A 57205-nucleotide genomic window follows, 5' to 3' on the forward strand; every position below is an offset into this window, starting at 1 on the left:
AATACCCAGTACCGTCCACATCGTCACACCCACACTCCAAAGCCGCTCATGCACAAAAAACCCGCACCCAGTTTACACCCTGCCTGAACACTTCAATGTGATCGACCTGGTATTTATTCCCATGTGGCCGAAATGATCCGAGCGAAGCAGAAATGTCCGCTCTCGAACGCGCCGAGGTTGTTTCATTCTTGGTGAGTATTGACGTTCGTGCTGTTCGGAAAGGTTCGATCACACCCAGCGAACGGGTGAAGGCTTCATAGTACTGCGGTCGGTCTTCCGAGATGAGTGAACAGACCCCCGTGGAGCTGGCGGCGGTGCTTCGACGCAGGGATTGGGGGAGTATGCGGCGGTGGCCTCTGTCCCAGGGGGTTGGTGGAGTGTGGGGCGGGGCGCCGTTGCCAGCTCTACGGGTGCCTGGCTGGGTCAGGCACCCGCGACACCGCGCGAGGCCGATCAGGGCGACGGGAAGCACCTCCGAGCCGAGTGCGCTGCCGAGCTGGGTTTGACGAGCCTTTTCCTGCGAGCGCATGCTGGCCCTGCCGGGGGTGGCGGCACGGGCCGAGAGGCGGACACTCTTGTTACCCGCCAGTACTACTGACTGGTAGGTTTGCCGTGTTCTGATGGCCGTACGGCCGTACCCGGATACGGACAGCGAGGAAGAGAGCAGTGCACGAGGGCGTCCTCATCCGGCCCCGACCCGTACCCCACGCCCGCTTTCGGCTTTTCCTGCTGCACCACGCGGGTGGGTCCTCCCTTGGTTACCGCCCATGGGTACGCCACTTCCCTGCGGACTGGGAGGTGTGCCTGGTGGAGGCACCCGGACGCGGCCGTTCGGCGAAGGACGAACCCTTCCGCGACGCCCGCGCGCTGGCCCGCCACCTGCGGGAAAGCCTCATCCCCGAGCTGGACGGCCGCCCCTTCGGGTTCTTCGGCCACAGCATGGGCGCCCTCCTGGCCTACGAACTGGTCAACCGGCTGGCCGCCGAAGGCCCCGCCCAGCCCGCCTGGCTCGGGGTGTCGGCGTGGAGCCCGGCCCCGGGACCCGAGCGGGACGAGCCCCGCCACCTGCTGTCCTCGGAACCCCTGCGTGAGGGCATCGCCCGCATGGGCGGGACCTCCGCCAGTTCCCTTGCCGATCCCGAGCAGTGGCGCACCGTGGAGCCGCTGATCCGCGCCGACCTGGAACTGGTCGACACCTGGCGTCCAGCCCCGCAGGCCTCGCCGTTGCGGGTACCGCTGTCGGTCTTCGGCGGAGAGGGCGACCCCGGTTTCCCGCCGGAGCGTCTCGCAGCCTGGGACGACCACGCCGAGGGCCCCGTGGAGCGGCACCTGTTGCCGGGAGAGCACTTCTACTTCGTCGGCCGGACCGGCGACGTGGCCACCCGGATCACCAAGGACGTCCACGCCGCCCTCGCCAGCGGTTCTTAGACGGCCCGGCCCGGTACACAGCTCCGTCGTGTCCCAGGCGCGGGGCCTCGCGGGCTGCTCAGCTCCCGAGCGCGATGACGTATCCGGGCCCGTCCGCGCCCAGCTCCACCGCCTCACCCGTCCACGCGCGGGCCCGGCCGCCACGCGTCCGCACCTCCATGGCCGAGACGTCGAGGTCGGCGCATGCCACGGACAGCGGCTCGTGGGGGCCGTCGGCCAGGTGCACCAGTACCACCTGGCCGTCGAGCATCCGGATGAACGTCATGTGGTGCGGGCCCGCGTCCAGCCAGCGCAGCCCCCCGGTCTGGAGCGCGGACAGCTCCGCGCGCAGGGCCAGCAGCCGGGTGTGGGCGTCCAGCGTCCTTCGATCCCACGTCTCGGGCCTGTGCCAGGGCATGGGCCTGCGGGCGTTCTCCCCGTCCACGCCCTCCATGCCGATCTCGTCACCGGCGAACACGAACGGCACACCGGGCAGCGTCACCTGTGCCGCCGCACCGACCTCATGGCGCTCGGCGCCGCCCACCACGGTCCGGAATCTGGCCGAGTCGTGCGTGCTCAGTGCGTTCACACTGTGCGTCAGCACCCGCCACGGCAGCCCGGCGTTGGTCGCGCGTATCGCTCGTACCGCCTGCTCGGCCCCGTTCTGGGGCAGGGGCGAGTCCGTGCGCATGTACCGCACCCCCTCGGGCGCGGTGTTCAGCCAGCTCCACACCGGCCGGGTGAACCCCGCGTAGTTCATCACCCCGTGCCACCCGTCGTGGTGGGTGTCCGGCCCCGCGTCGTGGAAGTGCTCGGCCAGCAGCCACGAGCCGTCGCCACCGCGCTCGGCGTCCACCTCGCGCATCCGCGCGGCGATCTCCCCCGACACCTCCCGGTTCAGGTCCTGCGCGCCGTTGCGCCCGGTCATGTTGGCCACGTCGATGCGCCAACCGTCCAGGGGATCCGGCCCCCTCAGCCAGCCCACGAGCACCGAGTCGTCGGAGCCGTAGACCCTGCGCCGCAGCTCGGCGGAGGAGTAGTCCAGCTTGGGCAGACTGGACACGCCCATCCAGCTCACGTAGTCGTCCGGATGGTCGGTGAAGAGGTAGAACCCGGCCTCGTCGGACCCGGGGTCCTTCTGGGCGGTCACGAACCACTCGTGGGTGCGCCCGGTGTGGTTGGTGGTCAGGTCGCCCATCACCCGCACGCCGCGCTCGTGCGCCTCCCGAGTCAGTTCCCGCAGGGCGCGGTCACCGCCCAACAGCGGGTCCACCTCTGAGAACGTGGCCGCGTCGTAGCGGTGGTTGGACCGCGCGGGAAAGACCGGGGTCAGGTAGACCACCCCCACCCCCAGCTCGGCCAGGTGGTCCAGGTGGCGGCGCACCCCGTCCAGCGTGCCGCCGAAGTACTCGCGGGACACGGTCCTGCCGAAACTGGTGGGCTTGTCGTCCCAGGAGCGGGGCAGAGCCCAGTCGGGGTGCTCGTTCGGGGCGTGGACGGAGTCGTCGTCACGGGCGAAGCGGTCCGGGAAGACTTGGTAGACGTTTGTACCCGGAACCCACGAAGGCGGTTGCGGGCCGTTGACCAGGCGGAAGTCCGCGGCGTCGGTCACCTCGTGTTCGTGGGCGCCCTCCTGGTTGAGCCACGTGTACCGGGTCCCGCGCACGATCGCGAACCGGTAGTTGGTCACCACCGGGCGCAGCGGCACGGCCACCTCGAACCAGTCCGCACCGGCCGCGGTCCGCACCGGCTCGGCCCCGGACATGACGGCTTCACCGTCCTCCACCACCCGGGCGTACACCGCTTCCGCGCCCCCGGGCACGCGCACGCGCAGCCTCGCCCGTCCGTCCTCGACGCTGACATGGTCGGGTGATCCGTCATGGTGGGGATCGTGGACGAACTTCACGGAACGGCTCCTCGGGCTGATGGTCCGGACGCATACCGGGCCCCGCCGCCCACGCGGCGGGGCCCGGTCCAGGCTGGCCAGTATCGCAACGGGAGTCGAGCGCCGCGAATCCTCTTCCACCAGCCCGGCTCTTGGGCCCCGCTGCGGGGAGCAGTCCGTTTGGACGTGAACCCGCGAATCATCGCGGCGGTCCTTCACGAACAGGGTTTTGGGAGCGCTCCCAAGCACAACGCATACCTTGGTGATCCGAGCACGTGGTGTAAAGGGGTGGTGACGTATGTGTTCGTGTGTCGTACGGACGGGGCTGAAGCGCCTGTTCCGTAGGAGGTTCAGACTGTTTACCCTCCCCCCTGTCCAGGCGATTTGTCCGGGGTTACCGTGGAGGGATGAGCCTTGAGTTGCCAACCGACCGACTCGTTATCCGGGAGTGGCAGCTGGACGACGCCGAGGCGGCCCTGAAGATCTACGGGGCCGACGAGGTCGCGCACTGGCTGACGCCGGAGTGGCGTCCGGTGAACGACACCGACGCGATGCGTTCGGTGCTGCATGCCTGGATCGAGGCGGGACCCAACCTCATGCCTCCCGCGGGCCGTTGGGCCATCGTCCGCAAGGAGGACGGAGAGCTGGTGGGAGGGCTGTCGCTGAAGCTGCTCCCACCCTTTGAGGAGGACTTCGAACTGACCTGGGCGCTGCGCCCGAACGTGTGGGGCCAGGGGTACGCCACCGAGGCGAGCCAGGCCATCATCGACTGGGCGTTCAAACAGGGGATCGAGGAGGTCTTCGCGGTCGCACGCCCCGAAAACGAGCGGGCGATGGCCGTGGCGCGAAAGCTGGGCATGGAGTGGGTCGGCGAGACCGAGAAGTACTACGACATGCCTCTACAGGTCTTTCGCCTGCGTCCGAGCTGACCGGGCCGCCCGCGTACCCGTGCACGTGGTCCGTGCGCGGCCGCGCACGTCCGGACGGCCCCCGTGCGCCGGAGCCCGTGGCTCAGCCGGCCGGGAACAGCGGCGGGTCGGCCCGGGCGAACCCCTCCTGCCAGTGGTGGGGAAGGTGAGGGTAGAGCGCTTCCCCGTGGCTCACCGCGTCCAGCCTCCACCCGTTCGGTGGTCGGCTCCCGTCCGACCGCGCCCAGGTTCTCACGCGGCTGCGCTTCGTCGCGCGCGCCGACGATCACCGTGGTGGCGGTGGGCCGCCGCAGCCGGTTGATCGCGGCCTGTGCGACCGTGCGGCCGGCCTCCTCCGCGGTCTCGGCCAGCACGTCGACCACGTCGAAGAGCGGGTTCTCGTCCATCGGGACCCAGAGTGAGCACGTCCGGGTCAGGTGCCCAGGAACTGACTGATGCGCTCGGTCTCCTCCTCCGACAGGCGCACCGCGGCGGCGGCCGTGTTCTCCTCCAGGTGCGCCACCCGGGACGTGCCCGGGATCGGCAGCATCACCGGAGAGCGGTGCAACAGCCACGCCAGGGACAGCTGTACCGGAGTGACCTCGTGCTCGGCGGCCATCGCGGCCAGTGGTGACTCCGGGCCCGCCATCTCACCGCGTCCGACCGGTGCCCACGGCAGGAACGCGATCCCGTCCCGCTCGCACTGCTCCAGCACGTCCTCGGACTGGCGGAAGGAGGGCGCGTACTGGTTCTGCACCGACGCCACCGGGGTGATGGCGCGGGCGGCGGAGAGCTCGTCCACCGTCACCTCGCTCAGTCCGATGTGCCGGATCTTGCCCTCCTCGCGCAGCTCCACCAAGGCGCCGAGCTGGTCGGCCAACGGCACCAGGGGGTCGATGCGGTGCAGCTGGAGCAGGTCGATCCGCTCCAGGCCCAGGTTGCGCAGGCTCAGCTCCACCTGCTGCTTGAGGTACTCGGGGCGGCCCAGCTTGTGCCACTGGGCCGGGCCGGTGCGCGCGAGGCCCGTCTTGGTGCCGATGACCAGGTCGTCGTTGTAGGGGTAGAGCGCCTCCCGGATCAGCTGCTCGCTGATCTGGGGCCCGTAGGAGTCGGCGGTGTCGATGAAGGTGACGCCCAACTCGACCGTGCGCCGCAGTACCGCCAGCGCCTCGTCCCGGTCGCGGGGAGGCCCCCACACTCCCTCGCCGACGATGCGCATCGCCCCGAAGCCCAGGCGGTGGACCGGCAGGTCGCCGCCGAGGGAGAAGGTCCCCGACAGCTCGGCGATGCGTGGTGTGGAGTGTAGGTCGGTCACGGTGTCCTTTCCGGACGGCGCTGGGGCCGTGTGCTCAGAACTTGCAGGTGAGGAGGGGTGCCGTGCGGTCCCCGCGTGCGCGGGTCCGTGTCCTCGGCGGTGCTGCGGGCAGGATCTCAGGAGGCGCGGGTGCCCCGCAAGGAGCCACGGAGGTTACACGCCCGCGTCGCGGCGCGCCACGGAGGCCAGGTCGGCCTCGATGCGTGTGGTGGTCTCCAACAGGGCGGGCAGCAGGTCGCGGCGCACGTCCTCTATCGAGGACCGGTTGGCGTGCGCGGACACGTTCGCGGCCGCGATCACCCTGCCGGCCCCGTCCCGTATGGGCGCGGCCAGGGAGCGCAGTCCCTCCTCCAGTTCCTGGTCGACGATGGCGTACCCCTGTTCACGCACCCGCTCCAACTCGGCGCGCAGTTCGGCCGGGTCGGTGATGGTGAACCTGGTCAGCGGTTTGAGTTCCACCCGTTCCAGGTAGGCGTCGATGTCCCGGTCCTCACGCCCGGCCAGGAGTACGCGGCCCATCGAGGTGGCCGAGGCGGGGAAGCGCGTGCCCACGCTGATGGCCACCGCCATGATCCGAGAGGTCGCCACACGCGCCACGTAGAGAACGTCATCGCCCTCCAGTACCGACACCGAGGCGGATTCGTGTACCTGGGTGGAGAGGTCCTCCAGGTGGGGCTGGGCCACCTCCGGCAGTCCGGCGGAGGCGACGTAGGCGTATCCCAGTTCCAGCACGCTCGGGGTAAGGGAGAACATCCTGCCGTCGGTGCGCACGTACCCCAGGTCGACCAGGGTGAGTAGGAAGCGGCGGGCGGCGGCGCGGGTGAGGTCGGTCTCGCGTGCGACCTCGCTGAGCGTCATGGAGCGCCGTTCCGCGGAGAAGGCGCGAATGACCGTCAGGCCGCGCTCCAGGGACTGTACGAAGTGGGCGCCACGGGCCGTTTCTTCTTCGGTGGGCATGCGGCCTTCCTGGTTCGGGTGCGGGGGAGGTGCCAGAACCCCTGGGAATGTTCTCATACCGCACAGGAGCGGTCACGTGTGCGGTGTTCTTGACCATGTCTGAGATCGGCGCTACCGTCATACCCAAGATGTTCGCTGTGTGAACATGCATTCGCTATCCGAACGGGAGTACCCCATGATCGTGCCCCTGGACGAGGCGGTACGCGAACTCGTCCACGACGGCGACACCGTCGCCCTGGAGGGGTTCACCCATCTCATCCCCGTGGCGGCGGGGCACGAGATCATCCGCCAGGGCCTGCGCGACCTCACCTTGGTGCGCATGACGCCCGATGTCGTCTACGACCAGCTCATCGGCGCCGGGTGCGCCAGCAAGCTCGTCTTCTCCTGGGGCGGTAACCCGGGGGTCGGGTCGCTGCACCGCTTCCGCGACGCCGTCACCTCCTCCTGGCCCGTCCCCCTGGAGATCGAGGAGCACAGCCACGCCGGGATGGCCAACCGCTACGTCGCGGGCGCCTCCGGCCTGCCCTTCGCCATCCTGCGGGGCTACACGGGCACCGACCTGGTCGCCAACAACCCCAACATCAGGACCGTCACCTGCCCCTTCAGCGGGCAGGAGCTGGCCGCCGTGCCCGCCCTCAACCCCGACGTCACCGTCGTGCACGCCCAGCGCGCCGACCGCGACGGCAACGTGCAGCTGTGGGGCATCACCGGCATCCAGAAGGAGGCCGTCCTGGCCGCCGACCGCACTCTGGTCACCGTCGAGGAGGTCGTGGACACACTGGAGCCAGTACCCGGCCAGGTGATCCTGCCCGCGCGCGTCGTGAACCGCGTCAGCGTCGCCCCCGGCGGCGCGGCGCCCTCCTACGCCCACGGCTACTACGAGCGTGACAACGAGGCCTACCGGGCCTGGGACGCCATCGGCCGCGACCGTGAGGCCTTCACCGTCTGGCTGGAGGAGCTCATGGCCCCCTCCACCACCCCCGAGTCCGCTGGGAGGGGCCTGTGACCACCGTGACCTGGACCTCCGACGAGATCATGACCGTCACCGCGGCCCGCTCACTGCGTGACCAGATGTCATGTTTTGTCGGTATCGGGCTGCCCAGTACCGCCGCCAACGTGGCCCGCCGCACGCACGCGCCGGGGCTGTGGATGATCTACGAGTCCGGCACCTTGGGCACCGTTCCGGACCATCTGCCGCTGTCGATCGGCGACGGGATCCTCGCCGAGGCCGCCGACACCGTGGTCTCGGTCCCCGAGGTCTTCAACTACTGGCTCCAGGCCGGGCGGATCGACGTGGGCTTCCTCGGCGCCGCCCAGCTCGACCGGTACGCCAACATCAACACCACGGTCATCGGTGACTACGCCGACCCCAAGGTGCGCCTGCCCGGGGCGGGCGGCGCCCCCGAGATCGCCGCCTCCTGCCGTGAGGTCACCGTGATCATGCGGCACAGCCGTCGCGCCCTCGTGGACCGGGTCGACTTCGTCACCTCGGTCGGCCACGGCTCGGGCCCCGGCGACCGCGAGCGTATGGGCCTGCGCGGCGCCGGTCCGACGCGGGTGATCACCGACCTCGGCGTGCTCGAACCCGACCCCGTCACCCGCGAGCTCCTCCTGACCGGCGTGCACCCGGGGGTGGAGGTGGGCGCGGTCAGGGAGGCGACCGGCTGGGACCTCGCGGTGGCTGGGGACCTCACCGTCACCCCCGAACCCACCGACACCGAGCTGTCGGTGGTGCGCTCTCTGACCGGGGGCTCCTGAGGGCGCGGTGAGGCCGCGCCCTACAGTTTCCTAACAGCGTTAGGTTCCAGTCCGTTCACGGCCGGGCCCGCTCCGGCCGCACCACACCCAGGAGGCCCACGGTGACCGATGTCTACGTCCTCGACGCCGTCCGCACCCCCTTCGGCAAGTACGGCGGCGGCCTGTCCGGAGTCCGCCCCGACGACCTGGCCGCCCACGTCGTCGGTGCCCTCGTCGAACGCGCACCCGGCTTGGACCCCGCCGCCGTCGACGAGGTCGCCCTCGGCAACGCCAACGGAGCGGGCGAGGAGAACCGCAACGTCGCCCGTATGGCCGCCCTGCTGGCGGGACTGCCCACCTCGGTGCCCGGCGTTACCGTCAACAGGCTCTGCGGCTCCGGTCTGGAGGCCGCCATCCAGACCAGCCGTGCCATCCAGGTCGGCGACGCCTCCCTGGCCGTGGCCGGGGGAGTGGAGTCCATGAGCCGCGCCCCCTGGGTCATGCCCAAACCGGTCAAGGGCTTCCCCGCCACCGACGCCGCCCTGCACTCCACCACCCTGGGGTGGCGTATGGTCAACCCCCGCATGCCCGGGCGGTGGACCGTCTCCCTGGGGGAGGGCACCGAAGGACTGGCCGAGCAGCACGGGATCACCCGGGCCGACCAGGACGCCTTCGCCCTGGCCAGCCACGCCAAGGCGGCCGAGGCCTGGGCCAAGGGGGCCTTCGACGACGAGATCGTCCAGGTCCCCGACGCGCACCTGGAACGCGACGAGTCCATCCGCGAGACCTCCGTCGACAAGCTCGCCGGGCTCAAACCCGCCTTCCGGGCCGAGGGCGCCATCACCGCCGGGAACGCCTCGCCCCTCAACGACGGCGCCGCCGCCCTGCTGATGGGCGACCGCGCCGCCGCCGAGGCCGTCGGGCTGGAACCCGTGGCCCGCATCGCCGGACGCGGTGCCGCCGGGGTCGACCCCGACGTGTTCGGCATCGGTCCCGTCCGCGCGGCCGAGATCGCCCTCGAACGCGCCGGAATCAGTTGGGGCGACCTGTCCGTTGTCGAACTCAACGAGGCCTTCGCGGCCCAGTCCCTGGCCTGCGTCCGCAGCTGGGAGGGTCTGGACCCCGGCATCGTCAACCCCAACGGCGGCGCCATCGCCATCGGCCACCCGCTGGGCGCCTCCGGCGCACGCATCCTCGGTTCGCTCGCCCACGAGCTGCGCCGGCGCGGCGGGGGCTGGGGCCTGGCCGCACTGTGCATCGGGGTCGGCCAGGGCCTGGCCGTCGTCCTAGAGGCCTAAGCAGACTGTTCGGCGGTGCCCGGACCGAGGTCCGGCGGACGAGCCGCCACACAACAGAACCGAAGACGCCGGGGAGGCGGAGCCGCGGCGACACCGCCCGCCTCCCCGACCGGAGACCGGCCCGGCTGCCCGGACAGGGGCCGCACGAGCCCGGCCCCACCGTCCGAACCGCCTCGCGGCCCCGGGAGCCGGTACCGCACGAACGAAGGAACACCGCCATGTCCACCCCGTCCGACACGGCACGCACACAGTCCGGTCTGTACGTGCCCGGCTACGTCCGCGACCACGACACCCACCCGTCGCTGGACTACCCCGCCTACAAGAGCACGGCCCTACGCCACCCCAAGCGACCGCTCACCCTGCTTCCGCACATGCTCACCGAGATCACCTCGCCGGTCCTGGGCGCGGACCGGGTCGGCGAGCTCGACCACGACCTCACACGCCAGCACGCGGAGGAGCCACAGGGGCAGCGCATCATCGTGCACGGCCAGGTCCGCGACAGCGACGGCCGGCCCGTGCCCCACACCCTGGTGGAGGTCTGGCAGGCCAACGCGGGCGGGCGCTACCGCCACGCCAGCGACAACTGGCCCGCCCCGCTCGACCCCCACTTCACCGGGGTCGGCCGCGCCATGACCGACGCGGAGGGGCGCTACCGGTTCGTCACCATCCGCCCGGGCGCCTATCCCTGGCGCAACCACCAGAACGCCTGGCGGCCCGCGCACATCCACTTCTCCCTGTTCGGGAAGGCCTTCACCCAGCGGCTCGTCACCCAGATGTACTTCCCCGACGACCCGTTGTTCTTCCAGGACCCCATGTGGAACTCGGTGCCCGACTCCGAGGCCCGCGAGCGCATGCTGGCCAGGTACGACCACGACGCCACCGAACCCGAGTGGGCGCTGGCCTACCGCTGGGACATCGTGCTGCGCGGACGCGAACAGACCCCGTTCGAGTCCGAGGAAGAGATTCTGGAGGACGACGAGTGAGCACGTACCCCACCACCCCGGCCCAGACGGTCGGCCCCTACCTGCACATCGGCCTGCCCTGGCCCGACGGCCCCTACGCCGTCGCGGAGGGCACACCGGACGCGGTGTGGATCCGCGGCACCGTCTACGACGGCGCGGGCGCGGTCGTCACCGACGCCGTGATCGAGACTTGGCAGGCCGACCCCGACGGCCGCTTCGACCACCCCGACGACCCGCGCGGGGCCAGGAGCTACCCGGGCTTTCGCGCCTTCGGCCGCTGCCCCACCGACACCAGCGGCGACTACGGGATCCTCACCCTCAAGCCCGGCACCGTACCGGGCCCGCTCGGCGACCAGGCGCCGCACATCGACGTGTCGGTGTTCGCGCGCGGCATGCTGAACCGGGTCGTCACCCGCCTGTACTTTCCTGAGGAAGAGGCCGCGAACGCCGCTGACCCGGTCCTGAACAGCATCGACGACCCTCAGGCCCGCGCCACCCTTCTCGCCCGCCGAGAAGGGGGCGGGTACCGCTTCGACGTCCGCCTCCAGGGCGAGGGCGAGACCGTCTTCTTCGACGTCTAGAGTGCTGGCCGTAAACGTCGCCGGTGTGAGGGGCGGAACCCTCTCCAGGTGGTCCCGTACCCGCGGCCACTGTCGGCGCCGAACCTGATGACGGGTACGGGGCCGTCCACCCGAGGACCAGGTCGGTGAACCCTTCCGCTCACAGCACCAGCCCGACAGCCCACGACCCGGAGGGAACCAATGACCGGCCTGTTCGACGGTGTCTTCGACCACGGCCCCGTGGCCGCGCTCACCGACGACACCGCCTGGCTCCAGGCCCTGCTCGACGCGGAGGCGGCCCTGGCGCGCGCCCTCGCCGACACCGGAGCCCTGCCAGTGGAGCGGGCCGATTCCATCGCCGCCGCCTGCGCCGCCGACCGCTACGACCCGGACGACCTGGGCCGGGCCGCGGCGGGCGGCGGCAACCCGGTCATCCCCCTGGTCAAGGAGCTCACCGCACAGGTGCGCGGGACCGACCCCGAGGCGGCTCGCCACGTGCACCGGGGCGCCACCAGCCAGGATGTCATGGACACCGGAGCCATGCTGCTGGCCCAGCGCGCGGGCGGTGTCCTGCTGGCGGACCTGCGCGCTCTCGCCGACCACCTGCGTGATCTGGCCGAGGCCCATCGCATCACCCCCATGCCCGGCCGCACCCTGCTCCAGCAGGCCCTGCCCACCACCTTCGGCGCGGTCGCCGCCGGGTGGGCCAACGGGCTCTCGGAGGCCGCCGACCAGCTCGACCACGTGCTGCGCCACCGCCTGGCCGTCCAGTTCGGCGGCGCCGTCGGCACCCTGGCCTCCCTCGGACAGGACGGGCCCGCCGTCGCCACGGCCCTGGCCGCGCGCTTGCGCCTGGTCGACCCGGTCCTGCCCTGGCACACCGAACGCGGACGGATCACCGAGCTGGCCGCCGCCCTGGGCCGGATCTGCGGCGCGGTCGGCACCGCAGCCCAGGACATCGTGCTGCTGGCCCAGACCGAGGTCGGCGAACTGGTCGAGGAGGGCGGCCCCGGCGTCGGCGGCTCCTCCACCATGCCGCACAAGCGCAACCCCGTCGCCGCCGTCAGCGCCCTGGCCTGTGCGCGCCAGGCACCCGGACTCGTCGCGAACCTGTTCGCCGCCCAAATCCAGGAGCACCAGCGGGCCGCCGGGGGCTGGCACGCCGAATGGCTGCCCCTGACCGACCTGCTGCGCCGCACCGGCGCCGCCGTCGCCTGGCTGCGCACCAGCGCGGCACGGCTGCGAGTTGATCCCGAACGGATGCGGGCCAACCTGGACGCCACCGGCGGCCTGGCCCTGTCCGAGCGCGTCACCACCGACCTGGCCCCCGAGCTCGGCCGTATGGACGCCCACCGCCTGGTCACCGGCGCATGCCGGGAGGCCGTCGACTCCGGACGGGATCTGGCCGAGGTTCTCACCGAGCGCCTCAACGGCGTCCGCACCCTTGAGGGGATCCGTGCCCTGCTCGACCCGGCGGGGTATCTGGGCTCGGCCGTGGTCTTCGCCGATCGGGTCACCGGGGCGAGAACGGGTAGGACCGGCCGCGCGGAACACACCGACAGCGAAGAAGGAGCACAAGCACCCCATGAGCGTTGACCTCCACCACATCGAGAGCGGACCGGCCGACGCGCCGCCACTGCTGCTCGGCGGCTCCCTCGGCACCACCACGCGGATGTGGGAACCGCAGACCGAGGCGCTCTCGACCGTCTTCCGGGTGATCCGCTTCGACCACCGCGGACACGGTGACTCGCCCGTCCCGGAGGGCCCCTACACCATGGCCGACCTGGGCGGCGACGTCATCGCTCTGATGGACCGGTTGGGTATCGAGCGCGCCCACTACGCGGGGCTGTCCATCGGAGGCATGGTCGGCCAGTGGCTCGCCGTCCACCACCCCGAGCGCATCGACCACCTGGTCCTGATGGCCACCGCCCCGTACATGGGTCCGGCCCAGAACTGGCGGGACCGCGCCGCCCTGGTGCGCGCGAAGGGCACCGGTGCCGTGGCGGACTCGGTGGTGGAACGCTGGTTCACCCCGGCCTTCACCGAGGACCACCCCCACGAGGTCTCCCTGCTGCGTGAGCAGATCGCCTCCACCGAGTCGGAGGGGTACGCGGGCTGCTGCGGGGCCATCGAGACATACGACCTGCGTGAGGACCTGCACCGGATCACGGCGCCCACACTGGTGATCGCCGGAGCCGACGACCCGGCCACGCCGCCCGCCGGGAACGCCGAACTGATCGCCGAGAGAGTCCCCGGCGCACGCCTGGTGGTGCTGGAGGAGGCCGCGCACCTGCTGTCCTGGCAGCAGAGCGCGAAGGTGAACACGCTGCTCACCCAGCACCTGGCGTCCGCCGACCGCCACGCGTCGGGGATGCGGATGCGCCGCGCCGTGCTGGGAGATGAGCACGTGGACCGGGCCGAGGCGCGCAAGAGCGCCTTCACCGAGCCCTTCCAGGATCTCATCACCCGCTACGCCTGGGGTGAGATCTGGACCCGTCCCGGCCTGGACCGACGCACCCGCAGCTGCATGGTGCTGACCGCGCTGGTCGCGCACGGGCACTGGTCGGAACTGGCCATGCACGTGCGCGCCGCGCTGCGTAACGGGCTGAGCCAGGACGAGATCGGCGAGGTGTTCCTGCAAGCCGCGATCTACTGCGGGGTGCCCGCCGCGAACAAGGCGTTCGGCATCGCCCAGGAGGTTTTCGCCGAGCAGTCCTGAGGGTCCTGGGTGCCCGGCCGGGTCCGCCCGGTCGGGCACCGGGAGGTCAGCGCTTGAACGCGACCCCCGACAGCTCCCACAGTTTCACGTCGGGGTCCTCGGGCCGGAACCGGGGCTCGGTGCCGGGCAGCCGCCAGGTGGCGCAGTCCACCGTGCGGGGACCCTCGTCGCGCTCGTCGGTCCAGGGACTGGCCAGCTCCAGCCCCTCGAAGACCACGGAGGCCTCCTCGGGGCTGCGCACCCGTCCCCAGCGGGTGCCGAAGGACAGGATCTTGTCGGTCATCCAGACGGCGGAGTCCGGATTGTCGGAGACGATGTGGGAGAAGATGACGCAGGAGCCCGGCGCCAGTCGGTCCATGAGCGAGCGCACCATGCCGAACGGGTCGCTGTCGTCGGGCAGGCAGTGCAGGAGCGACACCAGCATCACGCACACGGGCATGTCGGTGTCGATGAGCCTGTTGGTCTCGGGGGAGCCGAGGATGTGGTCGGTCTCGCGGATGTCGGCCAGCAGGAAGGCGGTCTCGGCGCTGTCGCTGATCAGCGCCCGTCCGTGCGCGAGCACGATGGGATCGTGGTCGACGTAGAGGACCCGGGCCCGGGGGTTGGCCTGCTGGGCCGCGTGGTGGGTGTTGTTGGCGGTGGGCAGGCCGGCCCCCAGGTCCAGGAACTGCTCCACCCCCTGGGCGGCGACGTACTCGACCGCACGTGAGAGGTAGGCGCGGTTGTCGTTGGCGAAGGAGACCAGTTCGGGTATGCCCTTCGCGAGCGCCTCGCAGGCTTCGCGGTCCGCCTCGAAGTTGTCCTTGCCCCCCAACAGGTAATCGTACATACGTGCGATGCTGGGGGTTTCCATGTCGATGTCGGGAGGAAACTGATCGGCCATAGAGGGTACCCATCCGAAGAAGTGGTGAGGAGTGTTCTCTGGCCGAATGGTAACCGTGTTTCCACGTTCTTACCGGAGTTTCTGGCAACAAAGTCCAAAGTGCGTATTCGGTCATCGCATCTTCGCATTACAGCCCCGTTGTCGAGCGTCCGAAACCGGGAAGATCGTCGGCCACGGCCCCCGGAACCGCGGCTCTGACGCGATCCCCGGCTCCGTCGGGCGGGCTTGGCGGGATGGGCAGAGGCGGCGCGGACCAGAATGCGGCAGCCGAAGACGGGACAGCCGTGTCTGATGGAAGAGGAGACGCGGTACCGGTTTCCCGTGCCGCCGCATCACCGTTTTCACCGAATGTCGCCTCTTCAGCCGAAGGTCCTTTTGCGGTGGTCGTGGAAAGCGCCCTGACCTGCGCCATGAGCGCACGCCGCTCCCGTCCCAGCCACCGGGTCAGCGCGAACGGGTCCCGGTCGGCCTCCGCACCCAGCCCGGCCGCCGCCGCGACCAGGTGCGCGCATCTGGCGTCCCACCGGTCACAGGAGCAGGTTGCCACCAGGCCGTCCCACCCACGCGGGACCAGGTCCCATCCCAGCAGCGAGAACACACGGGCCGCCGCCACCGGCAGCTCGCCGGCCAGCACCCGGGCGCGGAAGACCGGCTGCGAGGCCAGTGCCGCGCACAGGCGCTCCCACTCGGCCTCGGGGACGACCGTGCGGATCAGGCTCACCTCGTACGAGCCCGGACCGCGCACCCGCCCCGCGACCTCGCCCGGGCGCACGGACAGCCGCTCGACCCGGACGCTCCCGAGGGCCCGGCCGGGCTCCCCCAAGGCCTCGGCCACCAGGGAGGACCACGTACTCATCCGGCCACCGCCTCCGGGGACAGCCGCACGACCTCGCGCAGGTCCTCCACCGACAGCCCGGTCAGCCACGTCTCACCGGTGGCCACCGCGCTGTCGGCCAGCGCGCTCTTGCGCTCGATCATCTCGTCCACCTTCTCCTCGACCGTGCCCACGCACACCAGCTTGCGCACCTGTACGTCCCTTCGCTGGCCGATCCGGAAGGCCCGGTCGGTGGCTTGGTCCTCCACCGCCGGGTTCCACCAGCGGTCCACGTGCACCACGTGGTTGGCCGCGGTCAGGTTCAGCCCGGTCCCGGCGGCCTTGAGCGAGAGCAGGAACACCGCGGGGCCGTCCAGGCTCTGGAAGCGCTGGGTCATCTCCTCCCGGTCCGCCCGCGAGGTGCCCCCGTGCAGCCACAGCACCGGCACCCCCAGCCGCGAGCGCAAGTAGGGGGCCAGCCGCTCGCCGAAGCGCGCGTACTGGGTGAAGCACAGGGCCTTGTCCCCCTCGGCGACGGCCTCACCCAGGATCGCCTCCAGCCGTTCCAGCTTGCCCGAGCGGTCCGACAGAGCCGAGCCGTCTCCCAGGAACTGGGCCGGATGGTTGCAGATCTGCTTGAGCCGCGACATCGTCGCCAGCACCAGCCCCTTGCGCTCCTTCTCGGTGGCCTCGGCCATACGCTCACCCATGTCGTCCACCACCGCCTTGTACAGCGAGGCCTGCTCAGGGGTGAGCGTGCACCAGGTGCGCATCTCCAGCTTCTCGGGCAGGTCGGCGATGATCGACCGGTCGGTCTTGAGGCGGCGCAGCACGAACGGCCCGGTCATACGGCGCACGAGGTCGGTGTCGGGGCCCTCCTCGCCGCTGACCGCCTGCTCGAAGGCCGCCGAGCTCCCCAGCAGCCCCGGGTTGGCGAACTCCATGATCGACCACAGCTCACCCAGGTTGTTCTCGACCGGTGTCCCGGTGAGCGCGATCCGGGTGGTCGCGGGCAGTGATCGCGCCGCCCGGGCCTGGCGCGTGCTGTGGTTCTTGAGCGCCTGCGCCTCGTCGCACACCACACGGTGCCAGGGCATACCAGCCAGCTCCTCGGCGTCGCGGGTGACCACCCCGTAGGTGGTGACCACCAGGTCGCAAGTGCCCACCAGGCGGGCCAGCGCGTTGCCCGAGGGCCGGTCCGGGCCGTGCTGGACGTGCACCTTCAAGGAGGGCGCGAACCTTTCGGCCTCGCGCCGCCAGTTGCCCACGAGCGAGACCGGGCACACCAGCAGGGTCGGCCCCGGCGCGGCGGCCCCGGCGCGCTCCTCGGTGAGCAGGGCCAGCAGCTGCACGGTCTTGCCCAACCCCATGTCGTCGGCCAGTACCGCGCCCAGGCCCAGCTCGCCCAGGAAGCGCAGCCACGCCGCACCCCGGTCCTGGTAGGGGCGTAGCGCGCCCCGGAACCCCGGCGGTGTCCCCACGGGGCGCGGCTCGGCCTTGGCGCCCCCGTTCAGCAGCGCGCCCAGCGGACCGGAGGCGACCACGTCGGCGACGGGCAGAGGCGCCGTGCCCTGCGCACCGATGGCCGTGCGCAGCGCCTCGTCGGTGCGCATCCGGTGGCCGCCGCGCCGCTTGAGCAGGTCCAGGGCGGAGCTGATCCGGTCGGGGTCCACTTCCATCCACCGGCCGCGCACCCGCACCAGGGAACGCTTGAGGCGGGCCAGTTCGGCGAGCTCGTCCAACTCGTCTTCGGTGAGCGGCTCCGAGGGCTCGTCATCCCTGCCGTGCACGAGGGCCTCGAAGGACACGTTGACCAGGTCCGAGGGGCCGACGCCGCCGCTCCGCCGCCTACGGGGCGCCTCCTCGACCGTCACACGCAGCCCCAGGGCCGGCTTGGCCCGCCACTCGGGCAGGACCACGGAGAACCCCGCCCCGCTCAACCGGGGCGCCGCCTCGGCCACGAACTCCTGGGCGTTTTCGGTACTGAGCAGTAGCCGGGTCGGGGCCAGGTCGCGCAGCGCATGGCGCAGCGGCGGATAGTGGCGGGCGGCCCGGCGCAGGTCGGCCAGGGCGGTGGTGCCCACGTCGGCGGGCAGCCAGGCGGCTCCCTCACCCTGCCATACCTGTTCCAGAGGCAGGCGCAGGCCGGGATCGGAGACCGATCGCACCCAGAACTCGACCGTCCACGGACCCTCGCGGTCGGGTTCGCGCAGCAGGAACAGCAGCGCGGCCCGACCCGCGCCGCGCACACGGGAACGCCACTCGCGCAGCGGACCGCGCAGCCGGGCGGCGGTGTCGGCGTCGACCCGGGGCCGGTCCCCGGTGAGTGCGACGGCCAGCCGCTGTCCGGGGGTGCTCTCCCCGACGCCGCCAGGGGCCGGGGCCCCGTCGCGGTGCGGTGCCGGGCGCCGGGCCAGGCGGCGGGCCACCGCGTCGGTGAGCAGCTCCAGGGGTGCGAGCACGCAGGCGCGGGCGACCGCGTCCGGGGACTCCCCGGGAAGGTGGGCGCGGGCGGAGGGAGGCAGGGCGGCGGTAAGCGCGGCCAGGTGCTCCTCGGCCCAGTCCAGGGGCGCGGGGCGCCAGCGCGCCCGGGTCGGGTCGCCCACCAGGTCGGGCAGTACGCACCCGGAGGCGACCACCCGTTCGGCGAAGTCGCGGACCGCTCGCAGGTGGGTCAGGGAGGGGCCGAGCGCGACATCCGGGGAGTGGGCGGCGGCCAGGAAGTCCTCGGCGGACGCGGCGTCCAACCGCAGCGCGGGCACGCGCCAGTGGTGGAGGGCGGCCGGAGCGGAGCCGGGGGCGTCGGTGGAGGCGAACGGGGCGCTGACCTCACCTGGCAGGGACAGCTCCAGATGCCCGGCCCGGGAAGCCGCGCCCCGCCCGGCGCCCGAGGCGCGCAGCAGGGCGTGCAGACCGCGGGCGTCCAGGGCGAACGGGTGCGGGCGCACCCGTTCGCCCGCGCCCTCCGCCCGGGAGCCGGGGGAGGGGGCTCTCTCAGCCCACACCGCCAGTGTGTCCCCGGCCCACACGCCGTGCAGAACCCGCACCGCACCTCCCGCGTCCTCGCTGATCATCGGCCCCAGTATGGCCGGAACCGACGAGTGCGCCCACCCGCGTGGGAACCCCGCGCACATCCCGGACGCGGAGCACTAGAGGTTGCGCGGGACCTCGTTGCCCACGGCGACGATGCCCTCGCGCATGCGTGTGCGCCACAGCAGTATCCCGCCGAGGAGGAAGAAGGCGAGCAGCGACAGGATCGCCACCCGGTACCCGCCGGTCAGGGAGACAGCGACGGTCACGGTCAGCGATCCCAGGAAGGTCGATCCCTTGTCCGAGATCTGGAACAGGCTGAAGTACTCCGCCTCCCGGCCCTTGGGGATGAGCTGTGAGTACAGCGACCGGGCCAGGGACTGGGTACCGCCCAGCACCAGGCCGATGCCCACGCCCATGATGACGAACAGAGGCACGTTCCCGGCCGGGAGGAAGTAGGCGGCGGCCACCAGCGCACCCCACACCACGAGTGTGGCCATCACGGTGTTCTTCGACCCCAGGTGGAGGGCCACCCTGCCGGTCAGGAAGGCGCCGCCGAAGGCCACGAACTGGATGACGAGGATGGTGACGATCAGTGCGTCCTGCTCCAGCCCGAGATCCTGGGTGGCGAAGGGCGCCGCGTAGCGGATGGCCGCCTGCACACCGTCGTTGAAGAAGATGAAGGCCAGGAGGAAAAGCACGGTATTCGGGTACCTGCGCATGTCCTTGAGCGTGTGCCCGAACTGGCGCAGCGACCGCCCCAACTCCGGACGTCCGCGCACGCGCGCGGCCAGGGCGCCGTAGCGGTTGCGCAGCGGCCTGATCGCCATGACGGTGAAGCCCGCCCACCAGATGCCGACGGAGGCGAACGCGATCCGCGCCGCCCCGTCCGCGCCGATCCCCAGCGGGTCGGCGCTGACCACCAGGCCCAGATGGACCGACAGCAGCAGGGCACCGCCCAGGTAGCCGATGCCCCAGCCGGCGACCGAAACCCGGTCGCGCTCGTCGGGCGTGGCGATCTCGGGCAGGAACGCGTTGTAGACCACGATCGACAGCCCGTACAGCAGATTGGCCAGCACGAAGAGCGCCGAAGCCGCCATGTAGCCGTCTGTGGCGAAGTACAGTCCCGCGGTGCACAGCGATCCGCTGAACGCCAGCCAGAACAGCCAACGCTTCTTGTGCCGGGAGTGGTCGACCATCGCCCCCACGACGGGCAGGAGCGCGATCTGTAGCAGGATCGCCAACGTGGTCAGCGCCGGATAGAGCGCGTTGGGGTGGAGGGTGAGGAAACCCAGCCCGAGCGGGGTGATGGACAGCGAGGGGTCCAGACAGGACGTGGCGTCCCCGGCCCCGGCCGACACGCACGCCAGGTTGCTCAGGTACGGGCCGATGAGCACGGTCACCACCGAGGTGATGAACACCGAGTTGGCCCAGTCGTAGACGTACCACCCGCGCTGCTCGCGTCTGCGCTGGCGGGGATCGGTGGAGGGGGCGTCCGTCTCCGTGGGTGCGGTCATGGGAGGGGACTATCCGTTCTGGAGGGGGCTGTCGTTGCCGGTTCCGGCGGGCCGGGCGGCGGTGCGGTCCGTCCAGCGGCCGCGCCGCACCAGGAGTCGCTTGAGCGCGACGGTGTTGTCGGTGACGAGTCCGTCCACGCCCGCGTCGAGCAGGCGCTCCATCACCGGGGGTTCGTTGATGGTCCACACGTGTACCTGCAGGCCCAGCCGGTGCGCGGTGCGGACCAGGTCCCGGCTGAGCACGGGGAAGGAGCCGTACCACAGCGGAATCTGGGCGCACACCGGAACACGGCTGGCCAGGGCGCGCAGCAGCGGTGACAGGGAGGCCGCCCGCAGCCGGCGCACGTCCCAGGGGCCGCAGGAGGTGGCGACGGGACGGTCGAGGAGCCGACGGGCCCGGTCCAGGCGGGGCTGGTCGAAGGAGCCCACGCATACCCGGTCCCAGGCGTTGGTGCGGCGCAGTACCTCCGCCAGCGGCCGGACGGCCGCGTCGGCCTTCAGGTCGATGTTGAACCGCGCCTCGGGCCAGGAGCCGAGCAGGTCCTCCAGCAGCGGCACCGGCTCGCGCCCGGCCACGCGGGCGCGGGCGACCTCCCGGTGGGGCAGGTCGCCGATGGCGCCGACCATGTCGGTGGCGCGGTCCAGGGTGTGGTCGTGGAAGGCCATGAGGACGCCGTCGCTGGTGGCGTGCACGTCCGTCTCCAGGTACGTGTAGCCGAGGTCGATGGCGTACTGGAAGGCTGAGGCCGTGTTCTCCAGCTCGGTGCGGCGCACGCCCTGGTCGTCGGTGAGCCACCCGCCTCGGTGGGCGAGGGCCACGGGTACGGGAGAAGAGAGGTACGCGTGAGTCACGCTTGCAGTATGCCGGGTACGGGCGGCGGTGCGCCCGTCGGCATGTTCTCGGACAGATGCCGCAAAACCTGGAATGCCAGGTGGCATGGAGGGAGGTGCGCGGCCTCTGTGCAGGGTGAAGGCGGCCGTCATCCTCCAGGAAGGGATCTGTTCATGTCGCACACCCCTGACCGTCACTCCTGCCCCCGCCCCCTCTGCACCCGCGGAGCGCTCGCGCGGCACCGCCCGGTCCGCACCCCCGCGCGCACTCCCCAACCCCCGCACCACACCCCCGCGGGCCGCCGCGGTGTCCCGCCGCTCGCGGGGCACCGGACCCCCGGCGACGTGCACCTGCTGGCCCAGCGCATGGCGGAGGTACTGGTGGGCCGCCGTGCGCCCGAGGTACTGCGCGACCACGTGACCGTGCCGGTCCGCGAGGCGCTGCGCCGCCTGCGTGGCACGGTCTCCTGCGAGCTCGCCCCACGGCTGTCCTGGGTGTTCCACCAGAGCCTGGACACCGAGGAGGTGGAGGCCAGCGCCGTGATCCGCTGCGACCGGCGCTCGCGGGCGTTCGCCTTCCGGGCCCGGCGTGAGGGAGGCCGGTGGGTGTGCACCCACCTGGAGACCGACGGCGTCGGCCGACGCCGCAGCTGCCTTCCGATCGACCCGTCGCGGTAGCCCCTGAGGGCCGCGGGAGGGTGGTGAGCTCCTCCCTTGGCCCTTCTCCGTTCACCGTACCGGCGGCGTCCTCGGCGGCCCGCCCCGCCGAGGCGTGGCGGACCTGGAGCCGCCCGGCCCCGGGTCCGTGTTCTTCTGCCGGAAAAGCTCCTGGATTTCCGATAAGTGGCCTGGATAGGGTCCCCTGGGGCGTCCTTCGGACCGGAGCGCGCCCGCGTTCGAACGGCGGCGGTCCCGCCGTGCCTGGCACGCGGTGGTCCCGCACGACGGTTTCACCGCTGAGGGAAAAGGAGGGGGCGGTCACGGCGCTCCCCGCGCCGGGGCGGCCATCCGTGTATGAAACCTGCTGACATCGTTCACCTGCACAGCCTCAGCGCACCGACCCTGTCGCCCGACGGCGGCCGGGCGGTCTTCGCCCTGACCCGGCCGGACCTGGAGGAGGACGCCTACCTCGGCTCCCTGTGGTCGGTCCCCACCGACGGTTCGGCCGCGCCCACCCGGCTCACCCGGGGGACCAGGGACAGCGGACCGGTCTTCTCCCCCGACGGGAGGTGGATCGCCTTCCTGCGCCCCGACGAGAACAAGCGCCCCCAGATCCACGTCCTTCCCGCCGACGGCGGTGAGCCCTGGCGGATCACCTCCCACCCCCTGGGCGCTGGCGCCCCGCGCTGGTGCCCCGACTCCAGCAGGATCGCCTACACCGCACGGGTTCCCGAACCCGACCGGTACGTGGACGTCGAGCCGGGCAAGGAGCCGCCCCGGCGCATCACCCGGCTCAAGTACCGCATGGACAACCTCGGGTTCACCAACGACCGGCGCTCGCACGTGTTCGTCTCCGCGCCCGTGGACCCCTCCGGCGAGGCGGGGGAGCCGGTCCGGGTGACCCGGGGCGACTTCGACCACCAGGCCGTGGCCTGGCGCCCCGACGGCGGTGGACTGGTCTTCTCCGCCGCCCGGCACGCGACCCGCGACACCGATCTGGTGACGGACCTGTGGGCGTGTGCGCCGGAGGAGGGCGCCGAGCCGCTCAGGGTCACCGACGGGACCCTGAGCGCTGAGGAGGGCGCGTTCTCCGAGGACGGTGCCACCGTCTACTTCCGCGGCGCCGGGACCGGCCCCGACCTGGACGACTTCGTGGGGCGGACCACCGCCCTGTGGTCGGTGCCCGCCGACGCCTCGGCAGCACCCACCCGGCTGACCCCCGTCCAGAACCCCAGGATGGTCGGAGAGCCGAAGGCCACCGCGGGGGGCTTGCTCGGCCGGGCGGAGAACAGGGGAGCGGTGGACCTGGTCCGGGTGCCCTTAGAGGGCGGAGAACCCGAGACCGTCATCGGTGGCAGGGTGCAGGTCCAGTCCTTCGACAGCGCCGGCGGGGCCACCGTCGCGGTGGTCGCCGACGGGCGCAGCAGCGGTGAGCTGGTCCTGGTCACCGACACCGGCACGCGGGCGCTCACGGAGTTCGCGGGCGCCCTGGACCCGCTGCCGACGACGGAGCTGACGGCGCACACGGCCGACGGCTATCCCGTGCACGGATGGGTCGCGGTCCCCGGGGGCGAGGGGCCGCACCCGGTGGTGCTGATGATCCACGGCGGCCCGTTCACCCAGTACGGCCACCAGCTCTTCGACGAGACACAGGTCTACGCGGCCGCCGGGTACGCGGTGGTCCTGTGCAACCCGCGGGGGTCCTCCGGCTACGGGTACGAGCACGGTCGGGCCGTCATCGGCTCGGTGGGCCGGACCACCGCCACCGACGTCCTGGCCTTCCTGGACGAGGCGCTCAGGGACGAGCGGCTCGACCCCTCGCGGGTGGGTGTCATGGGCGGCTCGCACGGCGGGTTCATGACCACCTGGATCTGCGCCCACCACGGCGACCGCTTCAAGGCGGCGATCAGCGAACGCGCGGTCAACGCGATCGAGAGCTTCCACGGCTCCTCCGACATCGGCTCGTTCTTCCCCGGGCCGCTGTACGGCCCGCCGGAGACCTGGGCCAAGGAGAGCCCGCTCACCTACGCCGACCAGATCGACGTCCCGTTCCTGATCCTCCACTCCGAGGAGGACTGGCGGTGCCCCCTGGAACAGGCACAGCGCCTGTTCGTGGCGCTGAAACTGCGCGGCCACGAGACGGAGATGCTCCTCTTCCCCGGTGAGGGGCACGAAATGTCGCGTTCAGGCCTGCCCAGCCACCGGGTCGCCAGGTTCGAGGCGATCCTGGAATGGTGGCAGCGCCACCTGTGAGACGTGTCGGGGGCGGGGGATCCCGCCCCCTTCCCCCGTCTCTTGTGACATAGGACACTTTTCTGTGTGACTTGACCTCGTTTTGGGACGGTCCAGGAGGGGAGAAAAAGGAGCCGCTTCGGCGCACTAGCCGGTGTTCCGGGCCTCTTGTTGTGGAACCGCAGGCCAGAGGGTTGCCCAAGGGAAGGTAACGAAAGGGTCGCGTAAGACCCTGGTGGTGGATTAGTGTTCCCTCAGGCCGGAACGCCCCCGTTAGTCACTACAAGGGTGACGGCGTCCGGTTCCCGTCGCACTCTGCTCGTCAGTAGTCCTTTCCCAGGAGCAGAGGCCGTCGCAGAAGCACCGGCGCACCTCCCGCGGCCCTTCTCTCACGCCGCCAGTCGGGATCCCCCGCACACCGCATCCCCACACGCCTGTTCCAGGCGTGTCCTCGGGATGTCCTGCGCCGGTAGACGGGTGTGGGAGAAAGGCAGTCGATCCCTTGACTCGCAACCCCGAACCCGGTATGCGTCGCATCGCGACGGTCGGTTGCGCCACCCTGGGTGCGGTCGCCCTGTCCTCGGGGCTCGCTCTCGCCGAGCCCACTCAGGAGGACGCCCAGGAGCGCTACGAACAGCTCCAGGAGGAGCTCTCGGAGCTCAACGAGGTCTACAACCAGGCCGACGAGGACCATGAGGCCGCCGAGACCGAGCTCGAGGACATCGAGGAGCGGCTCGGTACGGCCCAGGAGGAACTGGACGCCATGTCCGGCAAGGTCGCCGGGATCGCCCAGACCGCCTACACCGACTCCACGCACAGCCCCTTCACGGTCCTGTTCCAGGGCGACCCCGACTCCTCCCTCCAGAACATCGCCGATCTGGACTTCCTGTCCGAGGGCCAGGAGGTCGTCCTGGCCGACTACGTCGTGGAGGTGGAGCGCGCGGAGGAGCTGCGCGCCCAGGCCGCCACGGCTGAGGAGGAGGCGGCCGAGGCACTGGCCGCCGCCGAGAAGGCCCAGGGGGAGGGCGAGACCGCCCTGGACGAGCAGGCCGAGGTCCTGGAGAGCCTGGGCGGACAGGACCCGACCGCCTCCGAGGCCTCTTCGGGCGATGGCGGCACGGCCGCGGTGGCCGGCGACGTGCAGGCCGTCCTGGACTTCGCCCGGGCCCAGATCGGCAAGCCCTACGTCTGGGGCGGCACCGGGCCCGACAGCTACGACTGCTCGGGGCTGGTCCAGGACGCCTGGGCCCAGGCCGGAGTCAGCCTGCCCCGTACCACCTACGACCAGGTCAACGCCGGCACACGCGTCTCCCGCGACGCGGTGCAGCCCGGCGACCTGCTGTTCTTCTACAGCGAGTCCTCTCCCAGCCACGTGGGGATCTACTCCGGCAACGGCAACATGATCCACGGCTCCAACCCGTCCAAGCCGCTGGAGGAGGTCGCCCTGGCGGATTACTGGGACGGCGTCTTCTCCACGGCCGTTCGCGTGGGGTAGGGCGTGTTCGGCCGGCCCGGCGCTCGGCAGGGTCCGTGTCCACCGAACACGCCCTCGTCCGATCCGCTCGGGTCGTTGCCCGCGAGAGGTACCGGGGGAAGGCGTGAACGCGTATTCTTCGGCGAATGGGACGTCTTCTGCTCAAGGTCGCCGCGGGCATCGCGGCGGTGATCGCCTTCTTCTGGCTACTCTCCGTACTGATCGGCCTGTTGGTCTGGGTGGTGATGATCGCCTTGGTCGTCGGAGTCGCCTACCTCGGCATCCGGATGCTCAAAGCCGACTCCGGGAGCCGTTAGGAACCACCTGAGGGGCGCGTCGCACTCCGGTACGGCGCGCCCCCCGCTTGTTCTCCTGGACTCGTCGGGCCCCTCCGTGACGGGCGGCTCAAGACCGTTTCGTGACACATGCGTGAATGCCTCCACGGCGCGGTCAAACGAGAGTACGGTGACCTTGTGTCACCGAATAAGCACGTGGGGTCTCACGCTGACGGAGTGTCTCACCGTGGCCGGGTGGAACGGGTCCTCACCCGCGTCTTCCGTAACGACTGGAGCGCGCTGGCACCGCCCGGTATCGGCTGCTGGACCCCCGAGCTGGGCGTCAGCGTCATCATCCCGGCGCGTGGCGGACAGCGGCGCCTCGACCTGGCCCTGGCCTCCCTGGCCGCACAGACCTACCCCGAGGGTCTGACGGAGGTCGTGGTCGTGGACGACCGCTCCTCCCCGCCCCTGCGACTGCCCGCGCTGCGCCCGGCGCACTGCCGTGTCCTGACCGCACCCGACGGCGGCTGGGGAGCGGGATACGCCCGCGCCTATGGCGCCCACTCCAGCACCGGCGACATCCTGCTGTGGATGGACGCCGACATGGTCGTGTGCCCAGAGTTCGTCGAGGCCCAGGCCCGCTGGCATCACGTGCACGCCGAGGCGGTCACACTCGGCCGGGTCCGCTTCGCCGACACCGAACCCGACAACCCCAACCAGGTCCTGGACCTGGCACGTACCGGCGCGCTCCACCGGACCCTGGAAACCGGCCGTCACCACGAGTGGGTCGAGCGTCTGCTCGCCGAGAGCGACAGGCTGCGCAACGCCGACCACCTGGGGTTTCACGCCTACGTCGGTGCGGCGGCGGCCGTGCGCCGCAACCTCTACGAGGCCGCGGGGGGCGTCGACCCCCGCCTCGACCTGGGGCAGGACACCGAGTTCGGCTACCGGCTCTGGCAGGCGGGCGCCGTCATGCTGCCCGAACCCGCCGCCACCGGCTGGCACGTGGGCCGCGCGGGCACCGCGCGCACCCGGCTGCCCTCCGAGCGCTTTCGAACCGAGGTGCTCGCCGAGTTCATGCCGCACCCGCACGTCTACCGTGAGCGGGTGCCCGTCCACCGGCGCCGCACTCCGCTCGTGCACACCGTCGTCGACGTCTCCGGCGCCCCCTACGACCTGGTCCGCGGATGCGTGGACCGGCTGCTGGACAGCGCCGAGACCGACCTGGCCCTCACCCTGGTCGCCGACTGGGAGGGCGCGGACCAGGACCGGCAGGCCGTCGGCGGACCCCGCCTGGACCTGCGCCTGGTCCAGGCCAACTACCTGCGAGACCCCCGGGTCGCCTTCGCCGCCTCCGCGCCCCGCACCGGGTTCCCCTCTCCGTTCCTGCTACAGGTCCCGGTCTCCTGGGGGCTGGGCCAGGTCGCCCTGTCCCGGATGCTGGCCAGTACTGAGCGCGCCCGCTCCGGACTCACCGAGCTCTTCTCCGCCACCTCGCCCACCCGCGACGCCGGGGTGCGGCTGTGGCGCACCCGCGCACTGGCTCGGGCCATGCGGGTGCGCGCAGAGGGCGAGGACCTGGGAGACGTGGTCGACGCACTGCACGGCCGCTACCGCATCCACGCGGGCGAGGAGACACTGACCGACCTGTCGCTGTACCGATCGGTGCCGCCGCCTCCGCGCACCGAGCCGGATCCGACGGAGGTCGCTGCGCCCTCCCCACCGGCCGAACCGGGAGAACGAGACCTCCGGAAGGGCACGGACCGCGGCGGCGCGCGTACCGGCGACTGGCTGCGCTCGGGATGGGAACGGGCCCGCCGACGCCTCCGGAGGGGGCGGGGTTAGGGCGGGTCCGGCGAACACGCCCCGGGAACACCTCCGCCACCCTCGACGGCCGGCGCGTCCGGGATCAGCTGATGGCGTCGATCGACTCCAGCAGCTGCTCGCGCAGGTCGTCGTTGACCGGTGCGGAGCCCGTCTCGTCGGAGACGGCCTCCTGGCCCTCGGGACTCACCACGTAACGCAGGAACGCCTTGAGGTGTTCGGCGTCCCGGTCATTCGGATAGTCCAGGCACACGGCCTCGTAGCTGACCAGGACCAGCGGGTAGCTGCCCGACTCGGTAGTGCCGTAGTCCAGGTCCAGCGCCAGGTCGAACTCACTGGCGTTGTCCTCGCGGCGCGGGGAACCGGCGACCACCTGGGCGGCGGACTCCGGGGAGATCTCCACGAACTCGCCGCCGACACCGATGTCCACCGTGGACATGCCGTGCACGTGCGACATCTCCACATAGCCGAGCGAACCCTCGGCCCGCTTGACCGTGTCGGCGATACCGCTGTTGCCCTGAGCCGACTCGTGCGCGGTGATCGGCCACTGGCCGCCCGCCTCGTGCGGCCAGGCGTCCGGAGCCGCGTGCCGCAAGTATTCGGTGAAGTTCTCGGTGGTACCCGAGTCGTCGGAGCGGTTGACCGGGGTGATCGCCATGTCCGGCAGGTCCACGTCCGGGTTGTCCTCGGCGATCGCCGGGTCGTTCCAGCGCGTGATGTCCTGGTTGAAGATCTTCGCGACCGTCTCCGGGCGCAGGTTCAGCGAGTCCACGCCCTCAAGGTTGAACACCACCGCGATCGCCACCACGTACGCGGGCAGGTTGACGGTGTCCGAACCGCCGCACCGTTCCCGGGAGTCGGCGTTCTCCCGCGGGTCCAGCGCCGCGTCGGTACCGGCGAAGACGACCGCGCCGTCGATGAACTGGCTGCGCCCGCCGCCCGAACCGATCGAGTTGTAGTAGACGCGCGCGTCCTCGCACGCCGACTGGTAACCGGCGATCCAGGTCGTCATCGCGTTCTCCTGGGCGCTGGAGCCAGCCCCGGACAGGCTGCCGGAGAAGCACTCCAGGTCCTCGGGAACCTTCGGCGCGGCGCTGTCCGGAACGGCGTCGTCACTGCCGCAGGCGGTGACGGCCAGCAGCAGACCGGCCAGCGCGGCCGACGCCGCGCCCCGGTATGCGCCACGGTGGCGTGGGACGCCGGTCTTGGTGCGCTTGTTGGACGGGAGCACGACTGCTTCTATCCCCTTCGTCGGTGTCGGTGGTCCTCAGGTTGTGTTCACCGCCACGTGTCCCGACCGGGCGCGTCGTCGCTGGTGATGGAGCACCGCCGAAGAATTTAACCATCGGTGGACCAACACCCCCAAGGCGCCCCCGTGTGGGATGGCGCTCACCTGACCCGGTGTGCATGACACGCTGATGGGACGGGCACGGGTAACTGGGTGATGAGCACGAACGACACGTCCACGAACGCCGCTCCGACGTCAACCTACCGCCTGCAACTGCGCCCCGGGTTCACTCTGGACGACGCCGCCGGCCTGCTCGACTATCTGGACAGGCTCGGAGCCGGCGCGCTCTACCTCTCCCCCGTACTCGCCGCCGCACCGGGATCCCAGCACGGATACGACGTGGTCGATCCCACCCGGGTCTCTTCCGCCCTGGGAGGGGACACCGCCCGCGCCGCCCTGGCCGTCAAGGCGCACGAGCTGGGCCTGGGCATGGTCGTGGACATCGTGCCCAACCACATGTCCGTGGCGCGAGCGGACGCCAACCCCTGGTGGTGGGACGTCCTCGCGCGCGGGCGGGCCTCGGTGTACGCACGCTGCTTCGACATCGACTTCGACGCCGGACCGATCCTCATCCCGGTGCTGGGCGACGACGGCGACGACGGACGGGCCGCACTGGCGGAGCTCACCGTCACCGACGGCTTTCTGGCCTACCACGACAAGCGCTACCCGATCGCCCCGGGCACCCACGCCCCCGGTGACCCGGTCGAGCGTGTGCATGGGCGCCAGCACTACCGGCTGGTGTCCTGGAGGCGCGGAGACGGCGAACTCACCTACCGCAGGTTCTTCGACGTCAGCGAACTGGCCGCCGTACGAGTGGAGGATCCCGGCGTCTTCGACGCCACCCACGCTGAGATCATGCGCTGGGCCGAGCTGGGCCAACTCGACGGGCTGCGCGTGGACCACGTGGACGGGCTCACCGACCCCGGCGGCTACCTGCGCAGGCTCGCCGAGCGCTTCGGCGGCTGGGTGGTGGTGGAGAAGATCCTCGCGCCCGGCGAGAGCCTGCCACAGTCCTGGCCGGTCGCCGGGACCACCGGCTACGACACCCTGCGCGAGGTCTGCGGGGCGTTCGTCGACCCCTCCGGCGAGGCCGACCTGACCACCCTGGCACTGGACCAGGGAGCGGAGGTGGACGTCGCCGGGACCGACGTACGGGCCCGCCGCCACGCCGCCGCCGAACTACTGCGCGCCGAGGTGCGCCGGATCGCCGCCCTGCTGCCGCCGAGACCGTCCGAGGGGCGCGGGGCACCCTCCTCCGGGGCGGTGCGCCGTCGGGAGGACGCCGTGGCCGAGCTGCTGTGCTCCTTCGACGTGTACCGCTCCTACCTGCCAGAAGGTGAACAGGACTGGGCCCGCGCGGTGGAGACCGCCGCCGAGCGCCGGCCCGGCCTCGCCCCCGACCTGGAGGCCGTCGACCGGTGGGTGCGCGGCGACCCCTACGGCGAGGCCGCGCGGCGCATCCAGCAGACCAGCGGGATGGTCATGGCCATGGGCACCGAGAACACCGCTTTCTACCGGGCCACCCGGTTCGTCGCCCTCAACGAGGTGGGCGGCGACCCCGCCGACTTCGCCGTCACCCCGGGAGAGTTCCACGACGGCGCGGCCCGCCGCGAGGCCTCCCGCCCGCACACCATGACCACCCTGTCCACGCACGACACCAAGCGCTCAGAAGACGTGCGCGCCCGTCTGGCCGCCCTCTCCGAGGTGGCGGGGGGCTTCGCCGAGGCCGTGCGCCGCTGGACCGAACGGTGCGCCCTGCCCGAGCCCGCGCTCAACCTGCTGGGCTGGCAGACCCTGGTCGGCTCCTGGCCGATCGGGGAGGATCGCCTGACCGAGTACCTGCTCAAGGCCGCCCGGGAGGCGCGCCTGGGGACCTCCTGGACCGAACCGGACACCGGCTTCGAGGACCGCGTCCGCTCCTGGTCCGCCCGGGTCCTGGGCGACAAGGCCCTGAGCGGAGAGGTCGCCTCGGTGGTGGAGTCGGTGCGCGGGGCCGGGTGGAGCAACTCCCTGGGGCAAAAGGCCGTGCAGCTCCTGGGGCCGGGTGTCCCGGACCTCTACCAGGGCACCGAGCTGTGGGACCTGTCCCTGGTCGACCCTGACAACCGCAGGCCCGTGGACTACCAGGCCCGCGCCGACCTGCTGGCCCGTATCGAGGAGGGATGGCGGCCGCTGGTGGACGCCACCGGCGCGGCCAAGCTCCACCTGGTCCGCACCTGCTTGCGCGCCCGCCGGGAACTGCGCCCGGAGGGGTACCTGCCGCTCGCCGCGTCGGGACCCGCCAGCCGCCACGCCCTGGCCTTCGCCCGCACATCGCGGGGCGCCGCCCAACCCGACCTGGCGGTGGTCGCCACCCGGCTGCCGTTGACCCTGGCCGAGGCCGGAGGGTGGTCGGACACCGCGCTGGCGCTGCCCTCGGGGCCGGGAGTGTGGACCGACCGGCTCACGGGCCGTGTCGTCGCACCCGCGCGGGCCGACGGGCTGACACTGGCGTACCTGGCCGAGGTGCTCGGACGCTATCCGGTGGCGGTCCTGACCAGGGAGTGAGAGGAGCACGGACGGGAGGCGGGGCCCGTGGAGACGGCGGCGCGGGTAGGCTGGCCGCGATCATGACGCGCGCCGACACCCCACACCACACCGGCCCCAGGCTGCGGATGCCCGACTCCGTGGCGGACGCCCTGGCCTGTCCCACCTGCGGAGAAGGGCTCGACCCGGGCGAGCGCGGGCTCACCTGTGCCACCGGGCACAGCTTCAACGTGGCCCGCGAGGGGTACGCCAGCCTGCTCACCGGGGCCACACCGCCCGGCACCGGTGACAGCAAGGAGATGGTCGCCGACCGCCTGAGGTTCCAGGAGGCGGGACACCACGACCGGATCTCCGCCGCGCTGGCCGCCGCCCTGGCCCGCGAGCTCACCGGTTCCGCGCCCCTGGTCGCCGACATCGGCGGCGGGACCGGCCACCACCTGGCCCGGGTACTGGAGGCCCTGCCGCAGACCGTGGGGCTGACCGCCGACGTGTCCAAGTTCGCCGCCCGCAAGGCGGCCCGGGTCCACGAGCGCGGCGGCGCCGTGACCGCCGACGCCTGGCGGGGGCTGCCGCTCCGCGACGCCTCGGCGGACGCCCTGCTCAACGTGTTCGCGCCGCGCAACGCCGCCGAGTTCCGCAGGGTCCTGCGCGCCGACGGTGTGCTGTCGGTGGTCGTCCCGGCCAACGACCACCTCACCGAACTCCGCGGGCCGCTGAGCCTGCTGGAGGTGGACCCGCGCAAGGAGGAGCGCCTCGCTGACTCCCTGCACGGGCACTTCGTCCCCTCCGGCGCCGAGGAGCTGCGCTTCACCATGGAGCTGGACCACGCGGACGCCGCGACCGTCGTCGGCATGGGGCCGAGCGCCCGCCACATCGCCCCGGAGGAGCTGCGCTCGCGCATCGCGGCCCTGCCCGTACCCGTGTCCGTGACCGCGTCGGTGCGCCTGCACACCTACCGTCCGCGCCTCTGAGGGACCGCCTCGCGCGGCGGGCATGCCGAAGCGGGCGGGCATAGGGGACAGCCACGGGTGGTGGGCACGTGAGCTGGGTAGACACCTCGCGTGAGCGAACCGGAGACCATCCCGACCACGTCCGACGCCCTCGACGCCCCCGCCGCCTCGGGACTCGGCGTCAACGGCGACTTCGCCGTCTGGGCGCCCCACCGCGAACGCGTGCACCTGCGCGTCCACGGCACCGACGGCGAGAACCCGGCGGACCGGGACGTCCCCATGCGGCGCGGCGACGACGGCTGGTGGCGCGTACGGGTCGACGGCGCCGGACCCGGCACCGAGTACACCTACCTCCTGGACGAGGACCCCCAGCCCCTGCCCGACCCGCGCTCGCTCCGCCAGCCCCACGGGGTCCACGGCCCCAGCCGTGTCCACGACCACGCCGCCTTCACCTGGACCGACACCGCCTGGACCGGCCGCCCCCTGGCCGGCGCCGTCGTCTACGAACTCCATGTGGGCACCTTCACCCCCGAGGGCACCCTCACAGCCGTCGCCGAACGGCTCGACCACCTGGTCGACCTCGGCGTCACCCACGTCGAACTCATGCCGGTCAACGCCTTCGACGGCACCCACGGCTGGGGCTACGACGGCGTCCTGTGGTCGGCCGTCCACGAGCCCTACGGCGGCCCCGACTCCCTCAAAGCCCTCGTCGACGCCTGCCACGGCCGCGGCCTGGCCGTCCTGCTCGACGTGGTCTACAACCACCTCGGCCCCTCCGGTGCCTACCTGCCCCGCTTCGGCCCCTACTTCTCCGGTGAGAACACATGGGGACCCTCCCTCAACCTGGACGGACCCGACTCCGACCCGGTCCGCCGCCTGGTCATCGACAACGCGCGGGACTGGCTGCGCCACTACCACCTGGACGGACTGCGCCTGGACGCCGTGCACGCCCTGCACGACGACCGGGCCACACCGCTGCTCGCCGAACTCTCCGAGGAGGTCGAGGCCCTGGCCACGGCTCTGGGCCGCCCCCTGGCCCTCATCGCCGAGTCCGACCGCAACGACCCCCGCACCGTCCTGCCCCGCGAGGCGGGCGGCCTGGGCATGACCGCCCAGTGGTCGGACGACCTCCACCACGCCCTGCACGTCGCCCTCACCGGAGAGACCCACGGCTACTACGCCGACTTCGCCGTCCCCGAGGCGCTGCCCGCCGCGCTCACCCGGGTGTTCTGGCACGCGGGCACCCACTCCAGCTTCCGCGGTCGCACGCACGGCGCACCCGTGGACACCACGCGCGTGCCCGGCAGCCGCTTCCTGGCCTACCTGAGCACCCACGACCAGATCGGCAACCGGGCTCGGGGCGACCGCATGGGCGAACACGTTCCGCCCGGCCTGCTCGCGTGCGGCGCCGCCCTGGTCCTGTGCTCGCCCCACACCCCCATGATCTTCATGGGGGAGGAGTGGGCCGCCACCACGCCCTGGCCCTTCTTCGCCTCCTTCACAGACCCCGACCTGGTCGAAGGCGTACGCAGCGGACGCCGCCGCGAGTTCGCCGCCCTGGGATGGGACGAGGAGGACATACCCGATCCCATGGACCCGGCCACCCGTGACAGCGCGGTCCTGGACTGGTCCCAGCCTGGGAAGGAACCGCACAAGCTGGTCCTGGACACCTACCGGGCGCTCATCGCCCTGCGCCGCCGGGAACCGGAGCTGTCCGACCCGCGCCTGGGCCGGTTCGAGGTCGCGGCCGGCGGCGACGGCCGCCAACTCGTCCTGGTCCGGGGCGGCCTGCGGGTGGCGTGCAATCTGGACGCCGACGACGCCGACGTGGAACTGGACGCCGTCCCGCGCGAACTCCTGCTCGCCACCGGCCGGCCGAGGACCACCGGGGCCACCGTCAGCGTGCCGGGGGAGTCCTTCGCCGTCCTGCGCGTGTAGCCAGGCCCCGAGGGCACCCCGAGTGTCACCATGGCGACCTGCCTTGGCGCTGCCCGCGACTCCACGAAGGAGGTCCATGAACGCCGACGACCGGACACTCGACCAGAGCTTCGAGGCGCACAACGGAACCGTGCGCTGGGCCCGTTTCGGGGAGGGGGCCCCGCTCGTGCTCATGCACGGCACACCGTTCTCCTCCTACGTCTGGCGCCACGTCGCCCGAGCCCTCAGCGCCCGGTACACCGTCCACGTGTGGGACATGCCCGGCTACGGTGCCTCGGCCAAGTACGACGGACAGGACGTGTCCCTGGCCGCCCAGCAGACCGCCTTCACCGCACTCCTGGACCACTGGGGTCTGGAGCGCCCCACCGTGGTGGCACACGATTTCGGCGGTGCGGTCGCTCTGCGCGCGGCCGTCCTGGACAAGGTGGCCTACGAGCGCCTCGCCCTGGTCGACGCCGTCAGCGTGCGCCCCTGGGGCAGCGACTTCTTCCGCCTGGTCAACGCCAACGCCGACGTGTTCGCCGCGCTGCCCCCGCACCTGCACGAGGCCCTGGTGCGCTCCTACGTCTCCTCGGCCGCCCACCGCGAACCGCGTGCCGAGACCCTGGACGCGCTCGTACGCCCCTGGCTCGGCGCGGACGGCCAGCCCGCGTTCTACCGCCAGATCGCCCAAGCCGACGAGCGCCACACCGCCGAGGTCGAGGAAGGGTACGCCGCCCTCGACCTGCCGGTGCTGGTGGTGTGGGGCGAGGAGGACACCTGGCTGCCGCACGAGCGCGGCCGGCGACTCGCCGAGGCTATCCCCGGGGCGCGGCTGCACACGCTGGCCGGGGCCGGACACCTCGTCCAGGAGGACGCGCCGACCGAGCTCACCGCCGCCCTCCTGGACTTCCTGCGCTGAGAACGCGGCCCCCTTTTCAGCCGACCGGACCGGCGAAGGCCATTTCCTCGTTGCCGTCGTCGACCACGACCCGCAGCGATCCGGCCTCCGACGGAACGTCACACCGCATCGGGAACCTGTGGGTGCCCGCCTCGGTCTCGCCCGGCCACTCCTCGGCCCGGGCGTCGCTCTCGGTCCCCTCGGTCTCGCATACGACCCGCAGGTTCCGGAGCCCGAGGACCCGCCCCAGCCGCGGCACCTCCACCTCCAGGGTGAAGTCCACCCGTCCGGGCTCGGGGGAGGAGACGCCGTCGACGGTGTAGACGACGTCGGCCTCCCCCTCGAACTCGTGCTCGTAGGCGCCGACCGGGTACGCGACGTGGTACGACTCGCCGAACGCCACTCCCTCGGAAGAAGGACCTTCCGGGCTTTCCCGCCCCTGGTCCGTGGAACTCGGTTCATCGACGGCCACGGTCCCCGCTGATCCGCATGCCGCGACGGCGAGGAGAAGTGGAAGCGACAGAAGGGAGGAGAGGCGACCGCGCATGGCGGACATACTAACGACGAAGAGCTGGTCCGGTCAGCCGTTCAGTACGCCGAAAACCTCCAGCCACTGCTGCGGGCCCACATGTCCCACGGGGGTGTTCGGCGCGATCCCGGCCCGGGCCAGGGCCCGGTCCACCCGCCGGGCGGGATGGGCACGGCGCAGCGACGCGCCCAGCGACCCGCCCACGCCGCCGAACCCCAGTTCCACCATGCGCTGGTAGCCGCCCATCCGCCCCGGCTCCACCAGGGGTGTGCGGCGCCTGCGCAGCACCAGCAGCCCAGCGTCCACCCGGGGCACCGGCCGGAACCGCTGCCTGCCGATCCGTCCGGCCAGTGACCACGACCACTCCGGCCAGGTCAGTACCGTCAACCGGCTCCACCGCCCGAACCCTCCGGTGCGCTTGCGCGCGTACTCCAGTTGGGTGACGAGCGTGGCCGAGACCAGCCCGGGCGCGGTCAGGCACCACCGCACGATGTCGGCGGTGCGCGTGTACGGGATGTTGCCCACCACATGGAACTCCCCGCACGGCGGGCGCACACGGGTGAAGTCCGCCCGCACCACCCGCACCCCGCTCGCGGGGTCCCGGTAGCGCTCGGAGAGTCGCTCGGCCAGACGGGGATCGATCTCGTAGGCGAGCACCCGGCGAGCGGCCGGGGCCAGGAAGCGCGTGATGGCGCCCTCCCCGGGCCCCACCTCCACCACCAGGTCGTCGGGGCCCACCCCCGCCACCCGCACCACATGGCGGGCCGAGGCGGGATCGGCCAGGAAGTTCTGGGACAGGCGGCGCCGGTTGTCACCGGCACCCATGCGACGTGAACGCGCGGTACGTGCCACAGCGATGTCCGTTCCAGCCGCCGGAAGGCGGCCGACGGGGACGGGCAGCACGAACGGGCGCGCCGCACGGCGCGCGGGGAGAGGTCCGGGCAGCCCGCCCGAAGGAAAAGAGGACGCGGCTGGGCCTGGACCGGCGGGTCACACGGAGAAGGTCACCACGGTCGCCGCTTCGCCGCCGCGCCGAATGGCGGTACGGCGACGGGGCGGCCGGGGAACGCGGTGGTCGGGTCGTCTACCGGTCCAGGCACACGGACCGGGGCCGAACGACGTAGGTGTGGGCGCTCACCGGCCAGGCGTTCGCCCGGTCGGTGACACCGCAGAAGCAGCACATGGCCAACAACCTAAAAGCCCGCCGGGAGCGCTGGCAACGGGTTTTCCCGACAGCCGCCCCGGCCGAAAACGGTTCGCGCGCACGCCTTTGGCCACGGCATACTCACCGCATGCCTGACTTCGCGGACTTCGACACCCGCCACTACCGCACCGTCGACGTGGCCACCGGCTACGACGGTTGGTCGAGCACCTACGAGGACTCCGTCCTGGACGCCATGGACCTGGCGCTCCTGGACGGTCTCACCGCCCCCGGCTGGTCGGCCGTCGCCCGGGCCGTCGACCTGGGCTGCGGCACCGGCCGCACCGGCGCCTGGCTGCGCGGCCGCGGTGTCGGCATCGTCGACGGCGTCGACCTCAGCTCCGGAATGCTGACGCTGGCCGACAAGCGCGGCGCCCACGACAGCCTCACCCGGGGCGACGTGTGCGACACCGGACTGCTCGGAGCCTCCTACGACCTGGCCATCGCCTCACTCATCGACGAGCACCTGCCCGACCTGGCGCCCTTCTACGCCGAGGCGCGCCGACTCGTCAGGCCGGGAGGCAGCTGTGTACTGGTGGCCTACCACCCGCAGTTCTCGATGGTCTCGGGGATGCCCACCCACTACACCGACGCCTCCGGTGAGGACATCGCCATCGCCACCCACGTCCACCTCATCAGCGACCACGTGCGCGCCGCCACGGCCGCCGGATGGACCCTCGCCGAGCTGTCCGAGGCCACCGTGGACGACACCTGGGTGGCGGCCAAACCCAAGTGGGAGAGGTTTCGCGGCCATCCCATCTCGGCGGCCTTCGTCTGGACCTCACCCGCCTAACGCAGCAGCGCCGCCAACCACACCTCGCGATTGCGCTCCACGTACCGCGCCGCCGGTCCCCAGTGGTCGGCGTGCCCGTCAGCGTGCAGACGGGCCCACGGCTGGCGGCCCGTCCGCGATCCCTCCACCAGCAGGTCGTACATGCCGCGTACCCGCTGTAGGGCCGCGCCGGGCAGTTCCCGGCGCTGGCCCTCGTCACACCCGTAGCCGTCGGCCAGGGCGCGCAGTCGCCGCGCGTCGTACCCGGGATCGCCGCCCTCGTGCAACGGCACGAACCCGTGCGCGGCGTACCCCAGGTCGCCCATGCGCGTGCCCGGACCGGCACAGTCCCAGTCGATGAAGGTCCAGGTGCGGCCGTCCCGCACCAGGTTCCACGGCGCCAGGTCGTTGTGGCAGACCAGTTCGTTCGCGTACGCGGGTATGGGCACCTCCCACACCGGCTCCTCACAGGGCCGGTAGGCGGCGGTCAGGTCATGGAGGCGGCGGATGAGTCCGCCCAGCCGGTGCAGCTCCTCCTCCGCCATGGGCGCCATCCGGTCGGCCATCGTTCCGGGGACGTATCCGAGCATCTGACGGCCCTGCCCGTCCCCGCCGAACGGGGGAGGCGAGGCCTCGTAGCCGCACAGGCGCAGGTACTCCAGCAGGGACATCACCGAGCGGGAGGAGCGCCGCCACGGCTTGCGGACGGTCCGGCCCACACGCACCACCTGGTCGGCGACGTTGCCGCCTTCCAGTACTTCTTCGTCGGGTTGGGTCATGGCCCCCCATGGTTCACCGCGAGGGCGGGGGAGTCCACCGCTTTTCCACCGGCCGCCGTCGGCCTTCCGCTCGGCGTCCGCCAGGCGGGCGTCGTTCATTCCCACCAATCCGGCGAGCAGAGCAGCCCCATGGTCGCGTACACCCAGGTCAGGCCGAGGAACTGGTCGGCGGTCAGTTCGGCGGTGCGCAGCCGCCCGTTGGCGTGCGGGAGCCGGTCACGGCCGACCACTCGCGGCAGGATCGACTGGGCCGAGGTGGCGTAGAGGGTCTCGGTGATCCCGACGCGCAGCGCCACCAGGGGCAGCACCGCCTTCAGGACGCCCTCGGCGAGGTTGGACAGCGCGGAGGAGGTCCACGGGTTCCAGAAGGCGGCGTCCAGCGACGCGGTAGGGGACCTCGGTGCGGAGCCGACGTGCGGGGGCGTCGTCCGCCATGAGACCGAGGATGACAGGTCGGTACCGGGCACGGTCATGTACCACGTGCGCCAGCTCGTGGACGCGGGCCTGCTCGCGCTTCCCCCTGTGCTGGCCCACCGGGTAGGACGCCTACGGGGCCCGGCAGCCGGAGGTCGCGCCCGGCCTTCCGCGTCCGTCAGGGATGGTGCAGGTCGAAGGCCGGCCGGTCGCTGCGGACACGCGGAAGCGAGGCGAAGTTGTGCCGGGGCGGGGGACAGGACGTCACCCACTCCAGGGAGTTGCCGTATCCCCAGGGGTCGTCGGTCTCCACCGGTGTCGAATGCTGCGCGGAGTACCACACGTTGTAGAAGAACAGCAGAGTCGAGGCGCCCAGGACGAACGAGCCGACGCTGGACAGGATGTTCATCCAGGTGAACCCGTCGGTGGGCAGGTAGTCGGCGTAGCGGCGCGGCATCCCCTGCGCCCCCAGGTGGTGCTGGATGGCGAAGGTCGCGTGGAAACCGAAGAACAGGGTCCAGAAGTGCCATTTGCCGATGGCCTCGTTGAGGAAGCGCCCGGTGAACTTGGGCCACCAGAAGTAGAAGCCCGCGAACATCGCGAAGACCACCGTGCCGAACAGCACGTAGTGGAAGTGCCCGACGACGAAGTAGGAGTCCGTGACGTGGAAGTCCAGCGGCGGTGATGCCAGAAGGACCCCGGTGAGACCGCCGAACAGGAACGTCACCAGGAACCCGACCGCGAACAGCATCGGGGTGGGGAAGACGAGCTGTCCCCGCCACATCGTCCCGATCCAGTTGAAGAACTTGATGCCGGTGGGCACCGCGATCAGGAAGGACATGAACGAGAAGAACGGCAGCAGCACCGCGCCGGTGGCGAACATGTGGTGTGCCCACACCATCATGGACAGGCCGGTGATCGCCACAGTCGCCGCCACCATGCCCTTGTAGCCGAACAGCGCCTTGCGGGAGAAGACGGGGATGACCTCGGTGATGATGCCGAAGAACGGCAGCGCCACGATGTAGACCTCGGGATGGCCGAAGAACCAGAACAGGTGCTGCCACAGGATCGCCCCGCCGTGTGCGGGGTCGAAGACGTGGGTGCCCACCATCCGGTCGGCTCCCAGAGCGACCAGCGCGCCGGTGAGCACGGGGAAGGCCAACAGCACCAGTACCGAGGTGAGCAGGATGTTCCAGGTGAAGATCGGCATCCGGAACATCGTCATCCCCGGAGCGCGCATGCTGGTGATCGTGGTGATGAAGTTGACCGAGCCCAGGATCGTGCCCAGGCCCGAGACGATCAGGCCTATCACCCACAGGTCGCCGCCCAGGCCCGGTGAGCGTACGGGGTCCGACAGCGGGGTGTAGGCGAACCAGCCGAAGCTCGCGGCGCCGTTCTGCGTCAGGAACCCGCCCATCACCGTCAGGCCGCCGAACAGGAACAGCCAGTAGCTGAACATGTTCAGCCGGGGGAAGGCCACGTCCGGCGACCCGATCTGTAGCGGCACGATCACGTTGCCGAAGCCGACGAACAGCGGTGTCGCGAACAACAGCATCATCACGGTGCCGTGCATGGTGAACAGGGCGTTGTAGGACTCCGCGGTGACGACCTGCATCCCCGGCCAGAGCAGCTCGGCGCGGATGAGCATCGCCATGATCCCGCCGGCGACGAAGAAACCGAAGGAGGTGATGATGTAGAGGTAGCCGACGATCTTGTGGTCGGTCGAGGATAGCCAGGAGGTGATGATCCCGCCCTTGGCCTCGTCCGCGGGCGCGGCCGCGGAGACCTCGGATACGCCCTCTCCACGCGTCTGGGTCATCGAATCTCCGTTCGTCCGTGTGTGAACGGTACGGGCATGGCGGTCCGGGCCATGGCGACCGGACTGTGCGGGGGAGTCACCGGGAGGCGAGGACGAACACGAGGGCGGTGGCGATCATGCCCATCCAGATCAGCAGCAGCGCACCGTTCGGGGGAGATCCCACACCGTGGTGCGCGCCGCCGACCCGTGCCGCGTAGCCCTCCATCCGCCGGGAGGAGGCCGGATCCTCCGCGGCGAGGTGTGCCTCGATCGCGCGCAGGCGTACCTCGTCATCATCGTTGGGTGTGGACATGGCGTCTTCCCGGTCATCGTCGTCTCCGACACGGTCCTCGCATCCACCCTAAGTGATACTCCGGTCACTGCGCGGGGGTACGGGCCCGTGTCCCTCCGTTCCGCGGACGGTTCCTCGTCTCGGGCGGCCGGACCCGGTCGCGGGCCGAACACGGGTGTCAGAAACGCAGCCAGGTTCCCGCGAGCCCCTGCTGCCCCGCTCCGGGCGCCGACCAGTCGCACACTCCCTCGGCGAACACTTCCGCCGCCCGCGCCGCCTGCTCCTCGGTGAAGTCGGCCGGGTGGGTGTCGGTGTCGAAGGGGGTGAGGCGGCATTTGACGACGTCCGAGGTCAGCGGGGCCCCCGCGACCATCCGGGGCGAGGTGTGCACCGGGTAGGCGTCGGCGCACCGGTCGCCCCGCCCGGCGCGCAGCGGACGCTGCTCGGTGACCACCCGCTGTGGTGTCGGACCGCCCACCCAGCATGAGTCGACGAGCCATTCGGGGCGCGTGGTACGGATGTGGTCGATGGCGGGGCGGCTCGGGTCGGCGTGCCGCTGCTCGTGCAGACCGGTCACCCAGGCATCGAGTTCGGCCAGGGCCCGTCCGGCAACCGGGGCGGAGGCGGCGAACCCGCCTCGGCCCCGCTCCTCCACGAGCATGACGTGGTTGTCGGCGGTGCCGTTGGCCGCCCGCAGCCGCTCGCGCACCGAGAAGGAGTGGTAGCGCATGTGGAGGTCGCCGCCTTCGGCGTCGTCCTGGTAGGAACGGTAGTCCACCACGGGGATGTCGGCCAGGCCGCCGCCCCCGTTGAGCAGGCGGCCGGTGCGGTAGGCGGCGACGGTGGCCTGGTGATCGGCCACGGTGCGCTCGTCCACCACCCGCCCGTCGGCGTCCAGCCCGCCGATGTGCTCGTTCAGGTGCAGGAACTGGTCGACGCCGATGGTGCCGCCCAGCAGGGCGTCCAGCCCGTACTGGACGCCGACGTTGTCCAGGGGGCGCCGCGGCAGCCCGGTGGCGGGGTCGGTGCCGTACACGTTGCGGGTGTGCGCGTACACATCGCAGCGGGCGCCGCCGGGGCTGTCCACGGGGTGGTAGCGCTCCCCCTCGGGCAGTTGGGACGGGCATGCTCCGCGCGGGTCGACGCGGACGGCCTTCTTCGCCAAGAGGCCGATGCTGTCCCAGCGCAGGAAACCGGAGACCGCGAGCTGTTCTCCGCGGTCGAGCACGTCGGGGTGCTCACTGGCGTAGTCGCGCAGCAGCAGGGCGTCGGTGATGACGGGTACCACCGAGAAACCCACGTCAGGGAAGGCCTGGGCGACCATGGCCCCGTCGAGCAGGCCGGGTTGGTTGTCGGCGATCTGGTGGGCCTGGTAGGCGCCGCCGGAGGAGCCCCAGCCCAGGGTCAGGTCCGGGGCGCCGTGGGTGAGGGAGAAGCGCTGCTTGACGGCGGCGGCCGTTTCGGCGGCCAGCAGGTCGTTGCAGTTGTTGCCGAACACGTTGAGGGAGGCCGAGGCCACCGCGTACCCCTGGGAGAGCATGCCGTGGTCCAGTACCCCCGCGGTCCTGGTGCCCTGGACGTACCAGCCACCCGTACAGCCACCGCCGAACTTGTACACCAGGCGGCGGTTCCACCCTTCGGGCGGGCTCCACGGGTCGGGCCCGGCGGAGCCGGGGGTGTACAGCACGGCCGTCTCGTAGACCGACCGGTTCACGGTGCCCGTCTCCACCCGCACGGTGTAGGGCACCCGTTCGCCGGTGGAGGTGGTGGTCTCGGCGGCATCGCGCGGAACCTGGTCGGGGTCGGGCACGGGCGCCCACTCGCCGTCGGCGGTGCGGTACATGTGGCGGACCACCGTCTCGGCGGAGCAGTCCTCGTCCAGGGGCGGGCCGAGGGTGCCGCCGCCGTGCAGGGCGAAGCGGTCGGTGCCGCACACGAAGGGTTCCTCGTGCGGGCCGGAGAACACAGGCCCTGTGAGGGGGTGGTTGGTCACCGTGACCCGTGCGGAGCCGGACGCGGTGGCCGGGGTGCCCCCGTCCCCGGAGCCCCCGCCGCCCGGAACGGAGGCGACCAGTTCGGTGCCGCCCTCGGGCAGGTCGGAGACCAGGCCCTCCAGGGCGAGTCCGCCGCGGTCCAGGATGACGGCGCGCAGAGCGTCGGTGACGTCCCTTCCGCCCGCCTCCAGCCGGATGCGGTCGGTGGGCACGGCCTCGGGGGGAACCACCCTGACCAGGACGGTGCCGCCCATGACGGTGTCGGGCCGGGAGGAGAGCACCTCCAGGGAGAGTGGGCCGCCGGGGTCACGGGGCGACTCAGGCGCGGTGGCCGGGGGTAGGACGCCGGCGGACGCGGGCAGGACGCCCAGATCGAAGAGGGGCGCTCCGGAGAGGGTGAAGAACGCGGCGGTGGCGGCTGCCCCGGTGTTGAGGAGTACACGGTTCCAAGGGGGCGCGGTCACGGGGATCCCGTCGGGGGAGGGTGCGTGGTGCCCGCCGTACCGGGAACGGCCTCCGCGGCGGGCTCGGTGCTGATAGTTGCTGGTCCGTGGGAAGGGCTGGCGCACGGGTCGATCGTGTCCACGGGGCGTCCTACGGGACCGGAAACACACCGGGCATGAGGTGGACTTTGCACTCCCATGGCGAAGTCGGTACCCCGAAAGGTGCGAACCGAACACAGCGGGAGGGAAGGTGTGGAAGGCCTCTTTTTGCGGCTCGGTGGCCCGGACGCCGCTCCGGTCCGGGCCGCCCTGGTGTCAGCTCCTGCTGATCCGCCGCCCGCTCAACCTGCCCGGGGTGATCCTCAGAACCTGGTCGCGATTACCCTCAGCCCAGGGGAGGGGGAGGCGGCCCTGCGGGATGCGGGCCAGCTCTCCGGTGTCGCGGATCCACTGGCACCGTCCGCTGGCGAGCACGCTCCACCCCTCACGGCTCTCCTCGTCGAGGCTGTCGACCTGGAAGGCGACGTATCCGCGCGCGTGGCGCATGATGGCCCCGGACAGGGTGGAGCGGAACACGATGCCCTCGTCGACCATGGCGTAGTTCACCGGCAGAACCGTCGGGGCGGCGTCCCCCTCGATCGTGAACGCCACGCGACCGATGTCGCGCGTGTTCAGCAGGTTGAAGCAGGTCTGGCGCTCCAGGACGGTGAACCTGGCCTCCTCGTCGCCCTCGATGATGTCGGCCCCCTCCAGGAGCTCCTGCTCATCGGCGAGGCGGTCGGTCCCCGCGTACTCGTCGGGCGCCCCTCGCTGCTCCGGCGGCGCGACCGGACCCGTGGCCGGGTCCTCCCGCCTCCTGCCAGCCGCACCGGCACCGCTCATTCTGGTCATGACAAGCTCCCCCGAGAAGAATGCCCCCGTTTCCTGCCTTCGCCGTCCCTGCCGTCGGCGGGCCCGGGAGCGTGGCCCGACCGCATGTGTCGTCGTGCGGCGGAGGTCTCCGCTCCTTCGACTACCCGGCGGGGCGTACGACCCAAACAGAACGCGGGGACACGGGGTCCTCCCCGCCCTTCCGGACACGGCGCGCACCACCACTCCGCGTTTCGGGGAAAAGCGGTCCCGGTCCTCGCGCCATGAGGGTGCCAAAACGCGCGGGCGGTGCCAAAAGGGGCACGCGTGTCGAAAGGGGAGGGGGAGCGGCGGGTTCCTGCTAAGGTCGGATGTTTGGCGACTATGTGTAGTGGCCACATTACTGAAGGCGATTGTTCGGCGCTTGTCAGGAGGCACACTTGCCCGCTCGACACACCGCCACCGGACCTCGGCGACCACAGATCCTCGACGTCACCTTGCGCGACGGCGGCTATCTCAATGCCTGGAGCTTCACCGACGCCACCGTGCGCGAGCACTCCAAGGTCCTCGGCGAGGTGGGCGTGCCCTACGTGGAGGTCGGCTACATCGGTGAAGACACCACGCTCAAGCCAACGCTCCGGTGCTCCGCCGACCTGCTGCGACAGGTCGGCGAGGATACCGGCCAGGCCCGCGTGGTCGCGATGCTCGGCGTGAACGGAAGGAGCCCCCAGGAGGTCACCGACCTACTGCGGCCGCGCGCGGAGGTGCTCGACGTGGTGCGGCTGACCTGCTTCGTGGAACGGGTGGAGCACGTGCTCGCCGCCGCGGAGGCTGTGTGCGCCACGGGGGTGACCTGTTCGCTCAACCTCATCAGCATCACCGCCTACGAACCCGAGGAACTGGTCGCGGCGGTCGAGCGAGTCGACCGGTCGGGCGTCGTCGACTGGCTCTACCTGGCCGACTCGCGCGGCGCGCTCCTGCCCGAGGCTGCCGCCGAACTGTTCACCGGCGTGCGGGCCGCCTGGACCGGGCTGGCGGGCTTCCACGCCCACGACAACCTCGGCTACGCGGTCGCCAACTCCCGGATCGCGCTGGAGGCGGGCTTCGACCTCGTCGACGGCTCCCTCAACGGCTATGGCCTGGGCGGCGGCAACACCGACCTGGCCGAAGCCCTGGCACTGGTCGGTGAGGTGGACCGGCCCCGGCTGGCCTCCCTGGCCGAGCGCGTGGCGGCGGAGATGCCCTCGCCGCCGCCCTTCCAGCACCTGTATCCGCTGACCGGCCGGCGCAACCTGGAACAGGAGTGGGCACCCGACGTGTGGGGGGCCCACGGCGAGGGCGCCGAGGAGTTCCTGCGCGGCCTGGCCTGGAAACGCTACAGGGACGTCGGCGAGATCCTGGGGGACCTCTGACCGCCCGGCCCGCGCTCTTGGAACGGGCGTACGCCCGCACGCACACCACCACCCCTGGAGGAACGGTTTGTCCCAGCCCAAGCGCTGCCTCGTACTCAACGACCGGCAACCCATCCCCACGGACGTCCTGGACCGCCTGTCCGGCAGCGTGGAGGCGCACTGGGTGCAGGACGCCAGCGGGGGCCTGGACCCGGCCGAGGAGTTCCGGCGCCACCCGGACACGCAGATCCTGGTCACCACCTACATGGACCTGAGCGCGGAGAAGCTGCGCCTGCTGCCCGGGCTGGAGCTGGTCGTCGCCACCACCACGGCCGTGGAGTACGTGGACCTGGACCACTGCCGCGAGCGCGGAATCGCCGTGTGCAACACCGCGGGGTACACCGGCGACGCGGTGGCCGAGCACGCCGTCGCCCTGATGATGGCGGTCGCCAAGAGCATCGTCCCGGTCAATGAGCGCGTACGCGGCGGCGACCTGCTGTGCTCGGGGCAGGAGAGCATGGAACTCTCCGGCAAGGTCGCCGGAATCGTCGGCATGGGAGACATCGGCTCGGGGGTGGCGCGCATGGTGCGCGGACTGGGCATGGAGGTGCTCCACGTCAACCGCGGTCCGCGCCGGGTGGAGGGCTCGACCCCGGTGGAGCTGACCAAGCTCCTGTCGGTGTCCGACGCCGTCTTCCTCACCCTGCCGCTCAACGCCGACTCCCGGCACCTGTTGGGAGCGGAGGAGCTGGCCCTGATGAAGCCCTCGGCGGTCCTGGCCAGCATCTCACCCGATGACGTCGTCGACGCCGGGGCCCTGACGGCCGTCCTGCGCGAGGGGCGCATCCGCGGCGCGGGCCTGGACCTGGTCGGCGAGCGCAGCCCCTACCCCCGTCTGGACAACCTGGTGCTCAGCTCCCGGTTCGCCGCCAGGACCCGTGAGTGCCAGGAGCGCCGCAGGGAGGCATGGGCGGCCGCCGTGGCGGCCTTCGCGGCGGGTCAAGAGCCGCCCCATCGGATCGTCTGACCCGGGCCCGGGGCGAGCGGCGGCGTCGGCCCACGCACTCAGCCCTCCGTGAGGCCCCGCGGGCGCACCACGCGCGTACAGTTGTTCCGGAAGTGCTTGACCAGCTCTCCGTTGGGGCGGTCGCTGCGCTCCACCCACCGGAGGGCGGCCTCCTCGGTCGCCCCACCCGACACCTGGCGCCGGTGCAGCCTGCGCTCGCGCAGCTCGTCGTCGGCCTCCACGTACCACAGCTGCGAGAACAGCCCGCGCAGCTGTGCCCAGGGTTCCCCGTCACTGGCCAGGTAGTTGCCCTCGGTCACCACCAGGTGTGTGTCCGGGGTGATCACGTGCCGCGCGGCGACGGGTTCGTGCAGCCGGCGGTCGTAGTCGGGCACGTAGACGGGATGGCGGGTCTCGGTCAGCAGGCGGCGCACCAGCGCCACGTAGCCGTGCGCGTCGAAGGTGTCCGGGGCGCCCTTGCGGTCGCGTCGTTCCAGTCGGTCGAGCTGGGCGTTGGACAGGTGGAACCCGTCCATGGGCAGGTACCCGGCCGTGTCCGGGCCCAGTTCCTGGTCGACCCCGGCCACCAGGCGGCGGGCGAGCGTGGACTTTCCCGCCCCGGGAGCCCCGGCCAGGCCCAACACGGCGCGGCCGGCTCCGCTGGTGACGGCCTCCCGGGCCAGTGCGACGGCATCGGTGACAAGCGGTTCGGACATGGAAACGAGCTTATGCGCACGGGCCGGAAGCGGTCCTCGTGCTCTCGGGGGGCGGGCAGTGCCGTACCCGGGACCAGCCCACCCGGTACTTCGCGGGGATGCCGGCGGTGGTGCGCGGTGCCGCGCACCACCGCCGGCATCCCCGGCCTCTCAGATCAGTTAGGGGGCGTGGCCCACGTGGGCCAGCGCCTGGCGCAGCAGTGCGTCCTGGCCGCCCGTCATCTCCTCGCGCATCTGCGGGCTCACCGCCTCCTCCGGGGTGAACCACACGAGGTCCAAGGCGTCCTGGCGCGGCTGGCAGTCACCCGAGACCGGCACGATGTAGGCCATCGCCACCGCGTGTTGGCGCGAGTCGTGAAACGGGGTGACCCCCGGGGTGGGGAAGTACTCGGCGACCGTGAACGGCTGCGGCGAGATGGGGATGCGCGGCAGGGCCACCGGGCCCAGGTCCTTCTCCAGGTTGCGCAGCAGGGCGTCGCGTACCCGCTCGTGGTAGAGGACACGGCCCGAGACCACCGACCGGTGGAAGCTGCCCTCGGGAGTGGCTCGCATGAGCAGGCCGACATGGGTCACCTCGCCCACCTCGTCCACTCGCACGGGTACGGCCTGGACGTAGAGGATGGGCATGCGGCCACGGATGTTCTCCAGTTCCTCGGAGGAGAGCCAGCCGGGCTGGGTGTCGGCGGTTTCGGTCATCGGGTGTGCGGCGGGGTGCTCCGGCCGTCGGCCGGGGCGGCCACCGCTCCCTCCCTTCTCTAGCTGTCCTGGAGGTCGGCCCGTGTGTCCGGCCCCGAGGGCGCGGACACGGGAGTGACGCCTGTACCGCTTCCTACCGCACCCGGGCCCCTGGCACACGGTGCGGGGGCGGCTTCGGGAGTGTCCGAGAACAAGGAATGGGGATCTGGGGGGCGGACTCGGCCGTGAACGGCCCACCGCCTTCCGCGCGGGGTGACACGGGGCTGTCTTCACAGCCACATCAACGAGATTTCGTCGGTTTTTCTCATGGAAAGCCTCCCGTGGCCTCTCTGGAGGGGTTACGATCTCGTACGCGGTTGCGTAGTGGCAAGGTTACGTCTGGTGAGAGGTGGCCCGAGTGGCGAAGGATGCCCGGTTCTCGACCCAGGAGCGTTTCCCCTGTACAGGTGTGACGGTGGTGCCCGTTTACGGCGAGGTCGACCTCGCCACCGCTGACCGTATGCGGGATCGTCTGCTCCAGGCCGCGCACGTCTCGCGGTGCGACTGTCTGGTGGTGGACATGTCCGGGCTCGGCTTCTTCGACGCCAGCGGTGTCAGTGCCCTCGTGGCGGTCTACAAGGACCTCACCCGGCAGGGTCGGCACGTGGTTCTCGCCGAACCCGCGCCCATCGCCGCACGTGTGCTCGAAGCGCTCGGTATGAGGCGGGTGTTCGAGATCTACCCCATCCTGGAAATGGCGCTCACGCACACCAGCGGCCTGCGGGTCAACAGCGACCCCATCCGCAACACGGTTCCCGAACGGCCGTAACGCCCCCGGGCCCGCCCCGGGGCTCCCGGTCGGGCGCGGCCCCGTGCTCAGGTGTGGGACGGCCCGCCGTCCTCTCGCCCGTCCCCGTGCAGCAGGAAGGGCTCCAGCAGTCCGGGCACGGCCTCGTCCGCCCAGGCCAGACCCTGCTCCATGCCCACGTCACCGGCCGCGTACATCCCCTGTCCCGCGGCCGTCGTGGCCGCCACGTCAGCAAGGCCGAGCCTGCGCTGGAACGGTGATCGGGTGATCCGCCAGCCGATCACCGACGACCGCTCCAGCGTCACCGTGTCGCGCACCGCCATCCCCCCGCGCACGACGAGGTAACGCGGGTGCAACCCGTGGCCAAGACCCCGGTAGGAGCCCACCGCGTACCAGAACGCCGCCGCCGCGACCAGTACCGCCAGCACCGCCCATCCCCAGCTCGGGGTGGCCTCCACCGTGCTCGTGGCCAGCGGCACGGGGATGAACTCCCGCTCCGCCTCGTGCACCACCTCCCACCAGGCCGCGCTGGCCAGAGTGTGCAGCCAGGCCAGCGCCCCGGCGAGCACCGCGCCCAGCACGGTGACGACGGTGGCCCGGGTGAAGCGGCGGCGCAGCGCTGCCCGGGGGTGTGCGGCCAGCGGGACGTTCAGGGGCGAATCCGGGGTCCGCATCAGGTCGGCGGCCAGTTCGCGTGCCCGCCCCCGCGGCATAGCTGGGGACAGGCGGCTCTTGGCGCTGGTCTTCTTGTCGTCCGCGTCGGCCAGGCCGGTCGCCACCGCGCGCACGTCCGCTCCGCCCACGGAGCGCAACACGAACGGCTCGTGCAGGGTGACGCCGTTGAGGCGGCGCCCCTCCACCGACAGTGACACGCTGGTCAGCAGCCCCCTGCGCAGCCGCACGGTACCGTCAGCCTCCCGTGTGAGGCGGTAGTCCCACCAGGTCTCCACCGCTACGGCGGTCAGGATGATCACACCAGAAACCAGTAGTCCCAGCAGTGTCAGAGGCACCACGACCAGGATGCGCGCCATCACGAACGAGGACATCTCCGCGATGCTGGGCAGGTTGGCCTGGTCGGAGATCCAGTCCCACCCCGCGCCGCCGGTCTGGGCGTTGAGCCCCAGCAGACCGGCGATGGCTCCCAGGCCCACACCCAGGGTGGCGGTGGTCGCGGGGACGTAGGCGAACCAGCGGCGGTCGAGCCTGGCCAGTTCGGCTTCTCCGGCCGTGCCCGGTCCTTCGCCAACGGAGCCCTCGGTGGTCCTGGAAGCGCCCCTGTACAGCAGGTCGCGGCGCAGCCACTCGCCCTGTTCGGCGGTGACGTAGAGCAGCTGGAGCTGGTCGGGACCGCCGGCCCCGACTTTCTCACCGGTGCCGACGGTGACCGAGCACAGGCCGAAGATCCGCACGTAGACGGGCGCCGCCACATCCACGCTGCGCACGCGCTCGCGTGGGATGGACCGGTAGGCCTTGGCGATGATGCCCGAGCGCATCTCCATGCGCTCGGCGGTGACGCGATAGCTGATCGCACGCAGGCGCAGTATGTCGAGGTAGGTCATGAGCGCCAGGAGCGCCAACGTGCCGGGGATCGGGGCCAGCGCCCACAGGGGCTGGTCGAAGGCGATGAGGACGATGGTGCCCACGATCGCGGAGGGGATGAGGAAGATGCTCGCGACGGCGGTGCTGGCCCAAACGCTGAGCGGATGCAACCGCTGCCAGTCCTCTGGGCCGGGGACGGGGACGGGGGCGGACTCCTCCCGTGCCTCCCGTGCCTCCCGTGCGTCGGAGGGGTCGGGGGCGGACCCGGGCCGGGTGTGCTCCCCGGGTTCGGGGTGGTGCTCGTCCGGAGAGGTCATGTCGCGTCTCCCGGGGTTGCCTGGGTGGTGTCGGTGAGCTGGTCGACCACCTGCGTGGCCAGTGTGTGGTCGAGCCCGGCGATCTCGATCGGACCAGCCGCGGAGGCGGTGGTCACGGTCACGCTGGAGAGTCCGAACGCCCGCTGTAGCGGGCCGCGCGCGGTGTCCACGGTCTGGATACGTGACATCGGGGCCACGCGCCACTCCTGCCAGAGCCATCCGCTGGAGGTGTAGACGGCGGTGTCGGTGATCTCCCAGCGGTGGACCCGGTAGCGCCACTGCGGCATGACCACGGTGATCAGCAGCCCGAACCCGCCGATCACGGCGGCGGCGAGCAGGAGCCAGGCACGTGGCGGCTCCCAGATGATCGCGGGCACCACGGGAACCGCGGTGAGAAGGACGGCCACGGCCAGTGAACGGGTCGTCCACCACCGCACGGCTCGCCTGTCCACGCGGTGCCGGGGCGGGCGCAGGCGGGGGATATTGGCGCTCATCGCGTCCGTGTCTCCTTCTCGGTCGGGGTCCAGCGGGCCGGGCGTCTATGAAAAGTGATATCACAATGCTATTCTCCAGTCATCACTACGACGAGGACGGAAGACGAGATGACCACAACCGGTCAGCACCAGACCCACGCGCCCCAGTATCGAGAACACCCCGTGGCCAGTGTCAACGGCATACTGATAGCGGCGGTCAGCGTCCTGCTGTTCCTCGTCGGTGTCGGCGTCGCCCTGTCACCCCTGGCGGAACTGCCACCCCTCGCAGGGCTGTCCGTGTTCCTCGTACCCGTCGGTGTGGTCCTCGCCGTGGTCGGTTTCCTGCTCTTCATCGGCCTGGAGATGGTCGCGCCCAACGAGGCCAAGGTCGTCCAGCTCTTCGGCCGCTACGTGGGCAGTGTCCGCACCGACGGGTTGCGCTGGGTCAACCCCTTCACCGTGCGCAAGGGCGTCTCCACCCGCATTCGCAACCACGAGACCTCCGTCATGAAGGTCAACGACGCCTCCGGCAGCCCCATCGAGATTGCCGCCGTCATCGTCTGGCAGGTCGAGGACACCGCCCGGGCCTCCTTCGAGGTGGACGACTTCGTCGAGTTCGTCTCCATCCAGACCGAGGCCGCCGTGCGCCACATCGCGGGCAACTACCCCTACGACTCCTACGACACCGACACCAGCCAGTCCCTGCGCGGCAGCGCCGACCTGATCACCGAGCAGCTGTCCAAGGAGGTCGGCGAGCGGGTCGAGGCCGCCGGCGTGCGGATCATGGAGTCGCGGTTCACCCACCTGGCCTACGCCTCGGAGATCGCCCAGGCCATGCTCCAGAGACAGCAGGCCAGCGCGCTGATCGCCGCACGCCAGGAGATCGTCGAGGGCGCCGTCGGGATGGTCGACCGCGCGCTCGCGCGCCTGTCGGAGGAGGAGGTGGTGGACCTGGACGAGGAGCGCAAGGCCGCCATGGTCAGCAACCTGTTGGTGGTGCTGTGCTCCGACCGCCCGGCCACCCCCGTCGTCAACGCCGGGACCCTGTACCAGTAACCCGCGTGAGGTGACCGTGCCCGAGCGCAAGAAGGTGCTGCTGCGGCTCGACCCCGCCGTCCACGACGCGATCGCGCGGTGGGCCGGGCAGGAGCTGCGCAGCACCAACGCACAGATCGAGTTCCTCCTGCGCCGCGCGCTGGACGAGGCGGGACGGATGCCGAAGGAGGCCGGGGGCCTCCCCCGTCGGGGCCGACCGCGCAGGTCCGGACCGGGCCGGGGGGAGGACGCCTCGCAGCAGGAGTGAGGGCTCAGACCACGGAGCCGGGCCGACGGGGCACCCGGCTCCGTTCGCGGCGGAGGGCGCTCCGGCCGGCCCGCCACACCGACGGTGTTGGCGGTCGGCGCACGGGAGGCGTCCTTCTGGAGGCTTTCGCCTGTGTCGGCGGAACGCTCCCTAGCCCAGGGCTGCCGCGGCGGCCCTGCCGGCGGTGCGTCCTGAGAACAGGCACCCGCCCAGGAAGGTGCCCTCCAGCGCCCGGTAGCCGTGCATCCCGCCGCCGCCGAACCCGGCGACCTCGCCCGCGGCGTACACCCCCGGCAGCGGGGTGCCGTCCTCGCGCAGTACCCGCGCGTCCAGGTCGGTGTGCAGGCCGCCCAGGGTCTTGCGCGTGAGGATGCGCAGGCGCACCGCGATCAGCGGTCCCGCCTTGGGATCCAGGATCTGGTGCGGGGCGGCCACCCGGGACAGGCGGTCGCCCCGGTAGTTGCGTGCCCCGTGGATGGCCGTCACCTGTAGGTCCTTGGTGAAGGTGTTGACCATCTCCCGGTCGCGGGCCACCACCTCGCGGGTGACGGTGTCGGCGTCCAGTGCCCCGTCGCCCGCGATCTCCCGCATCTTCCCGATCAGCTCGGGCAGCCTGTCCGCGACCGCGAAGTCCACGCCGTCGCGCTTGAAGGCCTCCACCGGCCCCGGTGCTCCGGGCAGGACCCGCTTGAGAACGAGTCCGATGTCCTTGCCGGTCAGGTCGGGGTTCTGCTCCGAGCCCGACAGCGCGAACTCCTTTTCGATGATCTTCTGCGAGAGCACGAACCACGTGTACTCGTGGCCGCTCCTCATGATGTGCTCCAGCGTGCCCAGCGTGTCGAACCCCGGGAAGTAGGGCGCGGGCAGTCGCTTGCCGGTCGCGTCCAGCCACAGGGACGATGGTCCCGGCAGGATACGGATTCCGTGCCGGGCCCAGACCGGGTCCCAGTTCTGGATGCCCTCGGTGTAGTGCCACATGCGGTCGGGGTTGATGACCTGCCCGCCCGCCTCCTGGGTGATGGTGAGCATGCGCCCGTCCACGTGCTCGGGCACGCCCGAGAGCATGTGCTCGGGCGGGGTACCCAGGCGCTCGGGCCAGTTGCGGCGCACCATGTCATGGTCGGCGCCGATCCCGCCGGAGGTGACGATGACAGCCTGCGCGGACACCTCGAAGTCGCCGACCACCTCGCGGCCGCTGGCCCGGCCCCGCTCCGTGTCGCTGGGAGCCAGGACGGCGCCGCGCACGCCGGTGACCGTTCCGTTGGTGACCACCAGTCCGTCCACCCGGTGGCGAAAGCGCATCGAGACCAGCCCGCGCTCGGCCGCCGCGCGCACCCGCCGCTCGAAGGGCGCTACCACGCCGGGACCGGTGCCCCAGGTGATGTGGAAGCGGGGCACGGAGTTGCCGTGCCCGTCGGCCAGGTAACCGCCGCGCTCGGCCCAGCCCACGAGGGGGAAGATCCGCAGGCCCTGCTGGTACAGCCAGGAGCGCTTCTCCCCGGCGGCGAAGTCCACGTAGGCCTCGGCCCACCGGCGGGGCCAGGCGTCCTCGGGGCGGTCGAACCCGGCGGTGCCCATCCAGTCCTGTAGAGCCAGTTCGGCCGAGTCCCTGATACCCATACGGCGCTGCTCGGGGGAGTCCACGAAGAACAGCCCGCCGAAGGACCAGAAGGCCTGGCCGCCCAGGGACTGCTCTGGCTCCTGGTCGAGCAGGACCACCCGTTTGCCCGCGTCGGCCAACTCGGCGGCCGCGGCCAGGCCCGCCAGCCCGGCGCCGACGACGATCGCGTCGGCGTGGTCGGCTCCGCTGTCCATACGGATCTTCCCCTCAGGTCGGACGTGCCCGGAGGCACGGTGTACGCGATGGTGTGACGACTGTGCCCCCGCCCGCCCGGCCCGGCAAGGGGAGTGTGTGCCGTGCGCCACATCATTTGTCACCGAGTGACAAACCGCCCCGGTTCCAGCGGAGGCATCCGGCCCGTGCGCACCGGAAGGCCCGTGCGGACCCTCCCGTGAAGAGCTCCGGCGGTGTCGCGCACGGCACCGCCAGAGCGTCTCTCAGGCGCCGAAGCGCACCAGCGACCGGCCGCCCTTCCCCTGGGCCATGCGCTCGAAGGCCTCCGGCACGCCCTCGAGAGGGATCTCGTCGGTGATCATGGCCGACAGCTTCAGCTCTCCCGAGCGCACCTGCTCGGCGATGAGCGGGATGTCGCGGGTCGGGTCGCTGGAGCCGTAGACACACCCGCGCAGCGTGCGGGCCTGGTGGAAGAGCTCCAAGGCGTTGAACGACACCTCGTCGTCCACCCTGCCCACGCCCACCACCGTGATCGTGCCACCGCGCCGGGACACGTTCCAGGCCGAGCGCACCACCTTGGCCGAACCGACCACCTCGAAAGCGTGGTCGGCGCCCCGGCCGCCCGTCAGCGCGCGCACGGCCTTGGTCAGCGAGCCGTCGGCGACCAAGAACTCGGTGGCGCCCAGCGACCGGGCCAATTCCTCCTTGTCGGGGGAGAGGTCCACCGCGATCACCGGGTCGGCTCCGGCCAGGCGCGCTGCCTGTAGCACCGACAGGCCCACCCCTCCCAGGCCCAGGACCACGGCTGACTGGCCCTCACGCACCCCCGCGGAGTTGTTGACGGCACCCCACCCGGTGAGCACCGCGCAGCCCAGCACCGCGGCCACGGCCGGGTCGATCCCGTCGGGCAGCGGTACGACGGCGTGGGCGGGTACCACGGTGGCCTCTGCGAACGCGCCGCAGCCCAGCCCCGGATAGAGGGGTGTGCCGTCGGTGAGCTCGGCGTAGGGCTGCACCGTGCGGTCCAGCGCGTGCTCGCACAGGTGGGGCTCGCCCTGACGGCAGAACCAGCAGTCGCGGCATGGCGGCGCCCAGTTCAGGATCACCTGCTGTCCGGGCACCAGGTCAGTGACGCCCTCGCCCACGGCGTCCACGGTCCCGGCTCCCTCGTGGCCGAGCACGGCGGGCCACTTCTGGGCCAGGGTGCCGTTGGTCAGGGACAGGTCGGAGTGGCACACACCAGCCGCGGACAGGCGCACCCTCACCTGGCCGGGGCCGGGGTCTGGCAGGACCACGTCCCGGATCTGCGGAGGGGCGCCCTGCTCGGAGAAGACGGCGGCCTTGACGGTCGTACTCATGGGAGGAACTCCAATCGGGGACTGTCGTGACAGTAGCAATACCGACCGGTCGGTCAACGATCGGGGGCACGCGGATCCGTGCTTTCCCCGATGGCCCCCGGAGCTCCGCCTTTTACTGCCTTTTGCTGGCCTATACCGATGTTTTGCCTGGTAGGGGTGATGATGGGAGGCGAAGGAGGGGGTTATGGTCAATCCGGTTTGGGTGGGAACCCTGATGTTCGGCAGAGTGCCGATCGGCGTGCGCCTCTACAGCGCGCGCGAACGCAGGGGGCCCGTGCTGCACCAGTTCGAACGCGGTACCGCCGACCGCATTCGGTACGTGCGCGTGAACGAGCGCACCGGCGAGGAGGTCGCGAGCGAGGACCTCGTGCGCGGGGCCAGGACCGGGCCCGAGGACGAGTACGTGGTCCTGGAACCGGAGGAGTTGGAGGAGATCCTCCCGCACGGTTCGCGCACCATGGAACTGACCGGTTTCCTGTCGCAGGGCGCCGTCGACGCACTGTGGTACGCCTCCACCTACTACGTCGCCCCCCGGGCGGCGGCCGACGCCAAGCCCTACCAGCTGCTGTACACGGCTCTGGAGCAGACCCGCCGCACGGGCGTGTCCACCGTCGTCCTACGCGACCGCGAGTACCCCGTCCTGATCGAGCCGAACCGGGGGGTGCTGTCGGCCTCCACCCTGTGGTGGCCGGACGAGGTCCGCGAGCCCGACGACGTGATGCCGCCCGTGGCCCACGCGGCGCTGACCAAGAGCGAACTGGAGCTGGCCAGAGAGCTGGTCAGCGCGCTCTCGACCGAGTGGGACCCGCAGGACTACGCGGACAGCTACGGCCAGCGCCTGACCGAGCTGGTGCGGGCCAAGGCCAGGGGCAGCACGTTCACCCACCGCCCGGACCGGGCCGGGCCCTCTGAGGAGGCGGCGGGCGGGCTCGACGAGGTCCTGCGCCAGAGCCTGCCGGCACAGCGCACCAAGAGCACACGTGCGCGCGGTACGCGGGCGCGGACACGCGCGCGTGGCACCAGGGTCGAGAGGAGGGCCGAGGGAAGGGCCACCAAGCGCGAACTCCTCCAGCGGGCCTCGGAGATGGACGTTCCGGGCCGGTCGAAGATGAACCGGGACGAGCTGGAGAAGGCCGTGGGACTGGGCGGCCAGAGCTGAGGCGGCCCGCGCGTCCGCTCGAAGCGGGGCGGCCGCGCGTCGGTGGCGCCCTGGATCCGGCCCAGTTCTCCCGGAGCTGCGGCGAGGGGCAGAGCGACCGCTGAGTAGCTTCAAAGGGCGGTCCCGCCTACGCCGGGGAGATCCCACGGGCGGCGGTGCGGGGCGCTTCCAGGACGTCCAGAGCGCCGGCGACCTCGCCCGCGCCTCAAACCCCGCCCCGGTGCACGGGCAAGGACCGCTTCCGCCGAGGCTCTCAAGCGCACCGGGAAACGTGTCGGTGGGATGTCGAGAACCCGTGCGCGGCTCCGTCCCCGGAGTGGACACGGCCACAATGGGCCGTACCGCACCAAGGAGAACATGATGGCCAAGTACCTGTTGCTCAAGCACTACCGGGGCGCGCCGGCACCGGTCAACGACGTGCCGATGGACCAGTGGACACCGGAGGAGGTCTCGGCCCACGTGCAGTACATGCGGGACTTCGCCGATCGGCTCGAGGGCGCCGGCGAGTTCGTCGACAGCCAGGCGCTCTCCCCGGAGGGCACGTTCGTCCGCTACGACGGCGAGGGGCGGCCGCCGGTCACCGACGGCCCGTTCGCGGAGACCAAGGACCTGATCGCCGGCTGGATGGTGATCGACGTCGAGACCTACGAGCGGGCACTGGAGCTGGCCGGCGAGCTGTCCGCGGCTCCGGGAGCGGGTGGGAAGCCGATCCACGAGTGGC

General features: G+C 71.5%; 50 protein-coding genes (1 of these 50 cut by a window edge). 26 read left to right on the plus strand and 24 right to left on the minus strand.

What is annotated here, in order from left to right; all coding sequences use genetic code 11:
- Positions 1 to 666 precede the first annotated feature (666 nt).
- Positions 667 to 1428 carry a thioesterase II family protein gene (locus AC0T5L_RS13655; RefSeq protein WP_476165828.1) on the plus strand — a complete coding sequence of 254 codons (762 nt, stop codon included), beginning with the start codon at positions 667 to 669 and terminating at the stop codon, positions 1426 to 1428.
- 58 nt (positions 1429 to 1486) lie between these two features.
- Here the strand turns inward: AC0T5L_RS13655 and AC0T5L_RS13660 are convergent, their stop codons facing one another.
- Positions 1487 to 3313: a glycoside hydrolase family 13 protein gene (locus AC0T5L_RS13660; RefSeq protein ID WP_476165829.1), complete on the minus strand. Its 1827-nt coding sequence runs from the start codon at positions 3311 to 3313 to the stop codon at positions 1487 to 1489.
- 386 nt (positions 3314 to 3699) lie between these two features.
- Between AC0T5L_RS13660 and AC0T5L_RS13665 the strand changes: the two genes are divergently transcribed.
- Complete coding sequence (locus tag AC0T5L_RS13665) at positions 3700 to 4221, plus strand: GNAT family N-acetyltransferase (protein ID WP_476165830.1); 522 nt, start codon at positions 3700 to 3702, stop codon at positions 4219 to 4221.
- Here AC0T5L_RS13665 and AC0T5L_RS13670 read toward each other — a convergent pair.
- The 3 genes from AC0T5L_RS13670 to AC0T5L_RS13680 all read right to left on the minus strand — a co-directional run bounded on the left by AC0T5L_RS13670 (position 4179) and on the right by AC0T5L_RS13680 (position 6472).
- Entirely contained in the window at positions 4179 to 4607 is a 429-nt protein-coding gene (locus AC0T5L_RS13670) for a hypothetical protein (protein ID WP_476165831.1), read from the minus strand. The genes AC0T5L_RS13665 and AC0T5L_RS13670 overlap by 43 nt on opposite strands.
- A 26-nt stretch (positions 4608 to 4633) precedes the next feature.
- A complete protein-coding gene (locus AC0T5L_RS13675) occupies positions 4634 to 5515 on the minus strand; it encodes an aldo/keto reductase (RefSeq protein WP_476165832.1) in 882 nt (293 codons plus the stop codon).
- Between the two features lie 153 nt (positions 5516 to 5668).
- Positions 5669 to 6472, minus strand: coding sequence for an IclR family transcriptional regulator domain-containing protein (locus tag AC0T5L_RS13680; protein WP_476165833.1), 804 nt, complete (start codon positions 6470 to 6472; stop codon positions 5669 to 5671).
- 175 nt (positions 6473 to 6647) lie between these two features.
- Here AC0T5L_RS13680 and AC0T5L_RS13685 point away from each other — a divergent pair, with 175 nt between their 5' ends.
- The 7 genes from AC0T5L_RS13685 to pcaDC all read left to right on the plus strand — a co-directional run bounded on the left by AC0T5L_RS13685 (position 6648) and on the right by pcaDC (position 13748).
- A complete protein-coding gene (locus AC0T5L_RS13685) occupies positions 6648 to 7478 on the plus strand; it encodes a CoA transferase subunit A (RefSeq protein ID WP_476165834.1) in 831 nt (276 codons plus the stop codon).
- Entirely contained in the window at positions 7475 to 8230 is a 756-nt protein-coding gene (locus AC0T5L_RS13690) for a CoA-transferase subunit beta (RefSeq protein WP_476165835.1), read from the plus strand. The genes AC0T5L_RS13685 and AC0T5L_RS13690 overlap by 4 nt, the downstream gene beginning before the upstream one ends.
- Before the next feature lie 101 nt (positions 8231 to 8331).
- Positions 8332 to 9507 (plus strand): thiolase family protein, encoded by a 1176-nt coding sequence (locus tag AC0T5L_RS13695; RefSeq protein ID WP_476165836.1) that lies wholly within the window; start codon positions 8332 to 8334, stop codon positions 9505 to 9507.
- Positions 9508 to 9725: 218 nt separating this feature from the next.
- Complete coding sequence (pcaH, locus tag AC0T5L_RS13700) at positions 9726 to 10490, plus strand: protocatechuate 3,4-dioxygenase subunit beta (RefSeq protein WP_476165837.1); 765 nt, start codon at positions 9726 to 9728, stop codon at positions 10488 to 10490.
- Positions 10487 to 11050, plus strand: coding sequence for a protocatechuate 3,4-dioxygenase subunit alpha (gene pcaG, locus AC0T5L_RS13705; RefSeq protein ID WP_476165838.1), 564 nt, complete (start codon positions 10487 to 10489; stop codon positions 11048 to 11050). The genes pcaH and pcaG overlap by 4 nt, the downstream gene beginning before the upstream one ends.
- A gap of 180 nt (positions 11051 to 11230) precedes the next feature.
- Complete coding sequence (gene pcaB / locus AC0T5L_RS13710) at positions 11231 to 12625, plus strand: 3-carboxy-cis,cis-muconate cycloisomerase (RefSeq protein WP_476165839.1); 1395 nt, start codon at positions 11231 to 11233, stop codon at positions 12623 to 12625.
- Positions 12615 to 13748 (plus strand): bifunctional 3-oxoadipate enol-lactonase/4-carboxymuconolactone decarboxylase PcaDC, encoded by a 1134-nt coding sequence (gene pcaDC / locus AC0T5L_RS13715; RefSeq protein WP_476165840.1) that lies wholly within the window; start codon positions 12615 to 12617, stop codon positions 13746 to 13748. Before pcaB ends, pcaDC begins: the two co-directional genes overlap by 11 nt.
- A 46-nt stretch (positions 13749 to 13794) precedes the next feature.
- On the opposite strand, the gene AC0T5L_RS13720 is transcribed toward pcaDC, so the two are convergent.
- From AC0T5L_RS13720 to AC0T5L_RS13740, 5 genes are all read right to left on the minus strand, one after another.
- Positions 13795 to 14631 (minus strand): SAM-dependent methyltransferase, encoded by an 837-nt coding sequence (locus AC0T5L_RS13720; RefSeq protein ID WP_476165841.1) that lies wholly within the window; start codon positions 14629 to 14631, stop codon positions 13795 to 13797.
- Between the two features lie 127 nt (positions 14632 to 14758).
- Complete coding sequence (locus tag AC0T5L_RS13725; RefSeq protein ID WP_476165842.1) at positions 14759 to 15487, minus strand: hypothetical protein; 729 nt, start codon at positions 15485 to 15487, stop codon at positions 14759 to 14761.
- Positions 15484 to 18492, minus strand: a complete 3009-nt coding sequence (locus AC0T5L_RS13730) for an SNF2-related protein (RefSeq protein WP_476166010.1) — start codon at positions 18490 to 18492, stop codon at positions 15484 to 15486. Before AC0T5L_RS13730 ends, AC0T5L_RS13725 begins: the two co-directional genes overlap by 4 nt.
- A 102-nt stretch (positions 18493 to 18594) precedes the next feature.
- Entirely contained in the window at positions 18595 to 19992 is a 1398-nt protein-coding gene (locus AC0T5L_RS13735) for an MFS transporter (protein ID WP_476165843.1), read from the minus strand.
- A 9-nt stretch (positions 19993 to 20001) separates the two neighbouring features.
- The gene (locus tag AC0T5L_RS13740) at positions 20002 to 20844 is read right to left on the minus strand and encodes a glycerophosphodiester phosphodiesterase family protein (RefSeq protein ID WP_476165844.1); all 843 of its coding nucleotides are present in this window, start codon (positions 20842 to 20844) and stop codon (positions 20002 to 20004) included.
- A gap of 153 nt (positions 20845 to 20997) precedes the next feature.
- On the opposite strand from AC0T5L_RS13740, the gene AC0T5L_RS13745 reads away from it, so the two are divergent.
- The 5 genes from AC0T5L_RS13745 (at position 20998) to AC0T5L_RS13765 (ending at position 27312) form a co-directional block, all read left to right on the plus strand.
- Positions 20998 to 21501, plus strand: a complete 504-nt coding sequence (locus AC0T5L_RS13745; protein WP_476165845.1) for an Rv3235 family protein — start codon at positions 20998 to 21000, stop codon at positions 21499 to 21501.
- A 336-nt stretch (positions 21502 to 21837) separates the two neighbouring features.
- The gene (locus AC0T5L_RS13750) at positions 21838 to 23736 is read left to right on the plus strand and encodes a S9 family peptidase (RefSeq protein WP_476165846.1); all 1899 of its coding nucleotides are present in this window, start codon (positions 21838 to 21840) and stop codon (positions 23734 to 23736) included.
- A gap of 481 nt (positions 23737 to 24217) precedes the next feature.
- Entirely contained in the window at positions 24218 to 25210 is a 993-nt protein-coding gene (locus AC0T5L_RS13755; RefSeq protein WP_476165847.1) for a C40 family peptidase, read from the plus strand.
- 125 nt (positions 25211 to 25335) lie between these two features.
- A complete protein-coding gene (locus AC0T5L_RS13760; RefSeq protein ID WP_476165848.1) occupies positions 25336 to 25506 on the plus strand; it encodes a hypothetical protein in 171 nt (56 codons plus the stop codon).
- Between the two features lie 213 nt (positions 25507 to 25719).
- Positions 25720 to 27312 (plus strand): glycosyltransferase family 2 protein, encoded by a 1593-nt coding sequence (locus AC0T5L_RS13765; RefSeq protein ID WP_476165849.1) that lies wholly within the window; start codon positions 25720 to 25722, stop codon positions 27310 to 27312.
- A gap of 64 nt (positions 27313 to 27376) precedes the next feature.
- On the opposite strand, the gene pstS is transcribed toward AC0T5L_RS13765, so the two are convergent.
- On the minus strand, positions 27377 to 28522 hold the full coding sequence (gene pstS, locus AC0T5L_RS13770; protein WP_476165850.1) for a phosphate ABC transporter substrate-binding protein PstS: 1146 nt from the start codon (positions 28520 to 28522) through the stop codon (positions 27377 to 27379).
- A gap of 213 nt (positions 28523 to 28735) precedes the next feature.
- Between pstS and treY the strand changes: the two genes are divergently transcribed.
- The 4 genes from treY to AC0T5L_RS13790 all read left to right on the plus strand — a co-directional run bounded on the left by treY (position 28736) and on the right by AC0T5L_RS13790 (position 34894).
- The gene (gene treY, locus AC0T5L_RS13775; RefSeq protein ID WP_476165851.1) at positions 28736 to 31126 is read left to right on the plus strand and encodes a malto-oligosyltrehalose synthase; all 2391 of its coding nucleotides are present in this window, start codon (positions 28736 to 28738) and stop codon (positions 31124 to 31126) included.
- 62 nt (positions 31127 to 31188) lie between these two features.
- Entirely contained in the window at positions 31189 to 32076 is an 888-nt protein-coding gene (locus AC0T5L_RS13780; RefSeq protein WP_476165852.1) for a putative RNA methyltransferase, read from the plus strand.
- A 90-nt stretch (positions 32077 to 32166) separates the two neighbouring features.
- Entirely contained in the window at positions 32167 to 33993 is a 1827-nt protein-coding gene (gene treZ / locus AC0T5L_RS13785; RefSeq protein ID WP_476165853.1) for a malto-oligosyltrehalose trehalohydrolase, read from the plus strand.
- A gap of 76 nt (positions 33994 to 34069) precedes the next feature.
- Positions 34070 to 34894 (plus strand): alpha/beta fold hydrolase, encoded by an 825-nt coding sequence (locus tag AC0T5L_RS13790; protein ID WP_476165854.1) that lies wholly within the window; start codon positions 34070 to 34072, stop codon positions 34892 to 34894.
- A gap of 16 nt (positions 34895 to 34910) precedes the next feature.
- Here AC0T5L_RS13790 and AC0T5L_RS13795 read toward each other — a convergent pair whose 3' ends face one another.
- Positions 34911 to 35420, minus strand: a complete 510-nt coding sequence (locus AC0T5L_RS13795) for a hypothetical protein (RefSeq protein ID WP_476165855.1) — start codon at positions 35418 to 35420, stop codon at positions 34911 to 34913.
- Between the two features lie 33 nt (positions 35421 to 35453).
- Entirely contained in the window at positions 35454 to 36227 is a 774-nt protein-coding gene (gene erm / locus AC0T5L_RS13800) for an ErmE/ErmH/ErmO/ErmR family 23S rRNA (adenine(2058)-N(6))-methyltransferase (protein WP_476166011.1), read from the minus strand.
- A 467-nt stretch (positions 36228 to 36694) separates the two neighbouring features.
- Between erm and AC0T5L_RS13805 the strand changes: the two genes are divergently transcribed.
- Positions 36695 to 37396, plus strand: a complete 702-nt coding sequence (locus AC0T5L_RS13805; RefSeq protein WP_476165856.1) for a class I SAM-dependent DNA methyltransferase — start codon at positions 36695 to 36697, stop codon at positions 37394 to 37396.
- On the opposite strand, the gene AC0T5L_RS13810 is transcribed toward AC0T5L_RS13805, so the two are convergent.
- The 6 genes from AC0T5L_RS13810 to AC0T5L_RS13835 form a co-directional block, all read right to left on the minus strand.
- Positions 37393 to 38154 carry a phosphotransferase gene (locus AC0T5L_RS13810; RefSeq protein WP_476165857.1) on the minus strand — a complete coding sequence of 254 codons (762 nt, stop codon included), beginning with the start codon at positions 38152 to 38154 and terminating at the stop codon, positions 37393 to 37395. The two genes, AC0T5L_RS13805 and AC0T5L_RS13810, sit on opposite strands and share 4 nt — an antisense overlap.
- Before the next feature lie 95 nt (positions 38155 to 38249).
- Positions 38250 to 38621, minus strand: coding sequence for a hypothetical protein (locus AC0T5L_RS13815; RefSeq protein ID WP_476165858.1), 372 nt, complete (start codon positions 38619 to 38621; stop codon positions 38250 to 38252).
- Positions 38622 to 38746: 125 nt separating this feature from the next.
- Positions 38747 to 40387, minus strand: a complete 1641-nt coding sequence (gene ctaD, locus AC0T5L_RS13820; protein WP_476165859.1) for an aa3-type cytochrome oxidase subunit I — start codon at positions 40385 to 40387, stop codon at positions 38747 to 38749.
- A 76-nt stretch (positions 40388 to 40463) separates the two neighbouring features.
- Positions 40464 to 40679 carry a hypothetical protein gene (locus AC0T5L_RS13825; RefSeq protein ID WP_476165860.1) on the minus strand — a complete coding sequence of 72 codons (216 nt, stop codon included), beginning with the start codon at positions 40677 to 40679 and terminating at the stop codon, positions 40464 to 40466.
- Between the two features lie 157 nt (positions 40680 to 40836).
- Entirely contained in the window at positions 40837 to 43116 is a 2280-nt protein-coding gene (locus AC0T5L_RS13830) for a DUF6351 family protein (protein WP_476165861.1), read from the minus strand.
- 294 nt (positions 43117 to 43410) lie between these two features.
- The gene (locus AC0T5L_RS13835) at positions 43411 to 43986 is read right to left on the minus strand and encodes a pyridoxamine 5'-phosphate oxidase family protein (RefSeq protein WP_476165862.1); all 576 of its coding nucleotides are present in this window, start codon (positions 43984 to 43986) and stop codon (positions 43411 to 43413) included.
- Between the two features lie 398 nt (positions 43987 to 44384).
- Between AC0T5L_RS13835 and AC0T5L_RS13840 the strand changes: the two genes are divergently transcribed.
- The gene (locus tag AC0T5L_RS13840; protein ID WP_476165863.1) at positions 44385 to 45356 is read left to right on the plus strand and encodes a beta/alpha barrel domain-containing protein; all 972 of its coding nucleotides are present in this window, start codon (positions 44385 to 44387) and stop codon (positions 45354 to 45356) included.
- 67 nt (positions 45357 to 45423) lie between these two features.
- Positions 45424 to 46362, plus strand: a complete 939-nt coding sequence (locus AC0T5L_RS13845) for a 2-hydroxyacid dehydrogenase (protein WP_476165864.1) — start codon at positions 45424 to 45426, stop codon at positions 46360 to 46362.
- Between the two features lie 38 nt (positions 46363 to 46400).
- Here AC0T5L_RS13845 and AC0T5L_RS13850 read toward each other — a convergent pair whose 3' ends face one another.
- On the minus strand, positions 46401 to 47057 hold the full coding sequence (locus AC0T5L_RS13850; protein WP_476165865.1) for a nucleoside/nucleotide kinase family protein: 657 nt from the start codon (positions 47055 to 47057) through the stop codon (positions 46401 to 46403).
- 159 nt (positions 47058 to 47216) lie between these two features.
- Complete coding sequence (locus AC0T5L_RS13855; RefSeq protein ID WP_476165866.1) at positions 47217 to 47753, minus strand: NUDIX hydrolase family protein; 537 nt, start codon at positions 47751 to 47753, stop codon at positions 47217 to 47219.
- Between the two features lie 448 nt (positions 47754 to 48201).
- Between AC0T5L_RS13855 and AC0T5L_RS13860 the strand changes: the two genes are divergently transcribed.
- Positions 48202 to 48561: an STAS domain-containing protein gene (locus AC0T5L_RS13860; RefSeq protein WP_476165867.1), complete on the plus strand. Its 360-nt coding sequence runs from the start codon at positions 48202 to 48204 to the stop codon at positions 48559 to 48561.
- Between the two features lie 47 nt (positions 48562 to 48608).
- On the opposite strand, the gene AC0T5L_RS13865 is transcribed toward AC0T5L_RS13860, so the two are convergent.
- A complete protein-coding gene (locus AC0T5L_RS13865) occupies positions 48609 to 50396 on the minus strand; it encodes a PH domain-containing protein (protein ID WP_476165868.1) in 1788 nt (595 codons plus the stop codon).
- The gene (locus AC0T5L_RS13870) at positions 50393 to 50890 is read right to left on the minus strand and encodes a PH domain-containing protein (RefSeq protein WP_476165869.1); all 498 of its coding nucleotides are present in this window, start codon (positions 50888 to 50890) and stop codon (positions 50393 to 50395) included. The genes AC0T5L_RS13865 and AC0T5L_RS13870 overlap by 4 nt, the downstream gene beginning before the upstream one ends.
- Before the next feature lie 108 nt (positions 50891 to 50998).
- Here AC0T5L_RS13870 and AC0T5L_RS13875 point away from each other — a divergent pair, with 108 nt between their 5' ends.
- Both AC0T5L_RS13875 and AC0T5L_RS13880 read left to right on the plus strand, forming a co-directional pair.
- On the plus strand, positions 50999 to 51925 hold the full coding sequence (locus tag AC0T5L_RS13875) for an SPFH domain-containing protein (RefSeq protein ID WP_476165870.1): 927 nt from the start codon (positions 50999 to 51001) through the stop codon (positions 51923 to 51925).
- Positions 51926 to 51941: 16 nt separating this feature from the next.
- On the plus strand, positions 51942 to 52172 hold the full coding sequence (locus tag AC0T5L_RS13880) for a type II toxin-antitoxin system antitoxin (protein ID WP_476166012.1): 231 nt from the start codon (positions 51942 to 51944) through the stop codon (positions 52170 to 52172).
- A 150-nt stretch (positions 52173 to 52322) separates the two neighbouring features.
- On the opposite strand, the gene AC0T5L_RS13885 is transcribed toward AC0T5L_RS13880, so the two are convergent.
- Entirely contained in the window at positions 52323 to 53987 is a 1665-nt protein-coding gene (locus tag AC0T5L_RS13885) for an FAD-binding dehydrogenase (protein WP_476165871.1), read from the minus strand.
- Between the two features lie 243 nt (positions 53988 to 54230).
- Positions 54231 to 55325, minus strand: a complete 1095-nt coding sequence (locus AC0T5L_RS13890; protein WP_476165872.1) for a Zn-dependent alcohol dehydrogenase — start codon at positions 55323 to 55325, stop codon at positions 54231 to 54233.
- A gap of 184 nt (positions 55326 to 55509) precedes the next feature.
- On the opposite strand from AC0T5L_RS13890, the gene ku reads away from it, so the two are divergent.
- Both ku and AC0T5L_RS13900 read left to right on the plus strand, forming a co-directional pair.
- Complete coding sequence (ku, locus tag AC0T5L_RS13895) at positions 55510 to 56484, plus strand: non-homologous end joining protein Ku (RefSeq protein ID WP_476165873.1); 975 nt, start codon at positions 55510 to 55512, stop codon at positions 56482 to 56484.
- Between the two features lie 360 nt (positions 56485 to 56844).
- Positions 56845 to 57205, plus strand: the 5' portion of a protein-coding gene (locus tag AC0T5L_RS13900; protein WP_476166013.1) for a YciI family protein. The gene runs 47 nt beyond the window's last position; the window shows 361 of its 408 coding nt (coding positions 1-361); the start codon lies at positions 56845 to 56847; the stop codon falls past the right edge of the window.

The sequence above is a fragment of the Nocardiopsis sp. TRM 82005 genome (assembly GCF_056312425.1).

What these genes read in the sequence shown, in the direction of transcription:
- AC0T5L_RS13665 (WP_476165830.1), top strand. Translation starts at nt 3,700, where the DNA reads ATGAGCCTTGAGTTGCCAACCGACCGACTCGTTATCCGGGAGTGGCAG.
- AC0T5L_RS13670 (WP_476165831.1), bottom strand. Translation starts at nt 4,607, where the DNA reads ATGGACGAGAACCCGCTCTTCGACGTGGTCGACGTGCTGGCCGAGACC.
- AC0T5L_RS13680 (WP_476165833.1), bottom strand. Translation starts at nt 6,472, where the DNA reads ATGCCCACCGAAGAAGAAACGGCCCGTGGCGCCCACTTCGTACAGTCC.
- AC0T5L_RS13685 (WP_476165834.1), top strand. Translation starts at nt 6,648, where the DNA reads ATGATCGTGCCCCTGGACGAGGCGGTACGCGAACTCGTCCACGACGGC.
- pcaH (WP_476165837.1), top strand. Translation starts at nt 9,726, where the DNA reads ATGTCCACCCCGTCCGACACGGCACGCACACAGTCCGGTCTGTACGTG.
- pcaB (WP_476165839.1), top strand. Translation starts at nt 11,231, where the DNA reads ATGACCGGCCTGTTCGACGGTGTCTTCGACCACGGCCCCGTGGCCGCG.
- pcaDC (WP_476165840.1), top strand. Translation starts at nt 12,615, where the DNA reads ATGAGCGTTGACCTCCACCACATCGAGAGCGGACCGGCCGACGCGCCG.
- AC0T5L_RS13720 (WP_476165841.1), bottom strand. Translation starts at nt 14,631, where the DNA reads ATGGCCGATCAGTTTCCTCCCGACATCGACATGGAAACCCCCAGCATC.
- AC0T5L_RS13725 (WP_476165842.1), bottom strand. Translation starts at nt 15,487, where the DNA reads ATGAGTACGTGGTCCTCCCTGGTGGCCGAGGCCTTGGGGGAGCCCGGC.
- AC0T5L_RS13735 (WP_476165843.1), bottom strand. Translation starts at nt 19,992, where the DNA reads ATGACCGCACCCACGGAGACGGACGCCCCCTCCACCGATCCCCGCCAG.
- AC0T5L_RS13745 (WP_476165845.1), top strand. Translation starts at nt 20,998, where the DNA reads ATGTCGCACACCCCTGACCGTCACTCCTGCCCCCGCCCCCTCTGCACC.
- AC0T5L_RS13750 (WP_476165846.1), top strand. Translation starts at nt 21,838, where the DNA reads ATGAAACCTGCTGACATCGTTCACCTGCACAGCCTCAGCGCACCGACC.
- AC0T5L_RS13760 (WP_476165848.1), top strand. Translation starts at nt 25,336, where the DNA reads ATGGGACGTCTTCTGCTCAAGGTCGCCGCGGGCATCGCGGCGGTGATC.
- treY (WP_476165851.1), top strand. Translation starts at nt 28,736, where the DNA reads ATGAGCACGAACGACACGTCCACGAACGCCGCTCCGACGTCAACCTAC.
- AC0T5L_RS13780 (WP_476165852.1), top strand. Translation starts at nt 31,189, where the DNA reads ATGACGCGCGCCGACACCCCACACCACACCGGCCCCAGGCTGCGGATG.
- AC0T5L_RS13790 (WP_476165854.1), top strand. Translation starts at nt 34,070, where the DNA reads ATGAACGCCGACGACCGGACACTCGACCAGAGCTTCGAGGCGCACAAC.
- AC0T5L_RS13795 (WP_476165855.1), bottom strand. Translation starts at nt 35,420, where the DNA reads ATGCGCGGTCGCCTCTCCTCCCTTCTGTCGCTTCCACTTCTCCTCGCC.
- erm (WP_476166011.1), bottom strand. Translation starts at nt 36,227, where the DNA reads ATGGGTGCCGGTGACAACCGGCGCCGCCTGTCCCAGAACTTCCTGGCC.
- AC0T5L_RS13805 (WP_476165856.1), top strand. Translation starts at nt 36,695, where the DNA reads ATGCCTGACTTCGCGGACTTCGACACCCGCCACTACCGCACCGTCGAC.
- AC0T5L_RS13810 (WP_476165857.1), bottom strand. Translation starts at nt 38,154, where the DNA reads ATGACCCAACCCGACGAAGAAGTACTGGAAGGCGGCAACGTCGCCGAC.
- ctaD (WP_476165859.1), bottom strand. Translation starts at nt 40,387, where the DNA reads ATGACCCAGACGCGTGGAGAGGGCGTATCCGAGGTCTCCGCGGCCGCG.
- AC0T5L_RS13825 (WP_476165860.1), bottom strand. Translation starts at nt 40,679, where the DNA reads ATGTCCACACCCAACGATGATGACGAGGTACGCCTGCGCGCGATCGAG.
- AC0T5L_RS13835 (WP_476165862.1), bottom strand. Translation starts at nt 43,986, where the DNA reads ATGACCAGAATGAGCGGTGCCGGTGCGGCTGGCAGGAGGCGGGAGGAC.
- AC0T5L_RS13850 (WP_476165865.1), bottom strand. Translation starts at nt 47,057, where the DNA reads ATGTCCGAACCGCTTGTCACCGATGCCGTCGCACTGGCCCGGGAGGCC.
- AC0T5L_RS13855 (WP_476165866.1), bottom strand. Translation starts at nt 47,753, where the DNA reads ATGACCGAAACCGCCGACACCCAGCCCGGCTGGCTCTCCTCCGAGGAA.
- AC0T5L_RS13865 (WP_476165868.1), bottom strand. Translation starts at nt 50,396, where the DNA reads ATGACCTCTCCGGACGAGCACCACCCCGAACCCGGGGAGCACACCCGG.
- AC0T5L_RS13870 (WP_476165869.1), bottom strand. Translation starts at nt 50,890, where the DNA reads ATGAGCGCCAATATCCCCCGCCTGCGCCCGCCCCGGCACCGCGTGGAC.
- AC0T5L_RS13875 (WP_476165870.1), top strand. Translation starts at nt 50,999, where the DNA reads ATGACCACAACCGGTCAGCACCAGACCCACGCGCCCCAGTATCGAGAA.
- AC0T5L_RS13885 (WP_476165871.1), bottom strand. Translation starts at nt 53,987, where the DNA reads ATGGACAGCGGAGCCGACCACGCCGACGCGATCGTCGTCGGCGCCGGG.
- AC0T5L_RS13890 (WP_476165872.1), bottom strand. Translation starts at nt 55,325, where the DNA reads ATGAGTACGACCGTCAAGGCCGCCGTCTTCTCCGAGCAGGGCGCCCCT.
- ku (WP_476165873.1), top strand. Translation starts at nt 55,510, where the DNA reads ATGGTCAATCCGGTTTGGGTGGGAACCCTGATGTTCGGCAGAGTGCCG.